The organism is Oligella sp. HMSC09E12, from assembly GCF_001808505.1.
GTDB classification, from domain to species: Bacteria; Pseudomonadota; Gammaproteobacteria; order Burkholderiales; family Burkholderiaceae_B; genus Oligella; species Oligella urethralis.
This window is the reverse complement of record NZ_KV793615.1, coordinates 1-57,671: the sequence shown is the minus strand read 5'-3', so window position 1 is coordinate 57,671 and position 57,671 is coordinate 1. Positions and strand designations below refer to the sequence as shown.

Here is a 57,671-nt window from a genome sequence, read left to right as displayed (position 1 = left end):
TGGGGTAAAGTCTATACCGCTGAAAAGAAACGTGCTGATGCCGCGATGGCTAAAGCACAAAAGAACGGCGCTTTAGAAAAAACGACCACGATGCCGCGCTCAGAAATTCGGGTCGGTCCACGCCAGCGTCCTAACACCAATGCTAAAAGTAATTAATGCAGGACGCAGCAACGCAGACGCTACTCATTTACTGGTACCATGAAAATTACGGTTCACAATCAATCTAAGTCATTTGAGCGAAGTTTTGACCTAGTCAGCCCGGGCTTAACCATCGGCAGAAGCCCGGAAAATCATATTGCCCTAGCGGATCCCTCCCTCTCTATCAGCCTGTTTCAAGCGGCGATCACAATAGATGATGCGGCTCAGATTAGCATTCGTAATTTGGCGCTGACACCAATTCTAGTTGGCAACCACAGCCTCAAAGTGGGTGAGACTATGGTCTTAAAAAGCGACAGTGAGTTTAGTTGCGGTGATTTTTATTTTAATATTAGCGTAACTGAAAGCAATAGCTTGGCGCCACAAGTGCCCCCTGCACAGCAAGCCACTCAACGCCCGCTCAAAGCACCGACGGTGATGCCGATGCCGGGTACTGTCGAGATGCCGACGGCGACGCACCACCTTGCTCCAAATCCCGTCGCAGTGGCGCCGCTTGCGGAAATCATTAATCTGAGCCCCCAGCAGCCAGTGCCTGAACAAAATTCCGTGTTTGAGCCCTTAGTTGAGGCAACTACTGAACTAAGGAGTGATATCGAGCCATCACCCCCGCCGTTCACCGAACTCGGCACGGCGACTCAGCTAGCATCTGAATCCGCTGCCGACAACAGCGCCTCCATTTTTGATAGCTTATTTGATGGCGCTGGTGTTGTACCCGTAGGAGCAAGCGACATCAATTATGATATCCACCCCTTTGATATGACTTCAGGTACTGTCCGTAATAGCCATGATCCCCTGGCTGAATTACAGGGCATTGCCTTAGACGATAATCTTAGTAAGGACCCGCTAGAGCGCCTCAGCCGCGACGGCATTGAGCATCAGAAAAAAGATATTTTGCAAGACCAGCGCCCCAGCACCCTACTACATGCGAATGAGCAAGAGCTAACAAGCAATCATGCCACGCTCGATCATTTGGACACGATTCTACTTGAGCTAGCTCAACAAAAACGACTCGGGAAATAGCAATTTCCCGAGTCACATCATAGAAGAAATGGTGTACAGCTAGTTTACAGCACCTTAACCTGAATGCTTTTTAAGCCCTCTATGCTGCCGACCATCACATCACCCGGCTTGACCGCACCCACACCCTCTGGGGTACCGGTATAAATCAAATCACCTGGGTGTAACTCGACGTACTCGGAGAGGCGTGAAATCACCTCAGACAGGTTCCAAATAAGCTCATTTAAATCAGCCTCTTGTACGGTATCGCCATTAAGTTGGAGCTCGATTTTGCCTGCGTTTTTACTGCCAGCAAGGGCTTTAGGACTAATCTCCCCGATAACCGCAGCCTGATCAAAGGCTTTGGCCATCTCCCACGGCTTACCACCCTTTTTGAAGTCATTTTGTAAATCACGCCGCGTCATATCCAAACCGGCAGCAAAACCGTAAATATAGTCTTCTGCCTGCGCCACGGGGATATGTTTGCCTTGCTTGCCAATCGCCACCACCAACTCAAATTCATAATGCAAATTTGAGGTTTTGCTCGGATACTGAATCGTGGCGATAATACCCTCTTTAGCAATCACAAAGGACTCCTGATCATTTGCTTTGCTAAAGAAAAAAGGTGGTTCCTTATCCGGATCGGCACCCATCTCACGGGCATGACTGGCGTAATTACGACCAACGCAATAGACCCGACGTACGGGGTACTTAGCCTCCTCACCAACCACTGGTACGGCTACACGCTCAGCCACTTCAACAACATAGGACATGATTCTGCTCCACAAAAAATTTGAAAGATTAGTATCCCATCAGTGTATACCGAGCTGCGCCTCGACGCCACTCACCACAGCCTTTTGTTTTAAGTTCAACTGTAATGAAAGACAAACTCACTATCTTCAGCACTTAAGCTTAAACGCTGAATTGCATCACCCGCCATCGCCGCTTCTAAGATACGACGACTGACTTTAGGCAAGACAGAGCTATTTAAAATCGCATCAACCATACGACCGCCTGACTCCACTTCGGTACACCGATCCACAATTAACTGCACTGCTTCCGGCGCCACCACTAACTCAATCCCATGGTGCTCAGTCAGGCGCTTCTGAACACGCGCCAACTGCAAGTCCACAATTTTAGCCAGCATATCATCAGATAGTGGGAAGTAGGGCACCACTGCCAAACGCCCCAACAAGGCGGCCGGAAAGACGTTCAGTAAGGGCTCACGCAAGACGGCTGCCAGTCCTTCGGCATCCGGCATCAATTCAGGGTCTTTACACACCTCCATAATGCGCTCTGTGCCCACATTGGAGGTTAAGATAATCACCGTGTTTTTAAAGTCGATGTAGCGCCCCTCGCCATCTTCCATCCAGCCTTTATCAAAGACTTGGAAGAACATTTCATGCACATCTGCATGCGCTTTTTCCACTTCATCTAAGAGCACCACACTATACGGACGACGACGTACCGCCTCCGTTAGAACACCACCCTCACCGTAACCCACATAGCCCGGAGGGGCGCCTTTTAAGGTAGAAACAGTGTGCGCTTCTTGAAACTCGCTCATATTAATCGTGATTAAATTCTGCTCACCACCATACAGCGTTTCTGCCAGCGCTAAGGCGGTTTCCGTTTTACCTACACCGCTAGGGCCACAAAGCATAAAGACAGCGACCGGCTTGTTCGGATCAGTTAATTTAGCACGCGAGGTTTGAATACGTTCGGCAATCGCTGTTAGGGCATGTGATTGGCCAATCACACGTTGCTCCAAGGTCGTGGCTAAATGCAAAATCGAGTTCGCTTGATCTTTGACCATGCGACCGACCGGGATGCCTGTCCAATCAGCCACCACTGCGGCTACGACAGCACCATCGACTGCCGGGAAAATCAATGGCTGCTCACCCTGCTGACTTAATAACTCCTCTTGCAATTGCTGCACCCGCTGCAACATCTCCGCACGCGCTTCCTCACTTAACTCCGACGCCTCTCGTAGGCTACGACGTAGCTCAAACAGCTCCGATGCCAAGCGCTGCTCAGCCTCCCATGCCGCCTGTAAAGCAAGCTGTTGGGTCTCGGCCTCCTTAAGCTCCTGCTCAATTGCTTCAATGCGTGCTGCCTCACCCAGGCCCAAGGCTAATTCTCGTTCAGCAATGCCTTTTTCTACCGTCAAATGCTCAATCTTGCGATTCAAATCCTCCAAAGCAGCAGGCTGTGCATATTGGCTCACCGCAACCCGCGCACATGCCGTATCTAGTAAAGCAACGGCTTTATCCGGTAGCTGACGTGCTGGAATATAACGATGCGATAGCTTAACCGCTGCTTCTACCGCTTCATCCAACAGCAGCACTTGGTGATGTGCTTCTAATTTATCGACTAAGCCACGCAACATAATCAGTGCTTTTTTCTCATCTGGCTCATGCACTTGGATGGTTTGGAAACGGCGCGTTAAGGCAGGATCCTTTTCAATGTATTTTTTGTACTCCGCCCAGGTGGTGGCACCAATGGTGCGCAACTCACCCCGCGCCAAGGCAGGCTTCAGTAGATTGGCGGCATCACCAGTACCGGCAGCACCACCCGCACCGATCAAGGTATGAATCTCATCAATAAATAAGACAATGGGCTTTTCACTGGCTTGCACCTCATCAATCACGGCACGCAAACGGGACTCAAACTCACCTTTCATGCTGGCGCCTGCTTGCAGTAAACCAATATCTAAGAGATACAGCGACATATCACGTAATGATTCAGGCACATCGCCCTTGGCCAAACGTAAGGCAAAGCCCTCGACCACAGCCGTTTTACCCACCCCCGCTTCACCCGTTAATAAGGGGTTATTTTGACGACGGCGCATCAGAATATCCACCATTTGACGGATTTCTTCATCACGTCCGGAAACGGGGTCAATTTCATTGTTGCGTGCACGCTCGGTCATATCGACCGCATATTGCGCCAACGCTGATGGCTGCCCGCCCCCGCCCGTACTGGCTGCAGCAGTACCGATTTCGTCTGTTCGCAAAGCCGCCGTTTGATGATCCTCGGCAGAGCCTTTAACAATTTGATTTAACTTATCCGCCAACACATCGGGGATAATTTTTTTAAAGGCGGGACTAATCCCATACAGTACATTGCGTGAGGAATTACTTTTTAAAATACCGAGCATTAAATAAGCACTGCGAATCCGTGCATCGCCATATTTTAAGGAGCCGTAGACCCATGCCCGCTCAGTGGCGTTATCAATATGTTCGGACAAATCGGATATTGAGCTAGCACCCTGTGGCAGCTCCTCAAGCGCAACGATAATCCCCTGCTCTACATCCTCAGGGCGGATTTCAAAATAACGTAAGATTTTTTGTATATCAGTATCATGCTCATGCATTAATTGGTGCAACCAATGCACTAATTCCACATAGGGATTGCCACGTAATTTACAAAAAGCAGTTGCCCCCTCAAGCGCTCGATAGAGGGTAGGATTTAATTTGGCAAACAGATCAGCACGATTAATTTCTGACATCTTAAACTCTTAACAAACTTGATACAAAAGCACAATAATGAAGCTGATTTTAAAGCCCCAATCTTGCACTTTGATGACAGTTCTTAGATTCATCAAATTGCAATAATTATTCGCTAAACTGCACGCTTCACTGTGTTGTTGCATATGAGCAAAAATCGTACTGTCACCACCCCCAAGGATCTCGTTGCGCTAAATGACTATTGGCACACACTCGAAGCCGATCCCTACGCCCATAGTTTTTATCAAGTACTGCGTTTTATTGACGCACGTAGTGATTTATTAAAACCTATCGGCCGCAACAGCCTGCCTAAGCATGAACCGGTTAGGCTGCGCCAAGAGCCGTCCATGTCGTTTGCGCCCTCTAACCTCACCAAGGTGGAGCGCAAACCCGGTCGTCCTAGCACCATCTCGATTTTAGGCTTTGGTCTCTTCGGTCCCAACGGTCCGCTGCCTTTACATATTACTGAATATGTACATGAGCGTATCCATCATCATAAAGATCATACGCTGTCAGCCTTTGCGGATATTTTTCATCATCGCTTAATCACCTTGTTTTACCGGGCCTGGGCCGACTCACAAACCACTGTTAGCTTGGACCGCAAAAACTCCGCCTTTAGTCGCCATGTTGCTAGTTTAATCAGCATGGGCATGGACTCCCTGTTGGAGCGCGATGCCATTTATGATCATGTGAAATTTTATTTTGCTGGTCATTTAGCGCGCCAAAGCCGCAATCCCGAGGGCCTAGTCTCCATACTTAAGCGCTTTTTTGGCATAGAGGTAGCGCTTAAAGAGTTTATTCCACAATGGATTGAACTTCATCCCGAACACCAAATTCAACTAGGCCAAAACCCAGTCGCCCTTGGTAAGGATACGATTTTAGGCAGTAAAGTCAAAGATGCACAGCATAAATTTCGTTTAGAACTGGGCCCCTTGTCCTTGGCGCAATACCGTCGTTTTTTTCCTCAAGCACAACAATCCAAGGAGCTAGTCAGTTGGGTACGTCAATACATTGGCATTGAGCTAGCGTGGGATGCACGTTTATTATTGGATAAAGATGAGATTCAAGGGCTACGCCTAGGTCAAGGTGGTCGTTTGGGCTTAGAGAGCTTTTTAGGTCAGCGCAACCCAGAACGCGGTCATTTTGGGGAATTAATTATTGATTATGAGGCACGTCAAGGCTCGGCCTAAAAAAAGAGCGCCCTACAGCGCTCCCTCGGACTCTGTCCCTAGCCAGAGCTTAATACGCATACACTCGCACTAAGCGTCAGCTTGCGCCTTTGCCGCTTCCAGTTCCTCGATCATGATTTCACGAATTTTGAATTTCTGAATCTTACCGCTGGCCGTCATCGGAAACTCTTCCGCGAAGCGAATGTAGCGTGGGATTTTCTGACGAGAAATTTGTCCGGCACAAAACTCCTTCACCTCTTCCTCGCTCAGGCTGGCGTTTTCTTTGAGCATAATCCAAGCACATAGCTCCTCACCATAGACCTCATCAGGCACACCTACCACCTGCACATCTTGAATCGCCGGATGGGTGTATAAAAACTCCTCAATTTCACGTGGGAATAAGTTTTCACCACCGCGAATCACGAGGTCCTTAATTCGACCCACGATATTGCAATAACCGTCTTCGTCCATCACGGCTAAGTCACCCGTGTGCATCCAACGTGCCTTATCAATCACTTCAGCCGTTAGCTCAGGCTCACCCCAATAACCCTGCATCACAGAATAACCACGCGTACACAGCTCACCCGAGACACCACGCGGCACAATCCGACCTAATTCATCAATAATTTTCACTTCCACATGCGGGTGAATGCGACCCACGGTACTGACGCGCTTATCTAATGGATCATCCACATCCGACTGCATACTCACGGGTGAGGTCTCAGTCATGCCATAACAAATGGTCACTTCACGCATATTCATCTCGTCGACCACACGACGCATCACCTCCATCGGGCATACCGAACCTGCCATCACCCCAGTACGTAAGGAACTAAGATCAAAGGACTTAAACTCTGGATGCTCCAACATGGCAATAAACATGGTCGGTACACCATAGGCGGCGGTACATTTTTCCTCTTCGATAACCTTTAGGTTATCCGTAGGATTAAACACGGGACCATGATAAACCATCGCCGCACCATGGGTGACACACGCTAGATTACCAATCACCATACCAAAGCAATGAAATAACGGCACCGCAATAGAAACTCTATCAGCTGGACTTAATTTGATTTTTTCACCAATAAAATAACCGTTATTTAAAATATTATGGTGCGTTAAGGTCGTACCCTTTGGTGAGCCAGTCGTACCAGAAGTAAATTGAATATTAATCGGATCATCAAACTGCAGCTCTTGACCAACCTCCTGCAAGGCCTCTAACTCGGCCGCAGTCGGCTCCACCAACAGATCCTTATAGTTGAGGATACCAGTACTCGGATCATCCTCCAGCTTAATCACATAACGCAAGCTAGGCACATTAGCCGAGCGCAATTCGCCCAGTGGAGCGTCCTTAAGCTCAGGTACCACATCGTAGACCATGGACTCATAATCACTGTCTTTAAACGAGGAAATCAACACTAGACCAGCACATGAGACCTTATTAAGCGAGTACTCCAACTCCTTACGACGATAAGAAGGGTTCAAGGTAACCAGAATAATTCCTGCCTTTGCCGTGGCGTATTGAATCACAGTCCACTCGGCTGAGTTAGTCGCCCACAAAGCTAAGCGGTCACCTCGACGAAAACCCAAACGACGTAAGCTGCAGGCCACACGGTCCACCTGATCGCGTAACTCCTGGTAGGTGTAACGAATGCCTTGCTGGCGCGATACCAGTGCCAACTGATCAGCATACTTCGTGCTTGCCTCATCGAAGTTTTGACCAATGGTCTGACCCAATAAAGGCGTATCGACTGCACCATGTACATAGCTTAGTAAAGTCATCTATCTCCCCTAAAAAATTCTGTCCGTTTTAACGAGTTATCTCATCATGTGCATGATGATAATACGGGCATATCATAATAAATAATGAATAAAAATTTAGTCATATAAAAGACTAAGCTTGTTATATTATAAAAACTTACCAATCACCACCCAACTTGGTAAAGCGCTCTATATCCCGCCGTTGGCGCTTAGTCGGTCGGCCACCACGCAACTGTTGCGCCGGTTCGGGTGCAAAGCGGCGTTGCTCGGCGCGACGCTCACGCTCGGCAATACTCGCAGCTGTTTCTTCATACAATTGCTGTGCGACAGGTGCCGGACCACGCACCTGACTTAAGCCCTTAACCACCACTGTTTTATACTCGCGTGGCATTTTAATCAACACCGTATCGCCGATTTTAACTTCACGCGCTGGTTTAATATTTTGCCCATTAATTTGCACGCGATCCTTATTAATATTATCCACCGCGATGGAACGGGTCTTAAAAAAACGGGCTGCCCATAGCCACTTATCAATACGCACTTTCTCAGCTTCCATACCCTCTGAACTCTCCAAAAAAGCATTGCTTCTTAGTCTATATTACAATAGCAAGGCGCATCATTTCATCTTCTGTTACTGCCATGCTGTTGCCCGAACTTCGTGACTTAGATTTATCGCCCCCTTATTATGATCATTGGCGTGCATTCATTGAGACCACTTTACTCGAAATGGCTAAGTTCCACTCAGTAAGTGAGCTGCTCAACCATCTTAAGGCCAGCGACTTTACTAAACACTTTGTGCCTCAAGCTGCCTTACCTGTGGGCGTTGCCTATGAAAGCTTTATTTATGACACCGATGGCATACCCACACGGGACGGACCACACGACTACTTTAATGCCTTATGTTGGTTTTTATTTACTCATTCAAAAAGCCAGCTTAATCGTGTGCAAGCCGCACAAATACGCCAGGATGGGGTCTATCAACAACGCGGTGCCGTACGTGATGCGATAACTATTATTGATGAAAACGGTCTGTTATTAGCCTGTTCTGATAGCTTATGGGAGGCCTTAGCGCAAAAGCAATGGCAGCGCGCTTTTGTGGCGCTGAGAGAGGAGTGGCAGCACAGTCAGGCGGTGATTTTCGGGCATGCTTTGATGGAAAAGCTACTCAAGCCCTACAAAGGCATTTGCGCCCATGTCATTCGCATCCCACCGCCAATGGGGACATTAGATTTAAACGTCGTCGATCGCTGGCTGAGCGCTTTTCTGAGTGCTGACAAGCTAGCCACCAAACCCTATATCCCGGTACCAATTTTCGGCATCCCGGGTTGGCACCCGCAGCAACAAGCAGCAGGTTTTTATGAAGATAAGACGGTCTTCAGACCACCGCGTATTCGCTAAAAAAGACTGTCCACCTTGGATAGACGATGCATCCGCTGAATCCGTGCCGCATCTTCCTCACTACTACGAATGGAGTGACTCACAAAGTCTAGATGCTCACCCATCACCGTTTTAGCGCGCTCAGGATCATGGTTAACAATGGCTTGCATCACGGCCTCATGCTGTTCAGTTAAATGGCGATGATTTTTAACATCATCCATGGTGAACATTAAACGACGATTTTCTTTAACGGTTGAAAAGACTAAATCAAATAGACCGCGCATAATCTGTAGCAGCACCAAATTATGCGATGCCTCAGCAATCGCTAAATGAAAGCGCGCATCCGCCTGCGCCGCCTCCTCCATTTCACCGCGTTGCTGGTGCTTTAACATAATATCAAGGCATGTTTGAATTTTGCGCTTATCCTCAGGGGTTGCGCGTTGCGCCGCATACCAAGCCGTACTGATTTCCAAGGCATGCCTCGCCTCAAGTACATCATAACGATAATGCGGATCATCGCTTAAGAGTGTGGTGAGCGTAGCAAAACTCTGTGAGGGCCAGGTCATAATATCGGTCTGCACAAAGGTACCACCCCCGGGTCTAGTCACCACTAAGCCCTGACTATTTAAGGCCCGAATCGCCTCGCGCACAGCCGAACGTGAAACCTCAAACAACTCAGCCAGATCGCGCTCTGATGGCAAGCGTTCACCAACCGCCAATTGACGTGCTTGGATCAACTGCTTAATTTGATCCTTTATTTTGTCAGCAACACGAGTAAAATTATTTGTCATGAGCGCTCCCATCGCAGGGCGTAGTGATAATAAAGCGGCAAAGGTAGGGGCATATTATAGGCTAAGTCTAGTGAGCTGGCGCATCCAAAGCCCTATCTTTGTGCGAACTAAAGACTAAGAAATCTTTACTTCATACTTAAAATTTTCCGGTCGACCTAATGAAATACGATATTCTACTGGACGATTTTCAAGGTTATATGCCAAGCGCTCAATTTTAATCAGCATGTCACCTTTACGGGCATTTAAGTCACTATCTTCTACCTCGGAAGTAAAAGATAAGGTTTCTTTAGCTGTTGAGATGAACTGCCCACAATGCTGGTAATAAAAAGGGTAAAGTAAATTCCCGAATTCTAATGGTTCAAAGCGCAACAAATCGCTAAACAAACGCTCTGGCAACCAAATTTGCTCGCTTAAAACCACTTTATTTTCTACGATACGCAAACGTTGCAACTCAATTAACGCCGTTCCCTCGTCAATCTGCAAGTGCTTATTGATTGCAGGTGTAGGAGGCACTTTACGTATAGATTTCACCATGCCAGTTGGCACAGCTTGTTTACCCTCATGATTACGAAATCGAAAAAAACGTAATAAAGAATTCTTGAAATCTGGCTGCTTAATAAATGTGCCTCGCCCTTGCGCCTTGTATAGCATACCCTCTTGAACTAATCGATCGATTGCTTTTCGAATCGTACCTATAGACACTTGATACTCTTGAGCTAACATCTGTTCAGTTGGGATGGGTAGGTCAGGATCCCACCCCTGCTCTACTAAACGAGCTTGTATATCGATACGAATACGTTCGTAGAGCGGCAAATTTAGTTGCGGCAATGTAGCTGTTGAGATGGGTAAATGAAGCGCCATGCGGTAAATAAATTAAGCGTCTAGTTTAAACAGGGAAAGCGCATTTTGACTCAAAACCTTTTGTCTTAATATAGGATTTTGAAGTAATGTATGCAAAAACTCATAGTTTAAATTATAGCTTAGCTCTTCATGCTGTGTGTGAGGCCAATCACTACCCCAAACCAATCGATCCTCCATGCCGCAATCCAGTAGTAAGTGCAAGGCTTTATTTGCATTTTCCGCACCCCGCTCACCCACTCCTAAGCGATAAAACGCAGATACTTTTACCCAATAACGCTGCGGATCTAAGTGATCTAACATCGTCTGATAATGCGGGTCCTCTACCCCTTTATCCGGATCTACACGAGCAAAATGATCCAATACAATAGGCCCTGAAAAATTCTTTAAGACCGGCATCATAGTCGATAAATAAGAAGGCGGACAATGCAATTCCAATTGCCAGTTTAGCGAGTTTAAATGCTCTAAAAACACTTGCCATTGTGGCTCTGTTAGGTCAGGAATTTCTTTAGCAAATAAATTCAACCGTACCCCTTCAATACCTTGCTCCTTAAGAGACTGCAAATAAGCCAACTCACTATCTACTGGCACCACAGCAATGCCCTTGAGACGATCAGGATAGGCAGCAATCGCCGCCAACATTTGGCTGTTATCGTAACCTAAAAAACTCGGCTGAATTAAAACACCATAGTCAAAACCATATTGATCTAAATTATCTATATAGCTTTCTACCGAAGCACTTTTAGCGGGACTATAACGCGCCCCTTCAACTACCGGGACATTAGCATCAAATATATGCGCATGCGTATCAACTTGTTTCATTTAGAGTACTCCCTGAGCAATCAAAGCTGCCATTAAAGCTGCAATAAGACCGATTGGCACGGCACGGAACAGTAAATCATTAAATAATTCGGACTGATTTACCCCCTGTGGAGTCGAGCCTAAAATCAAACTACCTCCTGAAGAAAAAGGAGAAATCGCCGAGGCTTGTGCTCCTACCACGATACAAACAAATAACACGATAGGATTATGACCAGTAGCTGCTGCGATAGCCGGCACTATAGGGAATAAAGCCGGTGTTACAACACCTAAGGTACTGGCAAATAAAGACATCACAGCACCAATGAGGCACATAGTCAAAGGAATAATCCAATAAGGGATCGTGGTTGAAACCCAATCAGAAAGAATGTTAATAACACCAGCCTTTATGGCCACCTCAATCAACATCCCTACACCACAAATCATGATAAGCGTGCCCCACGGTACCATCGCAATGACCTTCTTCTCATCAGCTAATTTCATTAATAAGCTAATCACAGCAAAAATTATGGCCATAAAACCGATATCCACCTTGGAATTTAAAAAACTGATACTGTGATTTTGCGGAAAAATAAGATTCAAAATCGGAATTACTAGCACCAATGCCATCAAAGTAATCACTAGCATTAATGACTGTTTTTGTTTGGTTTCAAAAGGCGCAGGCCTTTCCACTGCAATATTAATACTTAATTTTTTATGATTAAAAATCAAATAACTAGTGATAACAACAATAGGAATAATTAAAGTAGCAATAAAAATAGCCGTAGAATTGCTAAAGGCTTGTGCAGGACTGATCCCTACACCTTCCATGATCCCACGGAAAATCACCCCACTTTGCGATGTCATAAAGTTAGCACCAGCCAATGCTCCGTAATTAACCGCCATACCACCAATGATTTTACTCATCCCGGTTTTCTGGCAAAGCAATAAAGTCATAGGCGCCATAAATGCCAATACCGTATAAAAACCAGCACCCAATGCAGCGATAATCGTGGCTGAGGCGAAAATAGCCAGTGGCAATAACAGTGGAAAATTCCTGCAAGCATAAAGTAAATGATTCGCTAATTTTTCCAACGTACCGTTAACCATCGCGACGTTGTAGAACAGAGTTACAGCAAAAATAATAAAAAAGATTTTGATCGGCCAAAAACTGACTACTTGTGAGGCAGTTAAATCCAAACCGTAGCAACCAATTAAATAGGCAAAAACAATAGCAAATAAACCAATATTAATTTTGGTGATATAACCAATTGCTATCGCAAGGATAATGGCAAGAATAATAATTAAGGTCATGATGACTCCTCTAAGAACATGAACATCTTATCATCTAATCATCTATATGTTTATATCTTTTATTAGAGGGTAAACCCTAATCTTTAACCAATCAGCAAGCAAGAATAAAAATAACGGACACAAAAAAGGGGCTAACGCCCCTTTGAGTACCACACTGCCTAATTAGGCTACGCCTTAGCTGGCAGCGCCACCACCGCTTTGCCTTTATGCAGTGACAGACTGAGTAAAAATGCGCCCAACCACAACAGTGCGACTACGCCCCAAACCCAATTGGCACTAATCAACCATTGTCCGATTAGACCGGCCTGAACCACATAATAGAATAAAGGCACCAGGGTTTTACGGATAATCTCACCCTCACGGTTAAGCATACCGACCACGGCACTCGCCGCCACGACATTATGCACACACACCATATTACCGGCGGCACCACCCACTGCCTGTTGAGCCACCACAATCGCCGACTGATCAAGCGTTAAACCAATCTCTTGTGCAGTAGAAAACTGGAAGTAAGCAAACATCATATTACTAATGGTATTTGAGCCCGCTGCAAAGGCACCCAAGGCACCGATCCACGGTGAAAAATACGGCCATGCATCACCTGCGATGGCGGCGGCACTGTGCGCCAAAATCAAAGGCATGCTGCTAATTGAGCCATCGGCTGAAACCGAATTAATAAATACCTGCACCATTGGCACCGCTAATAATAAGGCGGGTGCTGCACTAACCATGGTCATCATTGACTCTTTGACACCATGCGCATACTGACGCACACTCACACCGAAAATCACAATACACGCTAAGGAGGCGAGCAGTAACACCGAACCTGGTGAATATAAGAACTGCGCTGAAGTGCTGATAGAGGTACCAAACAGATTACTGAATCTGATCGTTAACTCTGGCGATACCAAGAAAGCTTTAATACTCGGCACGGTACGCGTCAACACGAGCAAGCCAACCACAATCACATAGGGTGAAAACGCACGCCAAACAGAGAAACTACTGCCACTTTGCTGTTGATCCAAAGATAAACTACCTAACCATGCACTTTCCCATTGCTCACGTGGTGGAAAATCAAAATTCTCTTTAGGGAGCAACCAACCCTTTTTAGCGACTGGCACGGCAATCATCAAACCAATAAGCGCAGCTAGCAAAGAGGGAAACTCCGGCCCAAACAACGCCGCAATAAAATAATACGGCACCGTAAAGACCACCCCTGCAAAGAGCGCAAACTTCCACGCCTTCAGCCCTTCCACAAAAGAGCGCTTAGCACCAAAGAAACGCGTTAATAAACCACATAAAATCAGCGGAATAGCCACCCCAATCAAACCATGGATTAAGGCCACATTTTGCACAATATGCTGCAAATACTCCAGTGGCTGCATCGGTGCAATGATGGCAGCCACATCCGCCTTATTATCAATCCCTGACAGCACACCAACCAACATGGGCGTACCAACCGCACCATACGACACCGGTGTGGATTGAATCACTAAGACTGACATCACAGCGGCCATCGCTGGAAAACCTAGCGCCAACAGCAAGGGCGCAACCACCGCTGACGGCGTCCCCCAACCGGAAGAACCCTCAATCAACGAGCCAAATAACCAAGCCACGATAATCACTTGCACCCGGCGGTCTGGAGAAATCCCCATAAAACCTTGGCGAATGGCCACTAAGGCACCACTGACTTTTAAGGTATTCAACAATAAAATGGCGCCGAACACAATAAACAACACGGTCAACGCCGTAACCACACCGTTCACCGTGGCCGCAGCAATCACCGCCGCCTCCGTGTGCCAAACAAAGAAGGCCAATGCAGCGGTGACCACATAGGCCACGCCCATTGACAATTTGGCAGGATACCTTAACACCACCATCAGTAAAAAAACGACAGCAATGGGCGCTAAGGCTAATAAGGTATAAAGCATCTCCACACTCCTCTAGGGAATACAATTTGACTATTTTTGAATGTGTTCGATCATACTGGTAGTACCAAATATCCGTATATAAGGAGAAACCCTGAATTATTTTGCTTAAAATCTCATGTATTCTTATGTTTTATATAAAGTGGTCCTACCACTTATTAGTTTATAATAAAACAATCCCTCAACATTCCTTACTATCAGAGCCATGATTATTGCTTCATCTACCGATTACCGTAAGGCAGCTAAGCGACGCTTACCGCCCTTTTTATTTCATTACATTGATGGCGGCGCTTATGCCGAGCGCACCCTTGACGATAATGTCAACGATCTGGCGAAGGTCGCATTAAAACAGCGTGTGCTCCGCGATATGTCAGCCCTGGACACAAGCATGGAGCTCTTCGGAGAAAAGCTCCGTATCCCCTTAATTCTGTCGCCAGTGGGCCTGACGGGTATGTATGCTCGCCGCGGTGAGCTACAAGCAGCCAAAGCCGCAGCCGACTATGGCATCCCCTTTACCATGTCAACCGTGTCCGTGTGCCCCATTGAAGAAGTGGCGCCGGCGCTCTCACGACCGATGTGGTTCCAGCTTTATGTGCTAAAAGACCGTGGTTTTATGAAAAATGTGCTTGAGCGCGCCAAAGCAGCTGGCTGCTCCACCCTCGTGTTTACGGTGGATATGCCAGTGCCAGGTGCCCGTTATCGTGATGCCCATTCGGGTATGAGTGGCCCCTATGCCGAATGGCGTCGCTATTTACAAGCCGCATTACATCCTCTCTGGTCGTGGGATGTCGGCTTACACGGCCGCCCTCATGACTTGGGTAATATCTCCCGTTATCGTGGTCAGCCCGTGGCCCTAGAAGACTATATGGGTTGGTTGGGAGCAAACTTCGACCCCTCGATCTCATGGCAAGACTTAGAGTGGATTCGTGAATTCTGGGACGGTCCCATGGTGATTAAAGGCATTCTTGATGCTGATGATGCCAAGGATGCGGTGCGCTTTGGGGCAGATGGTATCGTCGTGTCTAACCACGGCGGTCGCCAATTAGACGGTGTGCTGTCCACCACCAAAGCCCTACCGAGCATTGCCGATGCTGTCAAAGGCGAGTTAAAAATCCTCGTCGACTCAGGCATTCGTAACGGTTTAGATATCGTACGCATGCTCGCCTTAGGGGCCGATGCAACCATGATCGGGCGTGCCTATATTTATGCCTTAGCCGCTGCCGGTGGACAAGGCGTCAGTAATTTACTGAATCTCTTAGAAAAAGAAATGCGTGTCGCCATGACCCTAACCTCTAATCGTCAGATATCAGAAATCAATCGCGACTGTTTAGTACAGTCCTAGACTCACTCACTTCATCAGGAGCACCACCTTGCTGGTGCTCATTTTTTTCATGGATAGCCAAATGTCATCAGCCCTTCATCACTAAGGTGTTAAGCTTTTGACACCTAACAAACCATCTCAACATTGGAGTCCTTGTGTGAGTACAGTAGCCATTTTAATTTCCCTCTTTCTACTGATGTACCTTGCTTATCGAGGTATTTCAGTACTTATACTAGCGCCCGTTTTGGCCGCCTTAGCCGTTTTATTATCTGGTGATATCAGCTTAATGCTACCCATCTACACTGAAACCTTTATGGGAGCCTTGGGTAATTATTTACTGAATTTCTTTCCCATTTTCCTATTAGGCGCTATTTTTGGGCAGCTTATTGCCGATTCCGGTGCCGCCTCTAGTATTGCCACGTGGTTTACCAAGGTTTTGGGGCCTAAACATGCCATTCTTACCGTGGTGCTTGCGTGCGGCGCCTTAACCTATGGTGGCGTTTCTTTATTTGTGGTGGCATTTGCGATTTTCCCTATTGCTAAGGTGATGTTCTATCAGGCCAATATTCCTAAACGCCTGATTCCTGGAGCGATTGCCCTGGGTGCTTTTACCTTTACCATGACTGCCTTACCCGGCACGCCAGCCATTCAAAACGCCATTCCTATCCCTTACTACGGTACCAATGTCTTTGCCGCACCGGGTTTAGGTATTATCGCTGCAACAATCATGTTTTTTGTGGGTTGGCTCTGGCTTAATCGACGCGCCCAGGCCGCCCAAGCAGCGGGCGAAGGCTATGGTGAACACAATGACGGTGTAGCCGATGAGCATCTCAACACGCAAGCACAGATGCCGGTGCTGTTGGCCTTTTCACCATTACTCTTGGTGATTGCGCTCAACGCTTTATTTACCTATGTGATTTTCCCGGCGATGGACTTCTCTGCCATCAATCAAGCCTTTGAGGCCATTGATCCGACGAAGAAACTCGGCATTTGGGCCATTATTATTTCATTGGTGCTGGCCTCACTGTGGCTGATTATCATTGCCTTTGCGCGTTTTCATCACTTGCGCGACACCATCAATAAGGGCACCCTCGGCTCCATGCTACCCGCCTTTAATACCGCTTCGGAAGTGGGCTATGGCGCAGTGATTGCCGGTCTTGCAGGCTTTGCCATTTTAAAAGAGCTGGTCCTAAACGTATCACCAAATAATCCACTGATTTCTGAGGCAGTAGCAATGATGACCTTGGCAGGGATCACGGGTTCTTCTTCTGGTGGCTTAAGTATTGCCTTGCAGACCTTAGGTGCAGATTACCTACAAATTGCCCTTGAAAATAATATTAGCCCCGAGCTCTTGCACCGAGTAGCGGTGATTGCTGCTGGTGGCTTTGACACCTTGCCGCATTGTGGAGCGATTATCACCTTACTCTCCATTTGCAGCTTGAATCACCGTCAGTCCTACATGGATATTGCCGCTGTCACCATTTTCGGTCCGCTCCTGGCCTTAAGTAGCGTGATTGCCTTGGGAACGATGTTTGGTTCCTTTTAACTAAACGAAAAATAGCACTGCTAGCAGTGCTATTTTTTTTGCCTAGATAAGTTCAAAGGCGATCAGCGATGTTCTCAACATATAAAGACAAATAAAGGACAGTACAAAGGCAAAGATTTTCTTAATACGTTTAACCGGCCAAGTATGGGCAAAATGCGCACCCACCGGTGCCATTAGCACGCTGGTAGAAATTAAGGTTAACCATGCCGGCCAATAAATATAGCCCACCATACCCGGCTGCCAGCCAATGTCCTTAAGACCTGAATAAATAAAGCCAATGGTATTTGCTAGCGCAATAGGAAAACCAAGTGCAGCAGAGGTACTAACCGCATTGCGGATATTCACATTACACCAAACAAGAAACGGCACGGTTAAAAAACCGCCCCCGGCGCCAACCAAACCAGAGACAAAACCAATGATCGTACCCACGAAAGTAGTGCCTAAAAAGCCGGGCAACTGACGCGAAGGCTTAGGCTTTTTATCGATCGCCATATTAAAGGCTGAATAAGCCATAAAAAGCGAAAACACCAGGGCTAGCCAAGCGGTACTAATAAAGGAAAAGACCACCCCTCCCGACAAAAAACCGCCTAAAAACACCCCCGGCACCAAGGCCGCCACCACCGGCCACAATACACCGCCACGCTTATGGTGGGCACGCATACTGGATAAAGAGGTAAAGCAAATCATCGCCATGGAAGTCGCAATACAGGCATGCACCACTAACTCCAAGGGCATCCCCTTCCAGCTAAATAGCATGGTTAAAAACGGCACCAATATCATGCCACCGCCCACGCCTAGCAGACCGGCCATAAAGCCACCGACACTACCCAGCACTAATAAACACAGTGCAATGTCCCAACCGAAAGTCATCATAATGATTGTTGAGCTTGAGCATCACAAGCTCAGGCCCTTACTATTTTAAATTACCGGACAAAAACTGCTGTAAGCGTAAACTCTTCGGATTATTTAGGACCTCCGCAGGTGGCCCTTGCTCCTCCACCACACCCTCATGTAAAAACATCACTTGAGTGGCAATATGACGCGCAAAACCCATCTCGTGGGTCACCACAATCATGGTACGACCCTCTTCGGCCAGTTCCTGCATCACTTTCAACACCTCACCCACTAGCTCCGGGTCCAAAGCCGAGGTCGGTTCATCAAACAGCATCACCTCAGGCTCCATTGCCAGCGCTCTAGCAATGGCAACGCGTTGCTGCTGACCGCCGGAAAGCTGTGACGGATACTTTGACTCCGCATCAGCTGGTAAACCCACTTTTTTCAAATAGGCGCGTGCACGGGCAATGGCATCCTCCTTTTTAACCCCCAACACATGCACCGGGGCTTGAATAATATTATCCAACACCGTCATATGCGCCCATAAGTTAAAGTGCTGAAACACCATCGCCAATTTGGTACGAAACTGCTGCAACGCCTTTTTATCACTGACTTTAAGATAGCCCTTAGTATCTTTTTCCAAAGGCAAGGCCTGACCGTTCAGGATGATTTTCCCCTCATTGGCCTGTTCAAGAAAATTAATACAGCGCAAAAAAGTACTTTTACCGGAACCACTGGAACCGATAATCGCCACCACATCACCGGCTTTTGCCTGTAAGGTAACGCCCTTTAATACCTCGTGGTCACCATAAGACTTATGAATATCCAGAACTTCTAATTTATACATTGTTAACTACCTGTTTATCACTTTTTGGGCTAACCACAAGATACGCTAAGGCCCGTTTTTCAATCTTTCTAAATAAAGCCACAATCACAAAGGCGACCACCATATACAGTAATGCGGCGATACCATAAGCGATAAACGCTTGATAGGTCGCTGCATAGGCATCGCGTGCCACCTTTAAAATATCCGGTACCGTGGCGGCAAAGGCTAAAGAGGTGGTATGCAGCATCAAAATCACCTCATTGCTATAGGCGGGCATCGCCCGTCGCAGCATTGAAGGAATAATAATACGCCGATACAGCTGCCATTTACTCATACCAAAGGCTCTAGCGGCCTCAATTTCCCCCTTGGCGGTGGTACGGATAAAGCCGGCAAACATTTCCGTGGTGTAGGCGGTGGTATTTAAGGTTAGGGCCAAAATAGCACAGTAATAACCATTAATAAAAAAATCACGTAATAAGGGTGTACCACGCACCACATCCAAACTAATTAAGCCGCTATAAATCAGCAATAACTGCACATAAAAGGGCGTGCCTCTAAACACATAGGTAAATAACCAAATCGGCCCCTTAATCAAGAGGTTTTTGGAAACTCGCCCCACCGCTAACAACACTGATAGCACAAAACCAAATAGCAGAGACAGCACCAAAATCCACAAAGTAACGGCCAGTCCAGAGAACTCGAAACCGTCCCAGATTAAGAATGCTTGCCAATAATCCTGCCAAATTTCAAAAAATCTTTCCATGCTGCTTAATCCACTTCAAATTTAGCAGCACCGGCCGAGTAGCGTCGCTCTAAATACCATAGAACAATATTTGATAAGGAGGTTAAAACCAAATAAATCAGACCGGCGATCAGAATGTATTTAAACATATTGCCGGTAGCGCGCCCCGCATCCTGACTGGCCTTAACCAAATCACTCAGACCAATAATAGAGACTAAGGCGGTAGCCTTTAACACCACTAACCAGTTATTACCTATGCCGGGAATGGCATAACGCATCATTTGTGGAAATAAAATCCGACTAAAAACCTGTCGCGGACTCATACCATAGGCCATGCCCGCTTCAATTTGCCCCTTGGGCACAGATAAAAACGCACCACGGAAGGTTTCGGTAAAATAAGCGCCGTAAATCATCCCAATCACGATCACACCGGCCCAAAAGGGATCAATCTGAATCACCTTCCAACCCAAGGCATCCGTGATTTGATTTAGGCCCATCTGAATACTGAAAAACAGCAATAGCATCAGCACCAAATCAGGTACGGCACGGATAATCGTGGTATAAATCGTTGCAATGCCACGCAACAAGGCACCGCCAAATAGCTTGGCACTGGCGCCAAGCAAGCCCAATACAAAGGACAATAAAACGGACAAAAGGGCTAACTTAATCGTAGCCCAAGTGCCGCTTTTAATGAGTTCCCAATAACCGTCTAAGAACACAATTAGCTCAATATCCCTGATTACTTAATCACTGAAATCTCACCATCTTGGAAGTACTTCTTAGCAAGCTCGTCCAATACGCCCTCGTCCTTAAGCGCTTTTAGGGCACCGTCGATTTTGCTCTTAAGCTCCGTATCTTCCTTACGTATACCGATAGCGATTTCATTATTCATGATCGGATCGTTAACAATCGGCTCACCCACAAAGGTAAAGCCGGCACCCTCAGCTGTATTTAATAAACCCTCAACGGCATTAGGTGATTCAAATAAAATCGCATCCACGCGACCAACCTTTAGGTCAGCAATGGTCTGTGACTGTTCAACATAGGAGGTCACACGCACACCCGAACGTCTATCCCAACGCTTACGCGCATAGGTTTCCTGCACCGAACCCTGTAATACACCGACGGTCTTACCCTTAAGTGACTCGTCGCTACCATCAATACCACTGTCTTTAGCGGCCACTAATTGGCTAGTAACTTCATATAAAGGATCAGTAAAAGAAATCACCTTTTTACGCTCTTCGGTGACTGTAATGGCTGAATGCACTAAATCAAATTTACGTGCTAATAGACCAGGAATCAAGCTATCAAAGGGCTGCTCAATCCACACGCACTGCATTGCCAATTTTTCACAAATGGCATTACCAATATCAATATCATAGCCCGCTAACTCACCACTAGGTAATTTATACTCAAAGGGTGCGTACGCTGCTTCGGCACCGATACGTAACTCAGCCTTATCCTGTGCCGCCGCAGAAAATGAGGCTAAAGCAACAAGTGATGCGGCTACGAGTGATATTATTTTTTTCATAATTCCTCCTTTCGGACTAAATTAATTACAGGCTTGATTTTAGCGTTACGACCACAAAATAGAACCATAACCTAAACCTTTGATATTACATGAATTGACTCTCTCTGTTTAAAAAATTGCTCAACTCAGCTCATTGTCAGATAATTTTTAGTGATGCAATTTAATCAACAGGGCTAAGTTTAAACGTTCCCGGAGCCTAGCATGAAAAATACCGACCCCAATCGTCAAAATTTACTTAATAAGATCGGCAAGCTTGCACTCTCTGCTGGTAAGCCCGTGATTGAAAAAGCCCTACAACTCTTTTATGCCACCCAGAGCCCCGACACGCCGGCTTGGGCTAAACGCGTAATTTATGGTGCCTTGGCTTATTTAATTCTGCCAATTGATACCATTCCGGACTATCTGCCGGTGGTCGGCTTTACAGATGATTTAGGCGTGATTACCGCAGCCCTCACCACCGTGGCCGGCTATATTTCGCCGGAGATTAAGGCTAAATCCAAAGCGAAGATGGCGCAGTGGTTTGGCTAGGGTGGAAGGCTTGTTATGCGAGACTGATAAAGAACGGCAGGCTATAAACCCTGCAGAATGGCGATGTTTATTCTCCCGTTTGCGGAACATCACTATTTTTACCTAAAATAAAAGATTTGATTTCAGACAATCGCCTATTTCTATAAACTTCATCTTTCAACATGTTTTGTACTTCACATCCCCAGATAACCAGTACTTTGATGTCTGACTCGTTTAATTTAGAATAGGTATTTTTATCACGCTCTTTATTGGATAAAAGCTTTTTCTTCCAAAACTCATGATTGTTTTTGGGGAAACTCGCATACTTACAATTGTCATGCAAGTGCCAAAAACAACCGTTAACAAAAATAGCCGTGTTGTATTTCGGTAAATACAAATCCGGCTTTCCCGGCAGCTTTTTACTATGTAATCTATACCTGAATCCCTCTTTCCACAATAACCTGCGTATATAAAGCTCCGGCTTTGTGTTTTTATTCTTGACTCTTGCCATGTTTTCACTTCTACTCATGGCATCTTTTTTATTCATCACTTAAAACGTATTTGTAGATTAAGTTTAATCAAAGAAAGAGTTTTACCGTCGACATCTTCCTCATACACTTCACCGAATCCATGTCTGGTAGTTGACGGTGTGTCATATTTTGTGTTTTTTAACAGGTAATCTTCAAAGTAATTCCTGTTATACAAGTGATAGGCCAACACCTCACCGTCATCCTTAACGATGATGTAACCCCCCGATGCCTCGTCGATCCCCTCCCATACCGTTCCGGGTTTCATTCCTAAAGCTATTGCCGCAAGAAATTTTTTGAATTTATAACGATATGCATATGCATTGTTAAAATGCAGCGGATCTTCCTCCTCCAATCTTTTTACAATATCTTCACAAGAACTTAAACCATCTCGATAGTAATACAGCAACGTATGGGCGATAATTTCTTCCATTCGACTGTCTATAAGCAGTAAATTTGCAGAAAAAATGTCAGTTCCGGTTTTTAAAAACTCAATTTTACCTTCCTGACTTATTTTATTGATACGTTTGCGAACATCGATACCCTTTTCTGTACCTAGACGATAAATTGCATTAGCCTGTTCCAAAAGATGATAGTTATTGCTGACAATTTTATAAAGAAAATTAGTTGCTCTTCCCGCATTTAAAAGTGTCGGTGAAGAGCCTAGGTTTGATTTAATACTGAATCCGACAGTCGGTCTGTAACCCGTCTGACTGTCATGAATCATCATTGTTATGTCACTTTTATCGCGTGATGGAGCTGAAATCTGTTTACAACAAATTTTCTCCATGAAATTTTGTGCCGACTGTATTGCAAATGCTCCACCGGAACCGGATTTAATCTCTCTCAGAAGCCTTTCGGATTCTTGTTCAAATTCATTCCTTGAAACCGAATGAACAAGTTGATCATTAACATAAATCTCTACCTGTTCCCCCGGAACGTACTCTGTTTTTTGTTCTGTGCCTTTATTACGGATGATTTTCAGAATCGGAAAGAATACTTCCTCCAACTTATTTAAGCTCTCATCTGCTCCATGAATCTTACCGTCTGCCAACAGTCTCAATAAAACATACAGTTCCGACCACTCACCCTTATTACCCTTTATTTCATTTATCTGATTAATCATTTCAGTTAACTCCATTCAAACACCAGCTGTGGGTTGCTATCAGCAGCTTTATTAATTCTGACTTCGGTCTTTAGATCTGACAAACCATCTAAATGGAGTTTAATTCTTTCCGCCAAAGCTTTTATTACAGGTACGGTTACCGAGTTACCAAACTGTTTATACAAATGCGTATCAGCCACCACCAATTTGTATTCATCAGGAAATCCTTGAAGCCTTGCCCATTCACGAGGAGTCATTTTTCTTATAAATTCGGTATTTATTTTTCCTTTTATATTTGTTATAGGTTTAAAATTCGTTAACCGCTTATCCACAATAAGATTACGCTCACGCCCCATGCCTCCACACACAATGGCACCGGCGACATCCTGCAAATCTCTTATTTCATATCCGAAACCGTTCCCGCGCTTTTCATGTCTTGCTTTATGCCGTTTTAAAGAATCCAAATAGACATCGGACAAATAATACTTAGGTGAAACTTCACCGGACTCTAAAATATCTTTTATTTTTTTTGTATCATCTGTTTTTTCGGGGAAATAAAAAACATCGGGAGCTATATCATTTCTGAAGGCTACGATATATATCCTTTCTCTATTCTGAGGAACACCGAAATTTTTACTGTTAAGTACCTGAGAATAAACGGTATAACCCAATTCCTTAAGAACCTGAATAATTACTTTAAAAGTCTTGCCACGATCATGATTGACTAAATTCTTAACATTCTCACAAAAAATAACTTTTGGCTTATGATACTCAACGATACGGGCGACATCGAAAAACAACGTACCTCTGGTATCTTCAAAGCCTTTTTTGTGTCCGGCTAAAGAGAACGCCTGACAAGGAAATCCCGCCAATAAAATATCATGCTGAGGGATATTGTCTACTGCAACTTTAGTAATATCACCATGAATATCAAACGGATCATTAAAGTTGGAGACATAAGTTTCCTGCGCCTTAAGATCCCATTCACTGATAAACACTGTACTTATATCATCTTTAAAGGCCTGCTCAAATCCAAGCCTAATTCCGCCGATACCGGCAAATAAGTCAATAGATTTATACATCAAACTTCCTTTAAGACAATTTTAAAAACAACGGTTCATTTCTATAAGTCATCAAATGACTTTCAGTTCATGATTCAATACAAAAGGGCAATTAAACACAAGATTATCAATATTGATAAAAAGAAAACGATATGAAAAACATTGAACTTTAAATATTTTTCATAACCGATTGATTTATATATGATTTTAATATTAAATACTTCGCCCGCAGACATTAAATATTAACATAGAAAAAGCCTTTTAAACAGAATGTGCTTTTTGTCTATCCGCTATTATTTAACTTATTGCTTCACTATAAGATTAATAAAAGAAGTGCCGACCTCTCAAGCAACGAAACCGGCACCTTCAAATCCCTTTTCAAAAATCGACCCGTCCTGCTGTTTCGAACGTCCCGATAAACACATTAATCAGTAAATGCCGATATTATCCCAGAACTCACAATGATGATCTTGTGCGAAGCGTTGCGCTTTCATCTCCGCTGACGGCAGCACAAACGTCATATAGTTTTGCTGTGCCGGATCATATGGTGTCCATGTCGGTTTTATTTGATCGAGCATCGATGCTGACGTCCAGAATCGAACCATTTCACTTGAAAGCTTTTCTTGTAAAGCATTCAACTGCACCGGATGACCCTCTCCCCCATGAAAGCCCTCAAACAAATAAGGCAATTCAAAAGTATGTGCTGCACCTAAAGCAAAACTCGTCGGCGCGACATAAGAAGGGGCTGTGCGATCGGCAAACTCAAAGCCATAGGTAGGCGTATACTGTGATAGCCATTGATTCAGCTTATGGGCCGGACAAGCTAAAAGCATATCACCTATGGCCGCAGCCGCTGCATCACTTGGTGTGTTGTAGTGTGCCAATGAATACGCTTCAAGCGCTTTCTCAGTGTGTGCACCGAAATAAACCCTCATCAAATCCTGATAGCTGCTTTTATTTAAAGGGGCTTTTGCAGTATGCTCAACCAGCGCGGCAAAAAAGTCGCCTTCATCACGCGTCACACCGTTTATAACCGGCACACGATTAAACTGTCCTGTTGTAAAGGCATCCGCCGGGTGCATAGGGATCGTTTCACCGTCAATAATCACCTGATTAATCAAATAGGGACTTTGTTGTGCGAGTACTGTGGCAAGCGGTAAATTACGTAAACAGTGCATATCGGTCGCCTCACAGCCAACGGCTTTAGCAAAGTCTTGACCCACTTGTTCAGCAGCCGCTAAGGGTCTAGGCGCACCAAACGTTGGATGACGTAGAATTAAAGAGGCTCCACTCATGGAAATCGCTTGCCGGAACTTACCGGCAGATTGTGGTGAAAGCACATGCGCCATCACGCTGTTGCCACCGGAAGACTCGCCGGCGATAGTGACGTTTTCCGGATCACCACCAAAAGCGGCGATATTACGCTGCACCCAATCAAAAGCAAATTGTTGATCCATTAAGCCGAAATTTCCTACGGCATGACCCTCCGCTTTAAGCGCCGGACTTGCAAAATAACCCAATAGACCAAGGCGATAATTGAGGGTAACCAATACGGCTTTACCTTCGACCACCAACTTTTGCGGGTCATAATCCTGACCTGAACCCACCCATAAACTACCGCCGTGAATCCATACCAGGACCGGCAGTTTGCCTTTTTCTGCCAATGCGTCAGGACTGACAAACACATTTAAGCTCAGGCAATCCTCGGCACCTCCGGGCTTGCCGAATACACCAAGATCGGCATTTTGAGGACAGGAATGGCCGTAAGTTGTGGCTAACCTCTCCACTTGCCAAGACATCGGCGGCGTTGGCGGCATCCATCTTAATTCACCTACCGGCGGCGCCGCATAAGGGATTCCCAAAAAGGCATGGAGCTTACCATCAACACGTCCTCTTATCGGACCGCTATCAATCTGAATCGGTGCAGTCAAGCTGACTTCGGCAAAAGGTGTCACTTCTTGATTTGTACGCGCTTCAGCAATTATATTCAAAGCACCGAACAAACTTACTAACAAGCCTAGCGCTAATGCTGTTTTCTTCATATACGCTCACTAATATAGTTTATTTATTAGCCCGTTGTTTTTCCGGACTTGAGTATTGCTCATCGCTAACTTTTTCCAACCATTCAACCGGGCTACCTTCTACGGCCTCGGCAATAGCAATATGAGTCATGGCCGTGGTCGCTGCGGCACCGTGCCAATGCTTAACACCCGGCGGAATCCACACCACGTCGCCGGGACGAATTTCCTGTACATCTTCTCCCCACTCCTGTACCAAACTTGCACCCGCGGTGACAATCGGTGTTTGACCTAATGGATGGGTATGCCAAGCAGTACGGGCACTGGGTTCGAATGTTACGGTAGCGCCCCCGACTTGCGCCGGCGCAGTGGCTTGAAAGGAGGAATCAATGCGAACCGTTCCGGTGAAATACTCGGCTGGACCCTTAACAGATGGTTGTGAGCCGATTTTAATTACGCTAATCATCAATAAATGCTCCTAAACATATACGCTGAACGCATCAGCGTAAATAATAAAACGCTTGTGTCCGGTGTTTTTCTTTGTCTCTCTGCGCATCAGGGCATCAGAATAAGCACATCACCCAAAAATCACTCTCAACACAAACGATGTTGTTAATATGATTTCATTATAAATTTCCATCCATTAGGTGATAAGATAGAAAAATCAGAATAGCTTAGTGAAAATAATTCACCAATAATTAAAGATGTCAGCGATGAGCAAAGAAAATTTAAATGATTTACGTGCCTTTGTTATCGTGGCACGTGAAAAGAGTTTCACCAGAGCCGCAGCGCAACTTGGTTTATCACGATCAGCGCTTTCCCATGCGATGACTTCACTGGAAGGGCGTTTGGGTGTACGGCTGCTAAGCCGGACGACGCGCAGTGTCTCCACCACAGAGGCCGGTATGCGCTTATTAAATACCTTGACGCCTTTATTTAGTGAGCTTGATGCTGAGCTCGCAGCACTACGTTAAACCCAAGATAAACCGGTAGGTACAGTTCGTATTACCGCCAGCGATCATTCCATAGTCACCGTTCTGCGGCCACGATTACTGCCGTTACTGCATGAGCATCCCGACCTACAAATCGAAATCAATGTGGATTATGCTTTCACCGATATTGCTGCCAATCGATTCGATGCCGGGGTACGTATCGGCAGCGAGGTTGACAAAGACATGATTGCGGTCCGGATCAGCACGGACTTTCATATGGTCATCGCCGCTTCACCGACCTACCTAAAGGGTAAAGCCATGCCATTGACACCGCAGGATCTCGCCGATCACCGTTGCATCAATCTACGCTTAGCCACGCATGGTGGTCTTTATCCTTGGGATCTGGAAAAGAACGGACAATCACTCAAAGTGCGCGTCAACGGGCAAGTAATTTTTAATAACACCCTCGCCCTGCGACAAGCAGCACTGGACGATCTCGGCATTGCCTACCTTCCTCTTGATTTAATACAGTCGGATATTGAAGAAGGTAGGTTAATTGCCTTGTTAAAGGATTGGTGGCCATTAATGCCGGGCTACTACTTGTATTACGCCGGTCGGCGACAGCTGGCACCGGCATTAGCGGCAGTTATTGAGACATTACGTTGGCGCGAATAATGCAGCAGAGGCAAATTCCTATGTTACTTACGCTCGCTTAACCCAGCACACTCATCTACTAATTAATGCGCCACTACTTTTCTAAGGTCGGCAAGTACGGCAGCCGGCTCCAAAAAACACTACAAGAACAATTTGTCCGTGAGAGAGAAATCTTACAACTTTAGAGAGCCAATTCAAGGTCAAGCTCCCCCACTATCGTCACGTCGCTTAACACCATCGCAAAGTATGAAATAATATCAAGTTCAGATAAAGATTTTTCCAACTTGATATCAGCTAGACCGACTGCACATGACGAGATTTAACGAGCTTTGGCAAACCGAGGCAGTTCGCCTCAAGGAGCAACACCATGGCCCAATGGATGATTCGGCCTATATTCATGCCCTGCGTGCTCAAACGCTCAGTCCTGAGCAAAAAGTCTTTCGTCGTGCCGACAAGCTCGCCCATGCCTCCGGTCTCAGTCAAGCCCTTGGCAATTTTAAGCGTTATGCCAAGTATGCCTTTTTGCTGCTACTACTATTGGCGGTGATGAGCGGTATCGGCTTAGCTTATGCCGCGCTTGGCAGCCGCAGTAGCGAGGTGAATCTACTTAGCGCTTGGATTGCTATCTTAGGGATCCATCTGCTGAGCCTAATTATCTGGCTCATCTTTTTAGTACTTCCTAAACGCAGTGACAAAGACTACCCTCTGCTCGGTCAGGCTTGGCTCTGGCTCACCCAAAAACTCGCACGGGGACCTCATACCGGCCTCATCGCCAATGCCCTCCTCAGCTTAACTCGCCAACAGCGAACGACGACTTGGCTGCTAGCAGCGGCCAGCCACCTAATTTGGCTACTGATATTGACAACGGCCTTAGTTAGCCTATTTTTTCTACTATCGACCCGTCGTTATAGCTTTGTGTGGGAAACGACTATCCTCTCGCTAGCGACCTTAGAGCAAATCGCTCATGCCTTAAATTGGCTCCCTTCACGCTTGGGCTTTAGTTTACCGGATGTGGCTCAACTCATCTCGCCAGGAGCGGCAGGCGACACCGGCTTGCAGGCAGCTTGGTCGCACTGGCTAATAAATCAAGTCTTGATTTATGGTCTATTTTTACGCCTCATCGCTTTTGCCACGAGCTTTTTTATCGCACGCCATCGGCTTGCTCGCACCCACATCGATCTTAAGGCCTCCGCCTATGCGCCATTATTGGCACGTTTAGAGCCGATAGCGGTCACGCTTGGGGTGGATGCACCGGCACCGGCGGCGCCTACTGCGGCCGTAATTAGCGCACCACGTGATCTGTCAGGCAATGGCACCCTACTTGTGGGGATTGAATTAGACCCCCACCAACCATGGCCGTTGCTTGAGCTCAGTGATGCTGAGCAGGTGATTGATGGCGGTAATATTGAAAGCCGTGAACAACGCCATGCACTGTTAGCCGAGCTAGGACAAAGAACAAGCCCCTTAGCGCAAATTCTTTTTATTTGTGACGCCGCACAAACCCCCGATCGGAGTCATTTAAACCTGATTCAGACCATTGCCCAGTTTGCTCAAAGGCATTGGGTGCTGTTAATTAATCGTCATCAGCCATCACGTGATCAAAGCGCGCTCTGGCGTAAAGCACTACTGGATGCGGGCATGGCAGCCGACGCAATACTGCCTGACAACGAGGCGGCTCTTAAACTACTGACTAATAAACACTAGCAATGGATAAGCTTAAACCAGGCCTCAAGTCCAAAGCGGACTACCTAAAACTCGCCGTGGTCGGTCACACCAACACGGGTAAGACCTCGCTCTTACGCACTTTGCTACACGATGCTGATTTCGGCGAGGTGGCTAACGCCCCTGCCACCACACGTCATGTTGAGGGAGCCTTGTTACGATTAGGGGATTTAAAGCTCCAATGGTATGACACCCCCGGCATGGAGGACAGCATTGCCTTACTGGATTATTTAGATCAGCTACAACAGCAAAGCGGCAGCCGCTTAGACGGACCAGCCAGTATTGAACGCTTTTTAGACAGCCCTGAAAGCAGTGCTCGCTTTGAACAAGAGGCCCGTGTATTACGCCAATTACTGCACTGTGACGCTGGCCTCTATGTGGTCGATGTACGCGAACCCGTGCGCTCAAAGCATCGTGATGAATTAGCCGTATTGGCCCGCTGCGGTCGCCCCCTTATCCCAGTCCTGAATTTTCTGCATAGCACGGACAATTACAGCGAGGATTGGAAATCCGTCCTCTCACGTCTGGGACTGCATTTACTGATTGAATTTGACACCGTGGCACCGGCCATTGACGGTGAACAGCAGCTTTATCAAAAGCTGGCGTTGGTGCTGGATGATTATCAGCAAATCTTAAACGATTTAGCCAAGGGAGCACAGCAGCGTCGCCAACAACGACGCCTGCAAGGTCAGGAGCTATTAGCGGAGATGCTCATCGATATCAGCGCCTTTAGACGCCAAAGCAGTACAGATGAAGATGAAAGCCTACGTGTGTGGGAAACCATGCAAGACGAGGTACGCCGGCGTGAACATCAATTTATACGTGACTTACTCAATCTTTATCGCTTTCATGAGAGCGATTATGAAGAGGATCGTTTACCCATTAGTGGTGAGCGTTGGGAAAGTGACTTATTCAGCAGCGAAGCCCTGATGGATATGGGCATTCGAGTAGGTAAAGGCTTTGCTGCAGGCGCCATGGCGGGCGCTACCGTCGATATCATCACTGGTGGTTTGAGCTTAGGCGCTGGCACCCTGGTTGGTGGTATTGTCGGCGGACTCTGGCAAGGTGCTGAAAAAGTTGGTAATCGCCTCTTAGGCATGCTACAAGGATATCGTGAGCTGACCGTTGACGATCCGGTGCTGCGGCTTTTAGCAATACGCGGACTGAGCTTACTCGACGCCCTAGATCGTCGCGGTCATGCCGCACAAGATCGTATACAACGCAGTGCCAATAGCTATAAGTCTTGGCAAGAGGAGGCGCTACCAGCACCCCTTAAAAATGCTCGCTCACATCCAGAGTGGTCAGCGCTTAATAAGGAGTTTAAAGGTAGTCGCGCTCGAGATGAAGAGCTGCGGCGCTTAAGCGAGGAACTTAAGGGCTAAAGCCCTATAAAATCACGGGTTCATTAGCTAACACATCATTGCCCTCAGGCTTAGGCTCAGTCTCAGGGCAAGCAAGATTGAGAATATCGCCAATTTGCTGCACAGCAGCCTGTAACCCCTCGCAGAATCGCTTCTCTTTGAATGACGCCGCCAAAGCTGCGCTGACCTCAACCCAGCGTTCATGGGCCACCGCTATCCCCCGATCAGCAATAATTTCAATCGCCTGTCGGTCCAAGGATAAATACAAGAGCACACCTGTATTTAGAGGCGTATCCCAAACACGCAAACGACCATACACCTCTAACGCTCGATCGCGGCTTGAATCCACATGACTGGGAAAATTACGCTCAATCGCCACCACCAACTCGGCCTGATGTTGAGCTTCACTGGCAGCAATGCGCTCAGATAAATCGCTTAAAAAGGCTTTGGTAAAATAGCGCCGCCCAAGATATTGCCCCTTAAGCGTGTCAATGCCAATTAATTTTGTGAATTTATTACCAGCCACCTGAAGCACCTCCACCACCGCTGGAGCCACCGCCCCCGCCACCAAAACCTCCGCCGAAGCCGCCTCCGAAGCCACCGCCACCAAAGCCGCCGAAACCGCCGGGCCAATTATCCCGACCGCGGCTGCGTCGTCCTCGTGCGCCACCCTTGGCCGCTTGACGACTCGCTTCCTCAATCAAACCCGAACGGAAAAAAGACTTGGCAATCAAATTCCACACGACGGCAAAAATTGCTGCAACAATCGCTGCCACAATAGAGCCGGTGACCGACAGCATAAACACACCGCCGACAATAGGCGCTAACCAAATCGGCCAGAATAAAATAAAAATCGCAAAGAACAGCAGGAACTCAATGGGGATACCATCTAAACCTAAAAAGGGTGAATCCTCTGCTTGCTTAACCTCAGGCAATTCCTCTCCCTCAATTAATAAGCTCAATTGATCCACGGCTTTTGTGATCCCGTCATAATAATCACCCTCCCGAAAGGCGGGCGCCATATCTCGATTAATTATATAAGAGGCCTGTACATCCGTAATCGCACCTTCTAAGCCATAGCCCGTCTCAATACGCATACGGCGATCGTCTTTAGCAATCAGCACCAATACACCGTCATCGATTTTGGCGCGACCAATACGCCACTCATCAAACACACGTCGGGCGTAGCTCTCAACTGTGTCGTCTGGGGCCACTGTCGGTACTAGCAAGACCATGATTTGCGACCCCCTGTCACGCTCCAATTGCGCAAGACGCTGATTCAACTCGCTTTGTTGCGCTGCTGTTAAGGTGCCGCTCACATCCACCACGTAGTTAGTCAACGGCGGCACCGGCACCTCAGCTCGCACCGGCGACAGCCATAGCACTAGCGCTAAGCAGCTTGTGCAAAGCCACAGCAAGCCCAACGCCGAACGACTTAAAAACAAGTTAAGCAGCCTCATACGCCACCCCTACTACCCTAGTTTGCAGGCGCAGTTTGAGGTCTATCAAAACGGATAGTCGGTCGTTGCATAATGCTGTCTTGATTATCTACACCAAAATTAGGCAACACCTTGTAGCCGAAAATTTTTGCTGTAATTAAGGTTGGGAACTGGCGGATATAGGTATTAAAGCCTTGAACCTCACGAATATAACGACCACGGGCGGTCGCAATTCGGTTTTCAGTACCCTCTAACTGAATATTTAAATCTCTAAATAAACCATCCGACTTCAGCTCCGGATAGTTTTCTGACACTGCAATTAAACGGGATAAGGCAGAGCCTAACTGCGCCTGCGCGGCTTGGAACTGAGCCATTTCCTCTTCGGTCGGTAAACGATCGGGCGAGACATTAATCGAACCCACACGACTTCTGGCCTCAGTTACTTCTTTTAACAGATCACGCTCATGCACCATATAGGCATTAACACTTTCAACCAACTGCGGCACTAAATCGGCACGACGTTGATATTGGTTTAGCGTCTCTGACCAAGCCGCCTTAACACCCTCATCCAGACGCTGAATCTCGTTATAACCGCAACCGGCTAAGAAACTCGCAACCAAGGCGACAACAAAGACTCGAAAAAATTGACGCATAATAGACTCACTCTAATTAATTAAAACTTAAGCTATTTTATCGGGCGCAGAAAAATTACACCACTCTTAAAGATAACTGATTGTAACCGCAGCAACAGCATATAATTCCCTACTAGCACGGATAAACCGTGCCCTTTCTTTGTCTGCGCTATTGTTATGTTACTTTCTGTCTGGTTGACGTTATTTTTTGCCGCTTGGGCTATTTCACTTTCTCCGGGACCCGGTGCTGTTGCCTCCATGGCGGCTGGCTTACGCTATGGCATGTGGCCAGGCTCCGCCTTGGTGATTGGCTTGATCGGCGGGTACAGCGTACAATTTATTATCAGTATTATCGGCGTGGCGGCCATGATTAAAACCTCCATGCTGCTCTTTACCGTGATTAAGTGGGTTGGTGTCACCTATTTAGTTTACCTTGGAGTCAAGCAATATCGCTCGCCCGTCAGTATGGTGCGAGTCGATGTCAGCAAGATGCCTGCATCAACCGCAGGCAAGCTCTTTTTACAAGGTTTTTTAGTCGATATTACTAACCCCAAAGCAGCGATTTTTTTACTGGCCGTGATTCCGCAATTTGTGGATACAAGCAAGCCCTTACTCATCCAATATGTGATTATCTGGTTTACGCTCTGCGCCGTGGACTTAGTGATTATGCTGGGCTATGCAGCACTTGCGGCCAATCTGGTCAAATTCTTAAAAAACCCACACACCACCGCTAAAATTAATAAAATCTTCGGCCTATGCTTTATTCTAGCGGCATTAACCATGGCCTTTATGAGCGTATAATCATCATTTAGCTCATGCTACAATTCATTCAATTTATTTAAGGCTGAAAAGTTAACACAAAGCATGTCAAGCAACAGTAAAATTTCCCAAGAGGTCGCCAGACGGCGCACTTTTGCTATTATTTCTCACCCCGATGCGGGTAAAACCACGCTCACCGAAAAGCTCTTACTCTTTGCCGGTGCAATTCAAATCGCCGGTAGCGTAAAAGCGCGCAAAGCAGAGCGTCACGCCTCCTCCGACTGGATGGAGATTGAAAAGCAACGCGGTATTTCCGTCGCCTCCTCCGTGATGCAAATGGAGTACAGGGATTGTGTGATTAATCTTTTGGACACACCGGGACACCAAGACTTCTCCGAGGATACCTACCGCGTCTTAACCGCAGTTGATGCAGCAGTCATGGTGGTGGATGCGGCTAATGGTATTGAGCCGCAAACGGAGCGCTTATTAAAAGTCTGTCGCGCCCGTAATACACCCATTTTGACCTTTATTAATAAGCTCGACCGTGAGGTACGAGAGCCACTTGAGCTGATCGGTGAGATTGAATCCCATTTGGAAATGGATTGTATTCCCTTTACTTGGCCTGTGGGCATGGGGCGTCAATTCAGCGGCATTTATGATTTGACCAAAGATCAGATGCGCATGTTTAACCGTGCCAATCCGTCCAAAAGCGGCAGTGCAGAGGATGAATTTATTCCCGACTTAAGCAATCCGCTATTGACTGAGCGTTGCCCAGATACCATTGGCAAAGCACGCGAAGAAATTGAGTTAATTCAACTCGCGACGCCAGATTTTGATCATGCCGCCTTCTTAGACGCAAAGCAAACACCCGTTTTCTTCGGCTCTGCAGTGTATAACTTTGGTGTCCAAGAATTACTCGATGCATTAGTAGAATACGCACCGCCGCCGGGTGCCCGTGAGGCCATTGAGCGTACGATTGAGCCTTCCGAGCCTAAGTTTACTGGTGTGGTCTTTAAGGTGCAGGCCAATATGGACCCAGCGCACCGTGACCGCGTAGCCTTTGTGCGTGTCAGTTCTGGTAGATTCGAGCGTGGTATGCGTTTACGCGTTGCGCGTACGGGCAAAGACATTCGTCCAAACAACCCCGTCTCATTTTTATCACAACGGCGTGACTTAGTGGATGAGGCCTATGCCGGCGATGTGATTGGCATACCAAACCACGGCGTATTACACCTTGGTGATGTGTTAACCGAGGGTGAAAAACTACACTTTACCGGATTACCTTTTTTTGCACCTGAACTTTTTCAGACGGTTGAGGTCAAAGATCCACTCCGTAGCAAGCAGCTGCATACCGGCCTGACGCAATTAGGCGAGGAGGGCGCCATTCAGGTATTTAAACCGCAAATTGCGGGTGGTACTTTATTACTGGGTGCAGTGGGTCAATTGCAGTTTGAAGTAGTCGCCCATCGGCTTAAGACTGAATACGGGGTAGATGCGATTTTAGGCCCTTCGCGCTACAATTTGGCCCGCTGGGTGACGAGTTCCAATCCACAGGCCTTACGTAAATTTTTAGATGCGAATATTTCCAATATCGCCTACGATGTGGTGGATGCGCCAGCCTTTTTGGTCAGTTCACAGGCTCAGCTTAGGGTAGCGCAGGAGCTCCATCCCGATATACAATTCCATGTGATGCGTGAGCAAGGCGGGCAGATTTTTGCTGAAAGTCACTAATTAACCTTAGGGGAGCACCCTATTTATTATGTCTTGGCGTTTAATAATTTTTACAGTGATTGTGTTAGCCGGTATTGCAACCGCCTTAGGTTTGCAAGCAGGTGACTATTTAACCGATCGAGTGCCTGTACAGGCCAATATTCCTAATGTCACCGAGCTTGACCCGCCGGCCGAATACGATGCTCAGGGTAATTTATTGATACCGCAGCCTATGCAGCCCTTATTAGACGGCACCCAGGGCTTAGCGGCCGCCAAGCCAGAGGTTGATTGGAAAGTGAAGCAAGACAGCTTAGCAACCACCCTCAAAAATGAGGAAAAAAGTGCCATGTACGCTGAAGAGAATCAGCGCTTAAGCGGTGTCGTCACACAAGGCACCACTGGCGGCAGCCAAAGCTTCCAACCTATCCGTCGACAGGACACCGCACCGGTTAATAGCGGCGGCGATCAGGCATGGGTCGCCTCCTTTAATCGTGCCATGGCGCACTGCCGCACCCTGGGTTTTGACGAGCGTCCCGCATGTATCAGCCGTATTCGTAATCAATACTGTGGCCCCAATAGGGCCTGGGGCAAGGTTGCGGATTGCCCAGCGCGCTAAATCCATACGCTGGTGAGGTAGGCCAAAAATCGTTAAAATAAGCTTTCCATTGAATTAAACGAGCAATTGAGAACCTACCATGATGCCGAAACGAGCCGACTACAAACGCGATATCAAGCTTATTGACAGCACCCTTTTTAACTTAATCAAAGGCCGCTTATTTGCCCTAATCGCCGTGACAGTACTGGTCTTAGCCCTAGTGTATTGGGTCGCACAAAAGATATTAAGCTTCGGTCGCGGCCTAAACTATGACTTTTTAAATGGCACGGTCATCGAAATGGTGGTGGAATACGTCGAAAAGTACGATATGTATTTTTGGTGGGCACTTGTTATTATCTTAGCCCTACTGGTGTTGTCTTTTCTCAACAACCTAATCCAGCAACAGCTCAATCATCACGCTCAAAGCCATGTGCCGATGCCTGCGGCAAGAAACCTACTTAGCCACTTATCCCCCATGAGCCTAGAGGTACTGGCTTGGGTCTGGGCGGATCGACGTGAACCACTTAAAATCGAGCAAATTAAGCAATTAAGTCGCGAGCTTAGACAGGGGCGCTTTAAGTATATCGAAGATGCCCGTGCCCAAGAGCAGCTGCTCAATCAGCATCTCTATGGCGCCGCAGCCACGAGCGAGCCGCTGATAGAGGAGCCGACAGTGCGAGTAGCGCCGATGACGGCTGATGCGACCGTCCCCACAGCACCGGTAGCGCCAACGCCTCAAAACGATAGCAGTAAGCTTAGCGAAAACGCCACACATCCTGCTGAAAAAGACATCATTATTGTGAATGATGCGCCTAAAGCTTGATTAATTAGTTTAGGCATGATAGAAGTAATACTTATGGATATTCTAAAGGAACCCTTCGCTGTAAATTTTGCGAGCTCAGTTGATGGCCCACAGGCCTCAGCTCAGTCGGTGTTCCCTGCTGCGTCTAGCCACGCATTTCAAGACTCTACTTCTATCTCTACATTGCAAAGCGCTGCACTCCTCGCTTTACTCCTCTTATTGATCGGTTGCCTAGCCTAGAGCCTTGGTGGTGCTATGCAGCCGACCCGTTGAGCCACCCAAATGACTCCCTCAAGTGGAGTGCGCTTTAGCAGTTTTTTATATCGTTTTTTTCTTAAGACCAGCCATTGATAGTTAAGGCTACTAGCCATATTGAGCAAAAAATAGGTGTCACCATGTTATCGAATCCAGCGACTAAATACATTCCTTTCAAACCCTTTACACGTGACTTCTCCGAGCGCACGTGGCCTTCTAAACAAATTAGCAAGCCACCGATTTGGATGAGTACCGACTTACGTGATGGTAACCAAGCGCTTATTGAGCCGATGAGTATTGAACGTAAATTACGCTTCTTTAAGCACCTAGTGCAAATCGGTTTTAAAGAAATTGAAGTAGGTTTCCCATCGGCTTCGCAAACAGATTTTGATTTTGTACGCCATTTGGTTGAAAACGATCTGATCCCCGATGATGTGACGATCATTGTCTTAACACAAGCACGTCAGGATTTAATCGCCCGTACGGCTGAGTCTTGTGCCGGCGCTAAAAACGCCATGATCCACATGTATAACGCATGTGCACCCGCTTTCCGTAAGATTGTCTTCAACATGAGCAAAGAGGAAGTGCGTGAGTTTGCGGTTGCCGGTACCAAAATGGTCATGGCTGAGCAAGCCAAATATCCTGAGGTTAATTGGCGTTTTGAGTACTCACCGGAAGTCTTCTCCACCACCGAACCGGAATTAGCGGTTGAGGTGTGTAATGCAGTGGCCGAGACCTACGGCGCCAGCGTCGACAAAAAAATTGTCTTTAACTTACCTGCCACCATTGAAGCCACCACACCCAATCTTTACGCAGATCAAATCGAATACTTCTGCAATCATATTAAGCAGCGTGAAGCGTGTATTGTCAGCGTACACCCGCATAACGACCGTGGCACTGCCGTAGCTGCCGCCGAATTAGCCTTGATGGCCGGCGCCGATCGAGTGGAAGGCTGCTTATTTGGTAATGGTGAGCGCACGGGTAATGTCTGCCTCGTGACCTTAGCCATTAACCTATATACTCAAGGTATTCACCCTGGCTTGGACTTTTCTGATATTGACGCAGTACGTCGCACCGCCGAATATTGCAACCAGTTACCAATTCACCCACGTCACCCTTGGGCCGGCGATCTTGTGTTTACCGCTTTCTCTGGTTCACACCAAGACGCGATTAAAAAAGGCTTTGCCGTACAAAAGGCAGATGAGCCGTGGGAGGTGCCTTATTTACCGATTGACCCTGCCGACTTGGGCCGTAGTTATGATGCCGTGATTCGTGTGAATAGCCAATCCGGCAAAGGCGGTGTGGCCTACCTACTAGAGGAAGAGCATGGATTAAGCTTGCCGCGTCGCTTACAAATCGAATTCAGCCGTGCAATTAAACGGGTCACGGATGAAACTGGTAAAGAGGTGGATGCCCAGATGGTTTATCAGATTTTTGAGGCGGAATACTTAACCCAAACATCGCCTTGGACCCTGATTGAACATCAGATTACCAGCCATCCTGATGGTGAGGAAAACGAGCGCTTCTCGGTGGTAGTACGGATGAAGTATCACGATGAGGAAAAAGTCCTTAAGGGCAAAGGCAATGGCGCCATTTCCGCCTTTATCAATGCCTTAAATATGCCAATTGAGTTTATGGACTACGCGGAGCATGCCATCGGTAGCGGTGAAAATACCAAAGCGGCTAGTTATGTGGAACTACGTTTAGATGGTTCACAATCCGGCTATGGCGTTGCCCTACATAAAGATATTGTGACCTCATCTTTCCTCGCCGTTGTCAGTGCCATTAACCGTCACTTACAAAACCTTAGTACTGAGACCGCAGCAGAGGCTGAGACGGCAACCGCCTAATCAGCTAAAACGCTAAATAGTACCAACCGCCTTCGCAGCATGATGCAAGGCGGTTTTTGCTTACTCAGCATCAAACATTACCACGCGCTACCACCGCTCCACACCACATCATCACCATGCTGTTGTGCGCTTTCAAACATCTTCAAGAGCGGATAAGCGCGCTGACTAAGATTCACCCCTTCAATTAAGGGATGCTTAGCCTCAAGATTTTCCTTATCGCGCTGCTCTACTTCCTGGTCGTGGACGGCATAGCTGTGCAAATCCTTATGGCTATCTTCATCAATGGCTTGACGCAAATTGGCAATTGCCTCTGTTAGTTGCTCAGCGGTAAACACACCCTGCGCTGGCATCGTATCGCCATAATCACGTCCAGCCGCCTTTAACACCGCCAGGGCATGCTTAGCCAACATCATCACCTCACCGCTATTTTTAGATTTAAAAGTAATTAACATAGACTGCTCCTCGTTGAAAAAATCAAAAAAGCCATAGGACAAATTTAGCCTACTCTGCACTTATAAGTGTGACTTTCTATCACAATTAGTTATTTCCTTAATTGATTAGAGAATGGCTATGAAAACGCTTATTACTTCTGTTGTTGCCGTTTTAATCGCGTGCAGTGCTGCCACCCAGCTACCGCTAGCCCAAGCACAGAGTAGCAGCGCCACCTCCAGCGCCCCACCCTGCACGGCTCAAAGCGCTGGCAACCCATGCTACGGCACTGGTAGCAATGTCACGCTGGACAAATCCGCCGCTAATCCGGTTAATTTAAGCAATGGCAATAAATTCCAAGAGGAGAGAGACTATTTCGGCGCTGCCACCCATTCTGGCTTGGAGTTTTTCCGTTATTATAATTCCACCCAATTAACACCTTCTTTTATCGGTCAGGGCTGGCGTCACTCCTATGAGCGTCAATTATATCTACAAGGCAGGCGACCGCAAATCCTGCTAGATGACAGTACCCGCATTAGCTTTGAAGCCTTTGAGGGGGATGTTGCCCGATCACCTAATAATGAGTTCGGCAGCCTAACTAGAATCACTTCGGCTTCCATTATGGAGCGCCTAAATGCAGCGGGCAACATTCCCACGGAAGATAAAAAGCCACTCAGTGAGTATTTTTCAAATCAATTTCTGGCCTCGCTGCGGGGCGATTTATGGCTTTGGCAGTACCCCTCCGGTGCGATTGATATTTTTAATGGCCGGGGTCGTTTAATCGTCAGTCAAATGCCTGCTGCAGAGGCTGTGTTTATTGAGCGTGAGACCAGGGCCGGCCCTACGCAAGACGCAATTCTCTTCGTACAAAACCGCAGCCATCAAGGCATGAGCTTTGAGTATCAAACATGGGGTCAGCACGCTCGCATTTCCCATATTAAGACACCGAGTGGACGGATTGAGTTTGAGTACGATGTGCCTGTGGATAAAGAGGCCCCTCGACTACTGAGCGCTCTGCTGCCGGATGGCGCCCGCATCAACTATCAATACCAAGCCAACGCCACCGGCTTCGATGAGCAGCTTTCACCCTATTTATTAAGACGAGCTACGCATTTCCAGCAGGAACAATCCAAGCCCTATCGTGATATCTCATGGCGCTATAACTCACACCATCAGGCCGTTGAGGTGCACTTCCATCAGCATGAGGAGTTAAGTCATCCACTCAGCATGCGCTTTAACTATATCAAAGTCCCTCAGTTTAACGGCGACACCGGGCTCACAGAGGTCAGACAGTTTATACCCCAGCCTGATATCGATCAGCGCTCTGCCGATAGTGCTCTCCAGCCGGCAGCTGAGTCCACCACGGCTGGCACGCTGAGTCGTTTTCACAGCACCATGTTAGGGAGCCAATACCTTTTAACCAAGGCTGAGGGTGCACCATGCTTTAAATGCCCCGCCCCCGGTACGACTATTCAATACAATGAGACCGGCTATATCACCGCCGTCAATCATATCAAGCTTAAGCGCCATGCCACAGATAATCACATCGAAAGCATTGAGGTAGCGCATCGTGGTTGGCCCGGCCTCAAGATTTTCTACGATAAAGACGCTAAGCCCTATGCATGGAGCAGTTTATATACGGGTAAGACCTTTTATGAAATCGATCCCGACACCTTGTACCCTAAGTACAAGAACTATGCGAATGGTACGCATTTTTTGATGAGAAAAACTCAGCACTACCAACGCAATGGCATTGCCATTAACTACGGTCGCTTGTTAGGCTCTATACATTTCGACACTCGCCGCAATTTTATCAATAAGCCCCTTGCTTCTAACTTTTCATTAGAGGGCGAGGGGGATCATAAATCACTCTCGATTAAAAAGTTCACACAACAGATTCAGCACCGCAACATACGCAAATGGAGCAGTCGCACTTCAAGTATGCTTGTCGATCTGTTTAATGTGCATCAACAAGACCGAATTGTTGAGCATTCCCTACCAGAACAAGGCACATTGTATTACCACTATGATAAAGCGCATGAACTCAGCGCCATTTACTGGCAAGCCGTGGATGCCGAGCCCCAACAAGCACCCAAATTACTCTATCAACGCTTAGGTACACATCAGCGCCAATACGGTAATCAACTGATCAGCCAGGCGCGTCCCAACCCCTCTTTTAGCAATAACAGCGTGCGCTTAGAGCTACTTAAAGCGGGTGAGTCTAGCCCCTATTGGCGAGAAATTCGCTATTACCGTGATAATGGCTTACTAGCTGCCGAGCATCATTTATCGGATGCGTTAAAGATCAATAAATATACCCAATTTGAATTTAATCAGCTTGGCCAACTAATGCGTTCGGACACACAACAAGAAACTTCACAAGGCCTTGAAAGCAAAACCAATTTTTATGCGTGGCAAGCCGGCGGGATGGCCTATGCTCGTCAACAACTACACACGCGCAAGGAGGGAGAGCAACAAAGCCAACAGCAGGCCTTATTTATAAAAAACATTAAACGAGATCGCGCTGGCTTTATACAGCAAATGGATGATCTACGGCTCATTTATGATGAGAGCAATTTACTTAAGGAGGTTCACAAGGGTCAAGACATACTAGCTAGCTATGAGTATGACGGCTTAAATCAGCGTATCCGCAAAACAACCCCACAAGGTGAAACCCAATACTACTATTTAAATCAGCAATTAGTCGCTGAAGCTTTTTTACCCGCGGCCAAGGCCGATAAAAAAATCTACAACTCGTGGGGAGATAAACCCTATCTTAGCCGGCGCTACATTTATGACGGACACTTGCCAGTCGCATTGATTGATTACAGCGATCCAAACAAAACACAAATCTACTATATCCATAGCGATGGTAGCGGGCAACCGTTTTTAGTCACGGATGAACATCAACAAACGGTTTGGCTTGCGGATAATGAAGCCTTTGGTAAAAGTCAGCCCATCATCGAAAAGATTGAATTTAATTTACGCCTACCGGGTCGATACTATGATGCAGAAACTGGCTTACATCAAAATATCTATAGAAATTATGATCCTGAGCTCGGTCACTACCTAGAGCCTGATCCTTTAGGCCCCGTTGCTACCAACGATGCCTATGGTTATGCCAATCAAAACCCACGTCAATGGATTGACCCCTTGGGCTTACTGATGTTTGTGTTTGACGGCACTACCAACACCCCAAGCTCACAAACTAATGCCTATAAACTTGGTCAACTCTATGATGACGGTCCGGTACACTACATTGATGGGCTAGGCACAGAAGAGGCGAATCTCAAGGTGTATCAGTTTATGCATGCCTTCCTGGATGATATGGCCAAAACGCATACAGCAAACTATCACCCCAGCGTGAGATCATTCAAAGCGCGGCAACTGCTTGAGTGGAAAGTACCGCACCGAATACCTGGCACCACCAAGGATATGCTCTTAGGTTCAATGGCCCCTTATGTACTGAATATGCAATGGATGCGATTAGTTGATGCAATCGCCAGAATCGCTCAAAAAGGTCCCTTAATCGATAACTTTATTAATATTGATTTATCCGGTTTCTCAAGAGGCGCAGCCCTAGCCAGTATTTTTGCTAATAAAATTGCCGAATACACCAAAGATAGTTACTTTAATTACACGGCCAAATGGCGTCCTAGCGGACGGCAACAAGTACAAGCATGTCTCAATTTACGCTTTGTAGGCTTATTTGATACAGTGCATCAATTTGGTGCCTTGGGCTTTTCCAATAGTAACTACAACTTTACTGTGTCCCCGGCCTGGCAACTTTATGCGCATGCAGTAGCAATGAATGAGCATAGAATGATATTTCCGCTGACCTCATTTCATAATGACAACGCTGACAATGTGATGGAGCAGGGTTTTTTAGGTGTGCACTCGGACATTGGAGGCGCGCTCTATGAAAGCGATCTCACTGCATTCGGCAATGACAAACCGGGTACCTATGGTGACCTATCCAATATCCCTTTAAACTGGGTTTACGATATGGCAACGACTGAGACGGACATTAAACTAAAAGATCTAGACGCCCTTACTCAATGGCGCCTAGATACGATACAAAACCCACTTACCCATATGAGCGATACCTTCGAGTATTCGCTATCGCAAAGAAGATGGCGCATTGTTGATAGAGAAGTGATTTCTGATACTGGCGGCTTTTTAGGTCATCAACGCAGTCAACCACATATCGGCGGCCGGGTGAGATTGGAACACAACCAAGCACTTGAGTTTTTATTTGACCCCTTGCATGAGTATGCGATGATCTTTCCCGACAATGCGCGTATCATCGCCAAAGTCAAAGCGCGCCAATACCTGAGCTTTTTAGAGGGCGCCATAGGTTGGAAGTCTTCACTCAAAGTCATCGAGCCATAAGCGTTCAGGTAGCCCTTCATGCTATCATTACACATTGATTTTTATACGATAATTGTTTAACCCTTATTTATTGTTTGTGGCGCTGCCCATTGTTGGCGGCGCTACAGGTAGAGATTTCTATGCTCCCAGAGCTTCAACACAAACTAAGTCATATCATCCGAGAAACGGTTAATCAACTGGTGCCAGACAATCAAGCGCAAATCAAGCTTGAGCGTCCTAAGCAAGCGGAGCACGGCGATATTGCCACTAATATTGCCATGCAATTAGCCAAATCAGCTAAGCGTAACCCGCGCGAATTAGCGCAAGCAATATGTGATGCCTTAATCGCTCACCCTGAAGCACAAGCCATACTCGCCAGTGCAGAGATTGCTGGTCCAGGCTTTATCAACTTTAGACTTAAGCCAGAAACACTGTGGGCGGTGATTCCAACGATCCAAGCACAAAAGGAGCACTACGGCCATTCTCAAAACCAAGCCGGGCAAAAGGTGATGGTTGAGTTCGTTTCTGCTAACCCGACTGGCCCCTTACACGTTGGCCATGCGCGTCAAGCAGCCTTGGGTGATTGTATTTGTCGCTTATTTACGGCCAATGGTGCCACGGTGCACCGTGAGTTCTACTATAACGACGCCGGTAACCAGATTAATGCGCTTGCCCTTAGCGTGCAAGCCCGTGCCCGTGGGATTGAGCCGGAGGATGAGCGCTATCCGGAGGACGGTTACCGCGGTGATTATATTGTCGATATTGCCAATGATTTTATCGCCAAAAAAACAGTAAGCGCCGACGCTAAGGAGGTGACAGCGGGCGGTGATGTAGACGATCTGGACGATATCCGCCGTTTTGCCGTGGCTTATTTGCGTCGTGAGCAAGATCTTGATTTACAAGCCTTTAATCTATTTTTTGATGAGTACTACTTAGAGAGCTCACTCTACACCGAGGGCAAGGTAGAGCAAACGGTCAAAACCCTCACGGAAAATGGCTTTGTCTATGAAAAAGACGGCGCCCTTTGGTTAAAAACCACCGAACTTGGTACCGGTGATGATAAAGATCGGGTCATGCGCAAATCTGATGGCTCTTACACCTACTTCCTACCGGATGTCGCCTATCACCGCAGTAAGTGGGAACGTGGTTACAAGCAAGCAATTAACGTTCAGGGTAGCGATCATCACGGCACCGTTGCCCGCGTGCGAGCAGGTTTACAAGGCTTGAAGTTGGATATTCCCAAGGACTACCCAGCCTATATTCTCCATAAGATGGTGCGCGTAATGCGTGGCGGCGAAGAGGTCAAAATCTCCAAACGTGCTGGTAGTTACGTGACCATGCGTGATCTGATTGATTGGGTGGGTCAGGATGCGGTGCGCTTCTTCTTGATTCAACGACGCGCCGATACGGAGTTTACCTTTGATATTGATCTGGCCCTATCCAAAAATGAGGAAAATCCTGTTTTCTACGTACAATACGCCCATGCTCGTATTTGTAAGCTCTTGCGTGACAGTGCGGAATTGACACCTCATTTAGCAGAGGCCGATCTCAGTCACTTGACCGCCCCCAGTGAAATAACGCTCTTAAAGCGCTTGGCTGAACTACCTAATCTAGTCGAAATGGCCGCTCGTGAGTTAGCACCGCACCATCTCGTCTTCTGGTTAATTGATTGTGCCGCTGATTTTCACGCCTGGTATAATGCCGAACGGATCATGGTTGAGGATCAAGCACTCAAGCTGGCTCGTTTAAGTTTAGCTGATGCCACACGTCAAGTGATTGCTAATGGCTTGGACTTACTTGGTGTCAGCGCCCCCGAGCAAATGTAGTTTAGGATTATCGTACGATTCATTATGGCAGCACCTCGTAAACGCACCGCAAGAAAAACCACGACTGCACGTAGCCGTGCCTCAACGACTTCGGGACGTAGCAGTACCTCCTTTATCGCCATGGGCATGATTGCGGGCCTGGCTGTTGCCATCTTGTTTTATGCGATTTTTATTCGTCAAGATGCGAATTTATCCAAGGGTAGCACGCCCAATTATGCGCATACACCGAATCAACCGCATATATTGAATCCGCTACCGCCTAAACCGCGTGAGACTGGAGCAAATGTAGCCACCGACAGCAAGCCGAGTAGCCCTGCACCCGTGAGCGAGCCTAACACAACAACGCCTCGCCTCAGTACCACAAGCCCTACACCTAGCCCTGAGGTAGCGCCGACACCAGAACTCGCTACTAAGCGCACAGCTGAACCGGTCATCGCGCCTAGCAAGCCAGCACCTGAGCGCCCCGCTGTGACCACTGCCCCGGCACCTAAAGCGCCTAGCAAAGCGCCTACTGAGACTAAAGCGCCGCAGCCACGGCTGACAGAAGACCCTATCGGCAACTTGATTGCACAACATGAGCGCCCTTCGAAGTCGGCTTCCCCTAGTGCGTCCAAAGCCGCTCCTAGCAAGTCCAAAGAAGACGCAGATCATCTTGGTGCGCTACTTAAAACCATGCCTGCAGAGAGCAGCACCAGCGCCCGTACTGTCACTGCCGCCGCAGCCACTAAGCCAGCGGCGAGCACGCCTGAGTCCAAACTTAGTTTAAACCCCGTGCCCACAGAGCAGCGTCCTTTTTACCTACAAACAGCAGCCTATGCCTCGGAAAATGAGGCCGATGCGGTGCGTGCGGAGTTGCTCTTATTAGGCCATAGCAGCGCCTCGGTGCATAAAGCCTTAGTCAATAATAAAACGGTTTATCGTGTGCGCATTGGCCCCTACACCACCAGTAGCGCCTTAAATCAAAGCCAAAAAGCACTACAAGCGACGAAGTTAAAACTTCATCCCGTGCAGTAAAGGAACTTTTAACGGCCCTAAGAGTCATTAGCTTTACTGAATAAAACCCGTGAATTAACATATCCTGAGGATTGAGTTAACGATGATCAAATTATCCAATACCCTTTTAGTCTCTGCCTTATTAAGCGCAAGCTTAGCAGCACCCGCCGCATTGGCTCAACAGGATCCCTCCTACGTGACTTTTTCAAAGCCTTTAGCAACGACGAGCGCTGAGCAAGCTGAGGTACTGGATTTTTTCTCTTATACCTGCAGCCATTGTGCGGCGATTGCACCGATGATGCAGGATTGGGAAAAAAATCTTGATGACAAAGCCGTGATGCTACATGTACCTGTGGCGTTCAATGCCGCCATGGAGCCCACGCAGAAGTTTTACTACGCTATTGAAGCCTTGGGACGCTTAGATCTACATTTACCGCTTTTTGACGCCATTCATAAGGAGCGTCAGCGCATTTTTACTGAAGAGGCCTTAATTGATTGGGCGGTTAAGCAAGGCATTGAAAAAGAGGCTATTAGCTCAGCCATGAGCTCTTTCAGTGTTGCTCATAAAGCACGTAATGCGCGCAAACTCACTGAGAGCTACGGTGTTCAGGGTACCCCCTCCATTGGTATTGATGGTCGCTATTTAACCTCCCCGTCCATGACCGGCACCTATGAAAGTAGTATCCAAAAAGCGCAAGAACTACTTGCTAAGGTACTGGCAGAGAAGTAATTACTATCCCTTTCTTCCTCAATCCACACGCTTAAAGGGCTCCATCCTATGACGACGATAGCCCTTTAAGCTTCAATACATTCCGCTCCGAGCAAAACTAAGCGCCAAAGGCCTTGTCATAAGCCTGCTGTAGATCAGCAATCAAATCTTCCACCGCCTCTAAGCCCACATGCAATCGAATCAACTGATGCTCCCCCGTGTGCAACGCCTCGGTGGCATAGGAATGATGTGCGATGCCTTGAGGACGCACCCATTGCACCAAGCTCTCAAAGCCGCCCCATGAGTAACCAATATAGAAGATCGCTAATGCATCCACAAAGGCTCGCGCCTGCTCACGACTCCCTTTAAACGCTACCGACAATAAACCATTAGAACCCTTGCAGTCGCGTTGCCATAGCGCATGATGCTTATCAGCCGGATAGGCGGGGTGATAAATTGCGACGGTCGCATCCAATGAGCTTAAAAACTCGCACACCTTAAGTGCATTGGCGGCATGCTGCTGCATACGAATGGGCATGGTACGCACGCCACGAATAGCTAACCACGCATCATCGGCACTAATGGAGTAACCCAAGGCATATTGGTTGCGATCAATGCGTGCGCCAAGCTCGGCACCTTTAACCACCACTGCGCCTAGCATTAAATCTGAATGACCGCCGATGTATTTGGTACCGGCAATAATAGAAATATCTGCGCCCAATTCCAAAGGCGTATAAATCAAGCCGCTACCCCAGGTATTGTCTACCACAAAGATCAGCTTATGCTTTTTAGCAATCTCAGATAAAGCACGAAAATCCAACATTTCCAATAATAATGAGCCAGGGGATTCGGCGTATAAAACCTTGGTATCGGGCGTAATGGCCGCCTCTAAAGCCGCATAATCATGACCGCCTACATAGGTGCTGCGGATACCCATGCGCTGCAGAATCGTCTCGTCTAGCGAACGCACTGGACCATAGACATTATCCGTACACACCATATGATCGCCTTGACTAAGCAAGGACAACAAGGTCATGCTAATCGCCCCCACACCGGAGGAAGCCAAAAAGCAACGATCGCCATTTTCCAACGCAAGGAAAATCTGCTCTAATTCGGCATGCGTCTGCAAACCCATGCGACCGTAGCTCATCGCTCGCTCACCTTGCGCTCTTAAAGACTCCGTCCGCTCTAGCTGTTCCAAGCTGTGGAAGCGCACCGTGCTGGTACGTATCGACGGCGTCGCCACAGCGGCAACCGGGTGCTCGGCATCACAAGGCAGGGTACCCAGATGCTGCAAACGAGTGACTAAATGATGAGACTTTTTCATGGGCAGATACTCCAATCTTTAAAAAACTGAGGCTTAAGAAACAATATCATTGATTTTATTCTATACTTTTGAAGCCTTGTAACCAATCTGCCTTGTGTGATGACCCTAAGCTCCGCCCTTTCGTTTTTTATGGCTGCTGCTTTATTAGCACTCTTGCCTGGACCGGATAATCTCTATGTGATGGCGCAATCCATGCGTCAAGGGTGGCGTATTGGCTTTATGTTGATTCTAGGCTTATGCTCGGGCTTAGTCGTGCATACCGGAATTGTGGCGGTGGGCGCAAGCGAGTTGATTTATCGCTATCACCTGGTGTATCAAGCGATTAATGTCTTCGGTGCCTGCTATTTAGTGTATTTGGCCTATTTACTTTTTAATGCTGGTGTTGTGACTCAGACGCCAGCCGGTGGCGATATGCTAAGGCCGCGACAAGCCTATTGGCGTGGCGTATTGATGAACCTCAGCAATCCCAAAGTGATTCTCTTTTTTCTCTCCTTTACCCAGCCCTTTATTCAGGTGGAAAATGGCCAGCTCGGCCGCCAGTATGCGCAGCTCGCCATATTAATGATTTTGGCGACACTGCTGGTCTTTGGGGCAATCAGCCTGTTTGCCGATCGCTTAGGCCCCTGGTTAAAGCAATCGGCGCGCGCTCAAATTATTTTTAATCGCATAAGTGCCAGCGTCCTCTTTGTGCTGGCGGGCTACTTACTCATCAATCTTTTGATAACGTAGCACGCCCAAGTCATCGGCGGCACGACTTAATTTACCCTCATAGTACAAGGCTTGTAGATGCGCTAAGGCTTCACCCATCGCAAAGGTCAATTGATGCAGATCCAATGGGCGCTTGAACATTTTTGGCACCACCTCAGCCGCACAGGTAGGCTCTACACAAAGATCCAATACCTCCCGTAAGCGATCCTCGTGGTGGGCTAATTGCTGGGTGACACGCTCCTTAATCCCTTTAAACGGTCTGCCATGCGAAGGTAGTACCAAGGTATCATCTGGTAAGTCTAAAAACTTCACCACGGAATTCAAGTACAACGGCAAAGGATTGGCCTCTGGCTCAAAATCAAACACACTGACATTGGTTGAAATGCGTGGCAGCAACATATCCCCTGAAATCAGCACCGCTAAATCCGGGCAATATAAGCTAATATGTTCTGGCGCATGACCATAGCCGCTAATTAGCGTCCAAGCATGCCCACCGATATCAATCACCCGTTCATCAATTAAACGATTAAAGCTGCTTGGGGGCGGATAGACTAAGCCGGGATAGTAATTGGCGCGCTCCAAAATCTTTTGCTGCGAGTCCTTATCCAATAAGCCATGCCGCGCAAAATGCGCCACTGCACCCTGCCCACCGGTACCGGCACCCTTGGTGTCCATGGTCCAGCAACGGGCCACAAAATAATCCGTCATACTCATCCACAAAGACACATTCCAGCGACTACAGTGCCAGCCCGCCAAACCCACATGGTCCGGATGCATATGAGTCACCATCACGCGCACAATGGGCAAACCGTCCAACTCATTAGCAAAGATTTGTTCCCACACCTCACGCACAACGGGTTTATTAATCCCGCAATCCACCATGGTCCAGCCCTTTTGACCCTCATACTCGTCAGCGATTAACCAACAATTAATATGATCAAGCGCAAATGGCAGGGGTAAACGAATCCACTTCACCCCCGCGGCCACTTCGATTGCATAGCCTTCTGCTGGCAAGTCCTCAGCAAAGGGATAGCTTAATTTCTTTTCATTTTCATTCATTCATTGTCTCCTCTTCGACGGTTTGACTCATCAAAGCGTCGCATAATTTGTAGTCAAGGCGTAAAAAACTTCGACTATCATACCCTTAATGATTGACAAGCGATAGATCTTAAATCATAATCACGTTTACGTAAACGTAAACTTAATTTTTAGATTTGATTGCTATGACACAAGAGCTTTGGTCTATTTCCGAATTGGCCGAAATATATCAGGTCACACCACGCACGCTTCGTTACTACGAGGACCAAGGGATTATTAGCCCCCAGCGTGATGGTCAAAAGCGGATTTACAATCATCGCGATCGGACCCGCCTTAAATTGGCCCTACGCGGCAAGCGCTTGGGTTTTTCACTGGCGGAAATTCGCAATTTAATCGATATGTACGATGGCCCTAATAGTCATCCAGGCCAATTACAATCGTATTTATCCCATTTAAAAAAGCAAAAAGAACTGCTAATCCAGCAGCAAAAAGATATTCAGGAAGTGCTTGAAGAAATCGATCGTCAAGAGCAAATATGCTTTGATTTATTAGCCAAGCAGAGCAAATAACTTTATTAGCCACAAGGAGAGGAAATGAATATTCCAGGCATTAATTTTAATTTAGGTGAAGACTTAGACATGTTGCGCGATGCAGTGCGTGACTTTGCTCAAACTGAAATTGCCCCACGCGCGCAAGAAATTGACCATAGCGATCAGTTCCCGATGGATTTATGGGAAAAGTTTGGTGAACTAGGTCTATTAGGTTTAACCGTGAGCGAGGAGTATGGCGGTACCGCAATGGGTTACTTAGCACATATGATCGCCATGGAGGAGATCTCGCGCGCTTCCGCCTCAGTTGCCCTCTCTTACGGCGCCCACTCCAACCTCTGCGTGAATCAGCTATTCCGCAATGGTAATGATGAGCAAAAGGCCAAGTACTTACCGAAGTTAATCAGTGGTGAGCATATCGGTGCCTTGGCAATGAGTGAGCCAGGTGCCGGTTCCGACGTTGTCAGCATGAAATTACGGGCTGAGAAAAAAGGCGATCGTTATGTATTAAACGGCAGCAAGATGTGGATCACTAACGGTCCCGATGCCGATACCCTTGTAGTCTACGCCAAAACCGAGCCGGATGCCGGTCCTAAAGGTATTACTGCCTTTATCATTGAAAAGGATTTCCCGGGCTTTTCGATTGCACAAAAGCTTGATAAATTAGGTATGCGCGGTTCGCACACAGGTGAGTTAGTGTTCCAAGACTGTGAAGTACCAGAAGAAAATATTCTCGGCCAGTTAAATGGCGGTGTGAAGGTCTTAATGAGCGGCTTAGACTATGAGCGTGCTGTGCTATCCGGCGGTCCACTTGGGATTATGCAAAGCGTGATGGATATGGTGGTACCGTATATTCACGATCGTAAGCAATTTGGTCAGTCCATCGGGGAGTTCCAATTAATCCAAGGCAAGATAGCCGATATGTATGCCGGTCTACAAGCCAGCCGTGCTTATGCCTATGCGGTCGGTAAGCAGTTAGACAGCTTAGGCGAGGGTCATGCTCGTCACGTGCGCAAAGACTGCGCTGCCTTAATTCTTTATGTGGCGGAAATGGCAACCAAAATGGCCGGTGACGGTATTCAGATTCTCGGTGGTAATGGTTACATCAATGAGTACCCTGCCGGTCGTTTATGGCGTGATGCCAAGCTTTATGAAATTGGTGCCGGCACCAGCGAAATCCGTCGCATGCTCATCGGTCGCGAACTATTTAATGAAACTGCTTAATATATAAAGCTTTTAGGAGTTTTTTATGTCTGATCCTATTGTTATTGTTTCCGTTGCCCGTACACCCATGGGCGGTATGATGGGCGCTTTATCCAGTGCCACTGCTTATGAATTAGGTGCTACGGCGATTAAAGCTGCAGTCGAGCGCGCCGGCATTGATCCTAGTGTGGTTGATCAAGTATTGATGGGTAATGTCCTACAAGCGGGTCAGGGTCAAGCCCCTGCTCGTCAAGCCGCGCTTGGCGCCGGTTTAGCTAAATCGGCAGCTGCCACCACCGTACATAAGGTCTGCGGCTCCGGTCTCAAAACCGTGATGTTAGCCACCGATATGCTCAAGGCGGAAAGCGCTGAGGTGGTGGTTGCCGGCGGCCAAGAAAGCATGTCTAATGCCCCTTATTTGCTACTAAAAGGCCGTTCCGGCTATCGCTATGGTCATTCCACCGTGTACGACCATATGGCCTTAGACGGCCTTGAGGATGCCTATCAGCGTGGTCAAGCCATGGGTATTTTTGCCGAGCAAATGGTTGAGAAGTACCAATTTACGCGTGAGGATCAGGATAACTACGCCATTGAATCCCTTAACCGCGCCCTCAAAGCCATTGAAGACGGTAGCTTCGAGTGGGAAATCACCCCCGTGACTATCAGCTCTCGACGCGGAGATGTAGTGGTTGATACCGACGAACAGCCGGGTAACGCCAAGCCAGATCGTATTCCTAGCTTACGTCCCGCATTCAAAAAGGACGGTACAGTCACCGCGGCAAATGCCTCATCCATTTCTGACGGTGCTGCTGCACTCGTGATGATGCGTGCTTCCACCGCTGACAAGCTCGGTGTTAAGCCACTCGCCCGTGTGGTAGCCCATGCTGAGCATGCCCATGAGCCTGAATGGTTTACTACCGCCCCCGTTGGCGCCATGCAAAAATGCTTGGATAAAGCGGGTTGGACCAAGGACGAGGTGGATCTCTATGAGATTAATGAAGCCTTTGCTTGCGTAACCATGGGTGCCATCAAAGATCTAGAGCTAGACCACGCCAAAGTCAACATTCACGGCGGTGCGACGGCCTTAGGTCACCCGATTGGTGCCTCCGGCGCTCGTATCTTGGTGACCCTAATTGCCGCCTTACGCAAAACCGGCGGTAAAAAGGGTATGGCCAGCCTTTGTATCGGCGGTGGTGAGGCCGTAGCCCTAGCGGTTGAGATGGTCGACTAATGGCTTAATCAAAGGCCTACAGCAATCTATCATAAAGCTTGCTTATCGCACTCACTATAAGCAAGCTTTTTTAAATAGGCACAACTAAGTTTTGGAGGAGCGACATGCCTATTATCAAGAGTCAAATTAATATTCGTAGCCAATCCTTTCAGGAAAATGCCCAAGCGATGCAGGCGCAGATCGATGATCTGAATGAGAAACTAGCGACTGCGTATAAAGGCGGTAGCGAGAGTTCTCGCCAAAAGCACCTGGCGCGCGGTAAATTGCTGCCGCGTGACCGCGTTGAAAAACTACTTGATCCGGGCAGTCCCTTTTTAGAGCTTTCACCACTCGCCGCATTAAATATGTACGACAATGACGCACCAGCGGCTGGTCTGATTACTGGTATTGGTCGTATCAGCGGTGTGGAGTGCTTAATTGTTTGTAATGACCCAACGGTCAAGGGTGGTACTTACTACCCCATGACGGTGAAAAAGCATATCCGCGCGCAGGAAATTGCCGAGCAAAATAACCTACCTTGTGTGTATTTAGTCGACTCCGGCGGTGCTTTCTTACCTAAGCAGGATGAGGTATTCCCAGATCGCGATCACTTCGGTCGTATTTTCTATAATCAGGCGGTGATGTCCTCTAAAGGCATTCCCCAGATTGCCGCCGTACTAGGCTCTTGTACAGCGGGTGGTGCCTATGTGCCAGCGATGTCAGACGAATCCATTATTGTTAATAACCAAGGCACGATCTTCCTTGGTGGCCCACCCTTAGTTAAAGCAGCCACGGGTGAAGAGGTGACCGCTGAGGACCTAGGTGGCGGTGATGTGCATACACGTCTTTCGGGTGTCGCTGACCATTTAGCTCAAAATGACAGTCATGCCTTGCAATTAGTACGTCAAGCCGTATCACGCTTAAATCGCAAAAAAACTAACCCGCTGCTAACCGTGGAGCCGCGTGCCCCTTTATACGATAGTGAGGAATTAAACGGTATTATCCCGAGCGATACGCGCAAGCCCTTTGATGTACGTGAAGTGATTGCTCGGATTGTGGACGGTTCAGAATTCGATGAATTCAAAGCGCGCTTCGGTCCGACCTTAGTATGTGGCTTTGCACATATTGAAGGCATGCCAGTCGGTATTATTGCCAATAACGGTATTTTATTTTCCGAGTCTGCGCAAAAAGGGACGCACTTTATCGAGTTATGCTGCCAGCGCAACATACCATTAGTCTTCTTACAAAACATCACTGGCTTTATGGTCGGTCGTAAGTATGAAAATGAAGGGATCGCCCGTCACGGTGCCAAAATGGTAACTGCCGTCTCAACGGCTAAAGTACCTAAATTTACCGTCCTCATTGGCGGTTCATTCGGCGCCGGTAACTACGGTATGTGTGGTCGCGCCTTTAGTCCACGCTTTTTATTTATGTGGCCTAATGCCCGCATTTCCGTAATGGGTGGCGAGCAGGCTGCCAGTGTGTTAGCCACGGTTAAGCGTGACGGTATTGAGCAAAAAGGCGAGACCTGGTCAGCGGAAGAGGAAGCTGCGTTTAAAGCACCGATCCGTGATAAATACGAGCATGAGGGTCACCCTTATTACGCCACAGCGCGTCTGTGGGATGACGGCATCATTAAGCCGGCGGATACCCGTCGCGTATTAGCCCTAGCTTTATCGGCTGCCCTCAATGCCCCTATTGAAGATACGAAATTCGGTATCTTCCGTATCTAATCACAGCGGAGTTGCTTTATGTTTAAAAAGATTTTAATTGCTAACCGCGGTGAAATTGCTTGCCGCGTTGCCCGTACCGCTCGAGCAATGGGGATTGCTACGGTTGCGGTTTATTCAGATGCCGATCGTCATGCGGCCCATGTACAAGCGTGTGATGAGGCTGTGTATATCGGCGGTTCAGAGCCTGCTAACAGCTATTTACGTATTGATGCCATTATTGAGGCCGCCAAACAAACGGGCGCTGAAGCCATTCACCCAGGTTATGGCTTCTTAGCAGAAAACGGTCACTTTGTAGAAGCATGTAATCAAGCCGGCATTAAGTTTATCGGCCCCTCTGCCGCAGCCATGGAAGCCATGGGCTCCAAGTCTGCCGCCAAGGCCTTAATGGAAAAAGCCGGCGTGCCTTTAGTGCCCGGTTATCACGGTGACAATCAGGATCCGGCCTTTTTACACGCCCAAGCCGATGCCATTAGCTACCCCGTATTGATTAAAGCCAGTGCTGGCGGTGGTGGCAAGGGGATGCGCATTGTTAACAGTAGCGATGAGTTTATCAGCATGTTGGAATCATGTCAGCGTGAAGCGCGTAGCAGCTTTAGCAATGACCATGTGTTGATTGAACGCTATGTCAATAAACCGCGTCATATTGAGATTCAAATCTTTGGTGATGAACATGGTAATTACGTGTATTTATTTGAGCGTGATTGCTCGGTACAACGCCGTCACCAGAAAGTGATCGAGGAAGCGCCTGCGCCAGGCATGACGGAGGAACGTCGTCGCGCCATGGGTGAAGCAGCGGTTAATGCTGCACGTGCCGTTAACTATGTGGGTGCGGGTACGGTTGAGTTCATTGCCGAACAAGACGGTACCTTCTACTTTATGGAAATGAATACCCGTCTCCAGGTAGAGCATCCGGTGACTGAAATGATTACCGGCTACGACCTAGTCGAATGGCAGCTACGCATCGCCAATAATGAAGCAATTCCAGTGCAGCAAGCGGATCTGGCGATTCAGGGGCATGCCATTGAAGTACGTATTTATGCGGAAAATCCGGATAATGACTTCCTGCCTTCAATCGGTCAATTAAACCATTTAAGTTTCCCGCCACATCAAAGCTTTGTGAATGCACCGGTACGGGTAGATAGCGGTATTCGTGAGGGCGATAGCATCAGTCCTTTCTACGATCCGATGATTGCCAAGCTCATTGTGTGGGGTGACGATCGCGAGCAAGCCATTGCACGTATGCGTCAAGCCTTATTAGCAACACATATTATCGGTCTGCACACCAACGTTGACTTTTTGTATCGTTTGATGTGCAATGATGCCTTTGTGAATGCCGACTTAGATACCGGCTTAATTGAGAAAAATCAGGCCTCGCTCTTCCCACCGGCGCGTCCAACCTCAAGCAAAGCCTTGGCCACCGCCGCCGTGGCGTATTTAGCTAAACACGGACTCAAACATAGCCGTGCGGCTAAAAATACCGCCACTCGCTATGTGGATCCATGGGCAGCCGCCGATTACTGGCGTGTACGTCAGGGTGACGGCACCAGCATCACCATTAATGACGGCCATCAGGACTACGTCCTACAGCTGCAGCAAACGGCTAAAGATCAGTGGACACTGATGATTCACGGCACTGCGCAGCGCCTAGAATGGGAAGCGAGCACCTTAGACAGTGCGACTCAGTTTGATATTAAATTGGGTTTAGATGGTGTGCTCAGTCATGCGAAGGCAGTCTTTGATGGCGAGGATCTCTATCTCTACGCACAAGAGGGTCAACTGCGTTTACAACTACCGGATAGCTTAGCGCATGCCGCTGATGGCGCAGAAGTAGGTGGTGGCGGTCTGACAGCCCCGATGCCTGGTAAAGTCATTAACATCCTAGTTAAGGTTGGTGATGAGGTTAAAGCAGGTGACGTACTGCTCGTGATGGAAGCAATGAAAATGGAGCATTCCATTACTGCGGATGAGGGCGGTGTGGTTGAAGAGCTATTCTTTGACGTCGGCGAACAAGTCACCGAAGGCGCCGAGCTGATTAAGCTAAGCACTGCGGACTAAGTCCACTCAGTCCATTAAGTCCATTTAAGGGGCTTTATCAAGCAAGAGGCCGATACCTTAAGGTATCGGCCTCTTGTTTTAGGCTCACAACGTGGCGCCTATAACGTAAGCGTCCGGTGAACACATGTATTCATTCCT

The 57,671-nt window shown here is 47.5% G+C and carries 49 protein-coding genes and 1 pseudogene (1 of these 50 running past the window's edge); 25 read left to right on the top strand and 25 right to left on the bottom strand.

The window, feature by feature from the left end; genetic code table 11:
- Both HMPREF3179_RS10390 and HMPREF3179_RS10385 read left to right on the top strand, forming a co-directional pair.
- Positions 1-156 carry the final stretch of a TssQ family T6SS-associated lipoprotein gene (locus HMPREF3179_RS10390; protein WP_141742747.1) on the top strand. 357 nt of this gene lie to the left of the window's left edge, so the window shows 156 of its 513 coding nt (coding positions 358-513); its start codon lies beyond the left edge, outside the window; it ends in the stop codon at positions 154-156.
- Positions 157-198: 42 nt separating this feature from the next.
- A complete protein-coding gene (locus HMPREF3179_RS10385) occupies positions 199-1,176 on the top strand; it encodes an FHA domain-containing protein (RefSeq protein WP_070471096.1) in 978 nt (325 codons plus the stop codon).
- A 44-nt stretch (positions 1,177-1,220) separates the two neighbouring features.
- On the opposite strand, the gene HMPREF3179_RS10380 is transcribed toward HMPREF3179_RS10385, so the two are convergent.
- Together HMPREF3179_RS10380 and tssH are read right to left on the bottom strand one after the other, a co-directional pair.
- A complete protein-coding gene (locus tag HMPREF3179_RS10380; RefSeq protein ID WP_070471094.1) occupies positions 1,221-1,925 on the bottom strand; it encodes a fumarylacetoacetate hydrolase family protein in 705 nt (234 codons plus the stop codon).
- A 95-nt stretch (positions 1,926-2,020) separates the two neighbouring features.
- On the bottom strand, positions 2,021-4,660 hold the full coding sequence (gene tssH, locus HMPREF3179_RS10375; RefSeq protein ID WP_070471093.1) for a type VI secretion system ATPase TssH: 2,640 nt from the start codon (positions 4,658-4,660) through the stop codon (positions 2,021-2,023).
- A 144-nt stretch (positions 4,661-4,804) separates the two neighbouring features.
- Here tssH and tssG point away from each other — a divergent pair, with 144 nt between their 5' ends.
- On the top strand, positions 4,805-5,848 hold the full coding sequence (gene tssG / locus HMPREF3179_RS10370; RefSeq protein WP_070471091.1) for a type VI secretion system baseplate subunit TssG: 1,044 nt from the start codon (positions 4,805-4,807) through the stop codon (positions 5,846-5,848).
- 69 nt (positions 5,849-5,917) lie between these two features.
- Here the strand turns inward: tssG and HMPREF3179_RS10365 are convergent, their stop codons facing one another.
- A complete protein-coding gene (locus tag HMPREF3179_RS10365; RefSeq protein ID WP_070471089.1) occupies positions 5,918-7,609 on the bottom strand; it encodes an AMP-binding protein in 1,692 nt (563 codons plus the stop codon).
- A gap of 136 nt (positions 7,610-7,745) precedes the next feature.
- Positions 7,746-8,144 (bottom strand): RNA-binding S4 domain-containing protein, encoded by a 399-nt coding sequence (locus HMPREF3179_RS10360; protein ID WP_070471087.1) that lies wholly within the window; start codon positions 8,142-8,144, stop codon positions 7,746-7,748.
- A gap of 83 nt (positions 8,145-8,227) precedes the next feature.
- Here HMPREF3179_RS10360 and HMPREF3179_RS10355 point away from each other — a divergent pair, with 83 nt between their 5' ends.
- The gene (locus tag HMPREF3179_RS10355; protein WP_070471085.1) at positions 8,228-8,986 is read left to right on the top strand and encodes a DUF3025 domain-containing protein; all 759 of its coding nucleotides are present in this window, start codon (positions 8,228-8,230) and stop codon (positions 8,984-8,986) included.
- Here the strand turns inward: HMPREF3179_RS10355 and lldR are convergent.
- The 5 genes from lldR to HMPREF3179_RS10330 form a co-directional block, all read right to left on the bottom strand.
- Entirely contained in the window at positions 8,983-9,756 is a 774-nt protein-coding gene (gene lldR / locus HMPREF3179_RS10350; protein WP_070471082.1) for a transcriptional regulator LldR, read from the bottom strand. The genes HMPREF3179_RS10355 and lldR overlap by 4 nt on opposite strands.
- Positions 9,757-9,870: 114 nt before the next feature.
- Entirely contained in the window at positions 9,871-10,617 is a 747-nt protein-coding gene (locus HMPREF3179_RS10345) for a GntR family transcriptional regulator (RefSeq protein ID WP_070471081.1), read from the bottom strand.
- A 12-nt stretch (positions 10,618-10,629) separates the two neighbouring features.
- Positions 10,630-11,436: an amidohydrolase family protein gene (locus HMPREF3179_RS10340; protein ID WP_070471079.1), complete on the bottom strand. Its 807-nt coding sequence runs from the start codon at positions 11,434-11,436 to the stop codon at positions 10,630-10,632.
- Positions 11,437-12,726, bottom strand: a complete 1,290-nt coding sequence (locus HMPREF3179_RS10335) for an SLC13 family permease (protein WP_018025365.1) — start codon at positions 12,724-12,726, stop codon at positions 11,437-11,439. It lies immediately after the preceding gene.
- Positions 12,727-12,893: 167 nt separating this feature from the next.
- Positions 12,894-14,657 (bottom strand): L-lactate permease, encoded by a 1,764-nt coding sequence (locus HMPREF3179_RS10330; protein WP_036557852.1) that lies wholly within the window; start codon positions 14,655-14,657, stop codon positions 12,894-12,896.
- 202 nt (positions 14,658-14,859) lie between these two features.
- Between HMPREF3179_RS10330 and lldD the strand changes: the two genes are divergently transcribed.
- Both lldD and HMPREF3179_RS10320 read left to right on the top strand, forming a co-directional pair.
- Entirely contained in the window at positions 14,860-15,996 is a 1,137-nt protein-coding gene (gene lldD / locus HMPREF3179_RS10325; protein WP_036557854.1) for an FMN-dependent L-lactate dehydrogenase LldD, read from the top strand.
- A 136-nt stretch (positions 15,997-16,132) separates the two neighbouring features.
- Positions 16,133-17,521: a GntP family permease gene (locus tag HMPREF3179_RS10320; protein ID WP_070471077.1), complete on the top strand. Its 1,389-nt coding sequence runs from the start codon at positions 16,133-16,135 to the stop codon at positions 17,519-17,521.
- Positions 17,522-17,563: 42 nt separating this feature from the next.
- Here HMPREF3179_RS10320 and HMPREF3179_RS10315 read toward each other — a convergent pair whose 3' ends face one another.
- Genes HMPREF3179_RS10315 through HMPREF3179_RS10295 form a run of 5 tightly spaced genes read right to left on the bottom strand, consistent with a single transcriptional unit; the run spans position 17,564 to position 21,454 of the window.
- Positions 17,564-18,394, bottom strand: coding sequence for a sulfite exporter TauE/SafE family protein (locus tag HMPREF3179_RS10315; RefSeq protein WP_036557859.1), 831 nt, complete (start codon positions 18,392-18,394; stop codon positions 17,564-17,566).
- 40 nt (positions 18,395-18,434) lie between these two features.
- Positions 18,435-19,202 carry an ABC transporter ATP-binding protein gene (locus tag HMPREF3179_RS10310; RefSeq protein WP_018025360.1) on the bottom strand — a complete coding sequence of 256 codons (768 nt, stop codon included), beginning with the start codon at positions 19,200-19,202 and terminating at the stop codon, positions 18,435-18,437.
- Entirely contained in the window at positions 19,195-19,944 is a 750-nt protein-coding gene (gene hisM / locus HMPREF3179_RS10305) for a histidine ABC transporter permease HisM (RefSeq protein WP_036557862.1), read from the bottom strand. The genes HMPREF3179_RS10310 and hisM overlap by 8 nt, the downstream gene beginning before the upstream one ends.
- 5 nt (positions 19,945-19,949) lie before the next feature.
- Positions 19,950-20,642 carry an ABC transporter permease gene (locus tag HMPREF3179_RS10300; protein WP_018025358.1) on the bottom strand — a complete coding sequence of 231 codons (693 nt, stop codon included), beginning with the start codon at positions 20,640-20,642 and terminating at the stop codon, positions 19,950-19,952.
- Between the two features lie 20 nt (positions 20,643-20,662).
- A complete protein-coding gene (locus tag HMPREF3179_RS10295; RefSeq protein WP_070471075.1) occupies positions 20,663-21,454 on the bottom strand; it encodes a transporter substrate-binding domain-containing protein in 792 nt (263 codons plus the stop codon).
- A 201-nt stretch (positions 21,455-21,655) separates the two neighbouring features.
- Here HMPREF3179_RS10295 and HMPREF3179_RS10290 point away from each other — a divergent pair, with 201 nt between their 5' ends.
- Positions 21,656-21,982 (top strand): YkvA family protein, encoded by a 327-nt coding sequence (locus HMPREF3179_RS10290; protein WP_070471073.1) that lies wholly within the window; start codon positions 21,656-21,658, stop codon positions 21,980-21,982.
- A gap of 67 nt (positions 21,983-22,049) precedes the next feature.
- Here HMPREF3179_RS10290 and HMPREF3179_RS10285 read toward each other — a convergent pair whose 3' ends face one another.
- From HMPREF3179_RS10285 to HMPREF3179_RS10265, 5 genes are all read right to left on the bottom strand, one after another.
- Positions 22,050-22,508 (bottom strand): very short patch repair endonuclease, encoded by a 459-nt coding sequence (locus HMPREF3179_RS10285; protein WP_048767443.1) that lies wholly within the window; start codon positions 22,506-22,508, stop codon positions 22,050-22,052.
- A complete protein-coding gene (locus HMPREF3179_RS10280) occupies positions 22,508-23,629 on the bottom strand; it encodes an HpaII family restriction endonuclease (RefSeq protein WP_197050841.1) in 1,122 nt (373 codons plus the stop codon). The genes HMPREF3179_RS10285 and HMPREF3179_RS10280 overlap by 1 nt, the downstream gene beginning before the upstream one ends.
- Positions 23,620-24,675 carry a DNA cytosine methyltransferase gene (locus tag HMPREF3179_RS10275; RefSeq protein ID WP_082145028.1) on the bottom strand — a complete coding sequence of 352 codons (1,056 nt, stop codon included), beginning with the start codon at positions 24,673-24,675 and terminating at the stop codon, positions 23,620-23,622. Before HMPREF3179_RS10275 ends, HMPREF3179_RS10280 begins: the two co-directional genes overlap by 10 nt.
- A 407-nt stretch (positions 24,676-25,082) precedes the next feature.
- Complete coding sequence (locus HMPREF3179_RS10270) at positions 25,083-26,696, bottom strand: carboxylesterase/lipase family protein (RefSeq protein ID WP_048767445.1); 1,614 nt, start codon at positions 26,694-26,696, stop codon at positions 25,083-25,085.
- Between the two features lie 19 nt (positions 26,697-26,715).
- Positions 26,716-27,138 carry a (R)-mandelonitrile lyase gene (locus HMPREF3179_RS10265; protein ID WP_036557868.1) on the bottom strand — a complete coding sequence of 141 codons (423 nt, stop codon included), beginning with the start codon at positions 27,136-27,138 and terminating at the stop codon, positions 26,716-26,718.
- A 247-nt stretch (positions 27,139-27,385) separates the two neighbouring features.
- Between HMPREF3179_RS10265 and HMPREF3179_RS10260 the strand changes: the two are divergent.
- The 3 genes and pseudogenes from HMPREF3179_RS10260 to HMPREF3179_RS10250 all read left to right on the top strand — a co-directional run bounded on the left by HMPREF3179_RS10260 (position 27,386) and on the right by HMPREF3179_RS10250 (position 31,362).
- Positions 27,386-28,279, top strand: a pseudogene (locus tag HMPREF3179_RS10260) (LysR family transcriptional regulator).
- Between the two features lie 288 nt (positions 28,280-28,567).
- Positions 28,568-29,962: a DUF2868 domain-containing protein gene (locus HMPREF3179_RS10255; protein ID WP_036557870.1), complete on the top strand. Its 1,395-nt coding sequence runs from the start codon at positions 28,568-28,570 to the stop codon at positions 29,960-29,962.
- 2 nt (positions 29,963-29,964) lie between these two features.
- Positions 29,965-31,362, top strand: a complete 1,398-nt coding sequence (locus HMPREF3179_RS10250; protein ID WP_070471071.1) for a GTPase/DUF3482 domain-containing protein — start codon at positions 29,965-29,967, stop codon at positions 31,360-31,362.
- A gap of 4 nt (positions 31,363-31,366) precedes the next feature.
- Here HMPREF3179_RS10250 and HMPREF3179_RS10245 read toward each other — a convergent pair whose 3' ends face one another.
- Genes HMPREF3179_RS10245 through HMPREF3179_RS10235 form a run of 3 tightly spaced genes read right to left on the bottom strand, consistent with a single transcriptional unit; the run spans position 31,367 to position 33,433 of the window.
- A complete protein-coding gene (locus tag HMPREF3179_RS10245; RefSeq protein ID WP_246823826.1) occupies positions 31,367-31,948 on the bottom strand; it encodes a TPM domain-containing protein in 582 nt (193 codons plus the stop codon).
- Positions 31,857-32,801: a TPM domain-containing protein gene (locus HMPREF3179_RS10240; protein ID WP_036557872.1), complete on the bottom strand. Its 945-nt coding sequence runs from the start codon at positions 32,799-32,801 to the stop codon at positions 31,857-31,859. The genes HMPREF3179_RS10245 and HMPREF3179_RS10240 overlap by 92 nt, the downstream gene beginning before the upstream one ends.
- 17 nt (positions 32,802-32,818) lie before the next feature.
- The gene (locus HMPREF3179_RS10235; protein ID WP_018025351.1) at positions 32,819-33,433 is read right to left on the bottom strand and encodes a LemA family protein; all 615 of its coding nucleotides are present in this window, start codon (positions 33,431-33,433) and stop codon (positions 32,819-32,821) included.
- Between the two features lie 156 nt (positions 33,434-33,589).
- Between HMPREF3179_RS10235 and HMPREF3179_RS10230 the strand changes: the two genes are divergently transcribed.
- The 5 genes from HMPREF3179_RS10230 to leuA all read left to right on the top strand — a co-directional run bounded on the left by HMPREF3179_RS10230 (position 33,590) and on the right by leuA (position 39,383).
- Positions 33,590-34,213, top strand: a complete 624-nt coding sequence (locus tag HMPREF3179_RS10230; RefSeq protein ID WP_018025350.1) for a LysE family transporter — start codon at positions 33,590-33,592, stop codon at positions 34,211-34,213.
- 63 nt (positions 34,214-34,276) lie between these two features.
- Positions 34,277-35,902 carry a peptide chain release factor 3 gene (locus tag HMPREF3179_RS10225; protein WP_070471069.1) on the top strand — a complete coding sequence of 542 codons (1,626 nt, stop codon included), beginning with the start codon at positions 34,277-34,279 and terminating at the stop codon, positions 35,900-35,902.
- A 28-nt stretch (positions 35,903-35,930) separates the two neighbouring features.
- A complete protein-coding gene (locus tag HMPREF3179_RS10220) occupies positions 35,931-36,497 on the top strand; it encodes a hypothetical protein (protein WP_070471067.1) in 567 nt (188 codons plus the stop codon).
- Positions 36,498-36,576: 79 nt separating this feature from the next.
- Positions 36,577-37,299, top strand: coding sequence for a hypothetical protein (locus HMPREF3179_RS10215; protein WP_070471065.1), 723 nt, complete (start codon positions 36,577-36,579; stop codon positions 37,297-37,299).
- Between the two features lie 374 nt (positions 37,300-37,673).
- The gene (gene leuA / locus HMPREF3179_RS10210; RefSeq protein ID WP_070471064.1) at positions 37,674-39,383 is read left to right on the top strand and encodes a 2-isopropylmalate synthase; all 1,710 of its coding nucleotides are present in this window, start codon (positions 37,674-37,676) and stop codon (positions 39,381-39,383) included.
- A 77-nt stretch (positions 39,384-39,460) separates the two neighbouring features.
- Here leuA and HMPREF3179_RS10205 read toward each other — a convergent pair whose 3' ends face one another.
- Entirely contained in the window at positions 39,461-39,835 is a 375-nt protein-coding gene (locus HMPREF3179_RS10205) for a DUF1840 domain-containing protein (protein ID WP_018025345.1), read from the bottom strand.
- Between the two features lie 118 nt (positions 39,836-39,953).
- Between HMPREF3179_RS10205 and HMPREF3179_RS10200 the strand changes: the two genes are divergently transcribed.
- The 4 genes from HMPREF3179_RS10200 to HMPREF3179_RS10185 all read left to right on the top strand — a co-directional run bounded on the left by HMPREF3179_RS10200 (position 39,954) and on the right by HMPREF3179_RS10185 (position 47,732).
- Positions 39,954-44,204 (top strand): RHS repeat-associated core domain-containing protein, encoded by a 4,251-nt coding sequence (locus tag HMPREF3179_RS10200; protein WP_070471062.1) that lies wholly within the window; start codon positions 39,954-39,956, stop codon positions 44,202-44,204.
- 119 nt (positions 44,205-44,323) lie between these two features.
- Positions 44,324-46,009, top strand: a complete 1,686-nt coding sequence (argS, locus tag HMPREF3179_RS10195; RefSeq protein ID WP_026156706.1) for an arginine--tRNA ligase — start codon at positions 44,324-44,326, stop codon at positions 46,007-46,009.
- 24 nt (positions 46,010-46,033) lie between these two features.
- On the top strand, positions 46,034-47,023 hold the full coding sequence (locus tag HMPREF3179_RS10190) for an SPOR domain-containing protein (protein ID WP_048767454.1): 990 nt from the start codon (positions 46,034-46,036) through the stop codon (positions 47,021-47,023).
- An 82-nt stretch (positions 47,024-47,105) separates the two neighbouring features.
- Positions 47,106-47,732 (top strand): thiol:disulfide interchange protein DsbA/DsbL, encoded by a 627-nt coding sequence (locus tag HMPREF3179_RS10185; RefSeq protein ID WP_018025341.1) that lies wholly within the window; start codon positions 47,106-47,108, stop codon positions 47,730-47,732.
- A 97-nt stretch (positions 47,733-47,829) separates the two neighbouring features.
- On the opposite strand, the gene HMPREF3179_RS10180 is transcribed toward HMPREF3179_RS10185, so the two are convergent.
- Complete coding sequence (locus tag HMPREF3179_RS10180) at positions 47,830-49,038, bottom strand: trans-sulfuration enzyme family protein (protein WP_070471060.1); 1,209 nt, start codon at positions 49,036-49,038, stop codon at positions 47,830-47,832.
- A gap of 99 nt (positions 49,039-49,137) precedes the next feature.
- On the opposite strand from HMPREF3179_RS10180, the gene HMPREF3179_RS10175 reads away from it, so the two are divergent.
- Entirely contained in the window at positions 49,138-49,767 is a 630-nt protein-coding gene (locus tag HMPREF3179_RS10175; protein ID WP_070471058.1) for a LysE family translocator, read from the top strand.
- Here HMPREF3179_RS10175 and HMPREF3179_RS10170 read toward each other — a convergent pair.
- Positions 49,741-50,805: an MBL fold metallo-hydrolase gene (locus tag HMPREF3179_RS10170; protein WP_018025338.1), complete on the bottom strand. Its 1,065-nt coding sequence runs from the start codon at positions 50,803-50,805 to the stop codon at positions 49,741-49,743. The two genes, HMPREF3179_RS10175 and HMPREF3179_RS10170, sit on opposite strands and share 27 nt — an antisense overlap.
- 164 nt (positions 50,806-50,969) lie before the next feature.
- Here HMPREF3179_RS10170 and HMPREF3179_RS10165 point away from each other — a divergent pair, with 164 nt between their 5' ends.
- The 5 genes from HMPREF3179_RS10165 (at position 50,970) to HMPREF3179_RS10145 (ending at position 57,533) form a co-directional block, all read left to right on the top strand.
- Positions 50,970-51,353, top strand: a complete 384-nt coding sequence (locus tag HMPREF3179_RS10165; protein ID WP_070471057.1) for a MerR family transcriptional regulator — start codon at positions 50,970-50,972, stop codon at positions 51,351-51,353.
- Between the two features lie 24 nt (positions 51,354-51,377).
- Positions 51,378-52,556 carry an isovaleryl-CoA dehydrogenase gene (locus tag HMPREF3179_RS10160; RefSeq protein WP_048767458.1) on the top strand — a complete coding sequence of 393 codons (1,179 nt, stop codon included), beginning with the start codon at positions 51,378-51,380 and terminating at the stop codon, positions 52,554-52,556.
- A gap of 25 nt (positions 52,557-52,581) precedes the next feature.
- Complete coding sequence (locus HMPREF3179_RS10155) at positions 52,582-53,766, top strand: acetyl-CoA C-acyltransferase (RefSeq protein WP_036557897.1); 1,185 nt, start codon at positions 52,582-52,584, stop codon at positions 53,764-53,766.
- A gap of 104 nt (positions 53,767-53,870) precedes the next feature.
- Positions 53,871-55,478, top strand: coding sequence for a carboxyl transferase domain-containing protein (locus HMPREF3179_RS10150; protein WP_070471055.1), 1,608 nt, complete (start codon positions 53,871-53,873; stop codon positions 55,476-55,478).
- A gap of 18 nt (positions 55,479-55,496) precedes the next feature.
- On the top strand, positions 55,497-57,533 hold the full coding sequence (locus HMPREF3179_RS10145; RefSeq protein WP_070471052.1) for an acetyl-CoA carboxylase biotin carboxylase subunit: 2,037 nt from the start codon (positions 55,497-55,499) through the stop codon (positions 57,531-57,533).
- The last annotated feature ends 138 nt before the right edge of the window (positions 57,534-57,671 follow it).

What these genes read in the sequence shown, in the direction of transcription:
- HMPREF3179_RS10385 (WP_070471096.1), top strand. Translation starts at nt 199, where the DNA reads ATGAAAATTACGGTTCACAATCAATCTAAGTCATTTGAGCGAAGTTTT.
- HMPREF3179_RS10380 (WP_070471094.1), bottom strand. Translation starts at nt 1,925, where the DNA reads ATGTCCTATGTTGTTGAAGTGGCTGAGCGTGTAGCCGTACCAGTGGTT.
- tssH (WP_070471093.1), bottom strand. Translation starts at nt 4,660, where the DNA reads ATGTCAGAAATTAATCGTGCTGATCTGTTTGCCAAATTAAATCCTACC.
- tssG (WP_070471091.1), top strand. Translation starts at nt 4,805, where the DNA reads ATGAGCAAAAATCGTACTGTCACCACCCCCAAGGATCTCGTTGCGCTA.
- HMPREF3179_RS10365 (WP_070471089.1), bottom strand. Translation starts at nt 7,609, where the DNA reads ATGACTTTACTAAGCTATGTACATGGTGCAGTCGATACGCCTTTATTG.
- HMPREF3179_RS10360 (WP_070471087.1), bottom strand. Translation starts at nt 8,144, where the DNA reads ATGGAAGCTGAGAAAGTGCGTATTGATAAGTGGCTATGGGCAGCCCGT.
- HMPREF3179_RS10355 (WP_070471085.1), top strand. Translation starts at nt 8,228, where the DNA reads ATGCTGTTGCCCGAACTTCGTGACTTAGATTTATCGCCCCCTTATTAT.
- lldR (WP_070471082.1), bottom strand. Translation starts at nt 9,756, where the DNA reads ATGACAAATAATTTTACTCGTGTTGCTGACAAAATAAAGGATCAAATT.
- HMPREF3179_RS10345 (WP_070471081.1), bottom strand. Translation starts at nt 10,617, where the DNA reads ATGGCGCTTCATTTACCCATCTCAACAGCTACATTGCCGCAACTAAAT.
- HMPREF3179_RS10340 (WP_070471079.1), bottom strand. Translation starts at nt 11,436, where the DNA reads ATGAAACAAGTTGATACGCATGCGCATATATTTGATGCTAATGTCCCG.
- HMPREF3179_RS10335 (WP_018025365.1), bottom strand. Translation starts at nt 12,726, where the DNA reads ATGACCTTAATTATTATTCTTGCCATTATCCTTGCGATAGCAATTGGT.
- HMPREF3179_RS10330 (WP_036557852.1), bottom strand. Translation starts at nt 14,657, where the DNA reads ATGCTTTATACCTTATTAGCCTTAGCGCCCATTGCTGTCGTTTTTTTA.
- lldD (WP_036557854.1), top strand. Translation starts at nt 14,860, where the DNA reads ATGATTATTGCTTCATCTACCGATTACCGTAAGGCAGCTAAGCGACGC.
- HMPREF3179_RS10315 (WP_036557859.1), bottom strand. Translation starts at nt 18,394, where the DNA reads ATGATGACTTTCGGTTGGGACATTGCACTGTGTTTATTAGTGCTGGGT.
- HMPREF3179_RS10310 (WP_018025360.1), bottom strand. Translation starts at nt 19,202, where the DNA reads ATGTATAAATTAGAAGTTCTGGATATTCATAAGTCTTATGGTGACCAC.
- hisM (WP_036557862.1), bottom strand. Translation starts at nt 19,944, where the DNA reads ATGGAAAGATTTTTTGAAATTTGGCAGGATTATTGGCAAGCATTCTTA.
- HMPREF3179_RS10295 (WP_070471075.1), bottom strand. Translation starts at nt 21,454, where the DNA reads ATGAAAAAAATAATATCACTCGTAGCCGCATCACTTGTTGCTTTAGCC.
- HMPREF3179_RS10290 (WP_070471073.1), top strand. Translation starts at nt 21,656, where the DNA reads ATGAAAAATACCGACCCCAATCGTCAAAATTTACTTAATAAGATCGGC.
- HMPREF3179_RS10285 (WP_048767443.1), bottom strand. Translation starts at nt 22,508, where the DNA reads ATGAATAAAAAAGATGCCATGAGTAGAAGTGAAAACATGGCAAGAGTC.
- HMPREF3179_RS10280 (WP_197050841.1), bottom strand. Translation starts at nt 23,629, where the DNA reads ATGGAGTTAACTGAAATGATTAATCAGATAAATGAAATAAAGGGTAAT.
- HMPREF3179_RS10275 (WP_082145028.1), bottom strand. Translation starts at nt 24,675, where the DNA reads ATGTATAAATCTATTGACTTATTTGCCGGTATCGGCGGAATTAGGCTT.
- HMPREF3179_RS10270 (WP_048767445.1), bottom strand. Translation starts at nt 26,696, where the DNA reads ATGAAGAAAACAGCATTAGCGCTAGGCTTGTTAGTAAGTTTGTTCGGT.
- HMPREF3179_RS10265 (WP_036557868.1), bottom strand. Translation starts at nt 27,138, where the DNA reads ATGATTAGCGTAATTAAAATCGGCTCACAACCATCTGTTAAGGGTCCA.
- HMPREF3179_RS10255 (WP_036557870.1), top strand. Translation starts at nt 28,568, where the DNA reads ATGACGAGATTTAACGAGCTTTGGCAAACCGAGGCAGTTCGCCTCAAG.
- HMPREF3179_RS10250 (WP_070471071.1), top strand. Translation starts at nt 29,965, where the DNA reads ATGGATAAGCTTAAACCAGGCCTCAAGTCCAAAGCGGACTACCTAAAA.
- HMPREF3179_RS10240 (WP_036557872.1), bottom strand. Translation starts at nt 32,801, where the DNA reads ATGAGGCTGCTTAACTTGTTTTTAAGTCGTTCGGCGTTGGGCTTGCTG.
- HMPREF3179_RS10235 (WP_018025351.1), bottom strand. Translation starts at nt 33,433, where the DNA reads ATGCGTCAATTTTTTCGAGTCTTTGTTGTCGCCTTGGTTGCGAGTTTC.
- HMPREF3179_RS10230 (WP_018025350.1), top strand. Translation starts at nt 33,590, where the DNA reads ATGTTACTTTCTGTCTGGTTGACGTTATTTTTTGCCGCTTGGGCTATT.
- HMPREF3179_RS10225 (WP_070471069.1), top strand. Translation starts at nt 34,277, where the DNA reads ATGTCAAGCAACAGTAAAATTTCCCAAGAGGTCGCCAGACGGCGCACT.
- HMPREF3179_RS10220 (WP_070471067.1), top strand. Translation starts at nt 35,931, where the DNA reads ATGTCTTGGCGTTTAATAATTTTTACAGTGATTGTGTTAGCCGGTATT.
- HMPREF3179_RS10215 (WP_070471065.1), top strand. Translation starts at nt 36,577, where the DNA reads ATGATGCCGAAACGAGCCGACTACAAACGCGATATCAAGCTTATTGAC.
- leuA (WP_070471064.1), top strand. Translation starts at nt 37,674, where the DNA reads ATGTTATCGAATCCAGCGACTAAATACATTCCTTTCAAACCCTTTACA.
- HMPREF3179_RS10205 (WP_018025345.1), bottom strand. Translation starts at nt 39,835, where the DNA reads ATGTTAATTACTTTTAAATCTAAAAATAGCGGTGAGGTGATGATGTTG.
- HMPREF3179_RS10200 (WP_070471062.1), top strand. Translation starts at nt 39,954, where the DNA reads ATGAAAACGCTTATTACTTCTGTTGTTGCCGTTTTAATCGCGTGCAGT.
- argS (WP_026156706.1), top strand. Translation starts at nt 44,324, where the DNA reads ATGCTCCCAGAGCTTCAACACAAACTAAGTCATATCATCCGAGAAACG.
- HMPREF3179_RS10190 (WP_048767454.1), top strand. Translation starts at nt 46,034, where the DNA reads ATGGCAGCACCTCGTAAACGCACCGCAAGAAAAACCACGACTGCACGT.
- HMPREF3179_RS10185 (WP_018025341.1), top strand. Translation starts at nt 47,106, where the DNA reads ATGATCAAATTATCCAATACCCTTTTAGTCTCTGCCTTATTAAGCGCA.
- HMPREF3179_RS10180 (WP_070471060.1), bottom strand. Translation starts at nt 49,038, where the DNA reads ATGAAAAAGTCTCATCATTTAGTCACTCGTTTGCAGCATCTGGGTACC.
- HMPREF3179_RS10175 (WP_070471058.1), top strand. Translation starts at nt 49,138, where the DNA reads ATGACCCTAAGCTCCGCCCTTTCGTTTTTTATGGCTGCTGCTTTATTA.
- HMPREF3179_RS10170 (WP_018025338.1), bottom strand. Translation starts at nt 50,805, where the DNA reads ATGAATGAAAATGAAAAGAAATTAAGCTATCCCTTTGCTGAGGACTTG.
- HMPREF3179_RS10165 (WP_070471057.1), top strand. Translation starts at nt 50,970, where the DNA reads ATGACACAAGAGCTTTGGTCTATTTCCGAATTGGCCGAAATATATCAG.
- HMPREF3179_RS10160 (WP_048767458.1), top strand. Translation starts at nt 51,378, where the DNA reads ATGAATATTCCAGGCATTAATTTTAATTTAGGTGAAGACTTAGACATG.
- HMPREF3179_RS10155 (WP_036557897.1), top strand. Translation starts at nt 52,582, where the DNA reads ATGTCTGATCCTATTGTTATTGTTTCCGTTGCCCGTACACCCATGGGC.
- HMPREF3179_RS10150 (WP_070471055.1), top strand. Translation starts at nt 53,871, where the DNA reads ATGCCTATTATCAAGAGTCAAATTAATATTCGTAGCCAATCCTTTCAG.
- HMPREF3179_RS10145 (WP_070471052.1), top strand. Translation starts at nt 55,497, where the DNA reads ATGTTTAAAAAGATTTTAATTGCTAACCGCGGTGAAATTGCTTGCCGC.